Source organism: Streptomyces endophyticus (assembly GCF_035798155.1).
Lineage (GTDB): Bacteria > Actinomycetota > Actinomycetes > Streptomycetales > Streptomycetaceae > Streptomyces > Streptomyces endophyticus.
Genome location: NZ_JAOZYC010000145.1, coordinates 1 through 57,671 on the forward strand (window position 1 = coordinate 1; position 57,671 = coordinate 57,671).

Annotated in this window: 41 protein-coding genes, 6 tRNA genes, 1 pseudogene and 1 riboswitch (1 of these 49 running past the window's edge); of the genes and pseudogenes, 19 read left to right on the top strand and 29 right to left on the bottom strand. The window is 70.2% G+C overall.

Going from position 1 to position 57,671, the window contains the following annotated elements; all coding sequences use genetic code 11:
- Window positions 1-208 precede the first annotated feature (208 nt).
- Window positions 209-763, bottom strand: a complete 555-nt coding sequence (locus tag OKJ99_RS27600) for a MarR family winged helix-turn-helix transcriptional regulator (RefSeq protein ID WP_326020356.1) — start codon at window positions 761-763, stop codon at window positions 209-211.
- Window positions 764-897: 134 nt separating this feature from the next.
- Between OKJ99_RS27600 and OKJ99_RS27605 the strand changes: the two genes are divergently transcribed.
- A complete protein-coding gene (locus OKJ99_RS27605; protein ID WP_326020440.1) occupies window positions 898-2,172 on the top strand; it encodes an MFS transporter in 1,275 nt (424 codons plus the stop codon).
- A 4-nt stretch (window positions 2,173-2,176) separates the two neighbouring features.
- Here the strand turns inward: OKJ99_RS27605 and OKJ99_RS27610 are convergent, their stop codons facing one another.
- Window positions 2,177-3,838, bottom strand: a complete 1,662-nt coding sequence (locus OKJ99_RS27610; RefSeq protein ID WP_326020358.1) for an ATP-binding SpoIIE family protein phosphatase — start codon at window positions 3,836-3,838, stop codon at window positions 2,177-2,179.
- 157 nt (window positions 3,839-3,995) lie between these two features.
- A complete protein-coding gene (locus OKJ99_RS27615; protein ID WP_407700776.1) occupies window positions 3,996-5,453 on the bottom strand; it encodes an NAD(P)/FAD-dependent oxidoreductase in 1,458 nt (485 codons plus the stop codon).
- Window positions 5,454-5,827: 374 nt separating this feature from the next.
- On the opposite strand from OKJ99_RS27615, the gene OKJ99_RS27620 reads away from it, so the two are divergent.
- On the top strand, window positions 5,828-6,592 hold the full coding sequence (locus OKJ99_RS27620; RefSeq protein WP_326020362.1) for a TetR/AcrR family transcriptional regulator: 765 nt from the start codon (window positions 5,828-5,830) through the stop codon (window positions 6,590-6,592).
- A gap of 239 nt (window positions 6,593-6,831) precedes the next feature.
- Window positions 6,832-8,727 (top strand): sigma-70 family RNA polymerase sigma factor, encoded by a 1,896-nt coding sequence (locus tag OKJ99_RS27625; RefSeq protein WP_326020364.1) that lies wholly within the window; start codon window positions 6,832-6,834, stop codon window positions 8,725-8,727.
- 10 nt (window positions 8,728-8,737) lie between these two features.
- On the opposite strand, the gene OKJ99_RS27630 is transcribed toward OKJ99_RS27625, so the two are convergent.
- Both OKJ99_RS27630 and OKJ99_RS27635 read right to left on the bottom strand, forming a co-directional pair.
- Window positions 8,738-12,049 carry an ATP-binding protein gene (locus OKJ99_RS27630; RefSeq protein ID WP_326020366.1) on the bottom strand — a complete coding sequence of 1,104 codons (3,312 nt, stop codon included), beginning with the start codon at window positions 12,047-12,049 and terminating at the stop codon, window positions 8,738-8,740.
- Window positions 12,050-12,133: 84 nt separating this feature from the next.
- Entirely contained in the window at window positions 12,134-14,227 is a 2,094-nt protein-coding gene (locus tag OKJ99_RS27635) for an asparagine synthase-related protein (RefSeq protein ID WP_326020368.1), read from the bottom strand.
- Between the two features lie 620 nt (window positions 14,228-14,847).
- On the opposite strand from OKJ99_RS27635, the gene OKJ99_RS27640 reads away from it, so the two are divergent.
- From OKJ99_RS27640 to OKJ99_RS27655, 4 genes are all read left to right on the top strand, one after another.
- Window positions 14,848-16,269 carry an MFS transporter gene (locus OKJ99_RS27640; RefSeq protein WP_326020369.1) on the top strand — a complete coding sequence of 474 codons (1,422 nt, stop codon included), beginning with the start codon at window positions 14,848-14,850 and terminating at the stop codon, window positions 16,267-16,269.
- 60 nt (window positions 16,270-16,329) lie between these two features.
- A complete protein-coding gene (gene lhgO, locus OKJ99_RS27645) occupies window positions 16,330-17,562 on the top strand; it encodes an L-2-hydroxyglutarate oxidase (RefSeq protein ID WP_326020371.1) in 1,233 nt (410 codons plus the stop codon).
- A gap of 146 nt (window positions 17,563-17,708) precedes the next feature.
- Window positions 17,709-18,476 carry a tRNA (guanosine(46)-N7)-methyltransferase TrmB gene (gene trmB, locus OKJ99_RS27650; RefSeq protein WP_326020373.1) on the top strand — a complete coding sequence of 256 codons (768 nt, stop codon included), beginning with the start codon at window positions 17,709-17,711 and terminating at the stop codon, window positions 18,474-18,476.
- 72 nt (window positions 18,477-18,548) lie between these two features.
- On the top strand, window positions 18,549-19,898 hold the full coding sequence (locus OKJ99_RS27655; RefSeq protein ID WP_326020375.1) for a PrsW family intramembrane metalloprotease: 1,350 nt from the start codon (window positions 18,549-18,551) through the stop codon (window positions 19,896-19,898).
- On the opposite strand, the gene OKJ99_RS27660 is transcribed toward OKJ99_RS27655, so the two are convergent.
- The 5 genes from OKJ99_RS27660 to OKJ99_RS27680 all read right to left on the bottom strand — a co-directional run bounded on the left by OKJ99_RS27660 (window position 19,892) and on the right by OKJ99_RS27680 (window position 25,083).
- Window positions 19,892-20,848 (bottom strand): aldo/keto reductase, encoded by a 957-nt coding sequence (locus OKJ99_RS27660; protein WP_326020376.1) that lies wholly within the window; start codon window positions 20,846-20,848, stop codon window positions 19,892-19,894. The genes OKJ99_RS27655 and OKJ99_RS27660 overlap by 7 nt on opposite strands.
- 125 nt (window positions 20,849-20,973) lie before the next feature.
- On the bottom strand, window positions 20,974-22,026 hold the full coding sequence (locus OKJ99_RS27665; RefSeq protein ID WP_326020378.1) for a M23 family metallopeptidase: 1,053 nt from the start codon (window positions 22,024-22,026) through the stop codon (window positions 20,974-20,976).
- A gap of 11 nt (window positions 22,027-22,037) precedes the next feature.
- A riboswitch (cyclic di-AMP (ydaO/yuaA leader) is annotated at window positions 22,038-22,173 on the bottom strand.
- 243 nt (window positions 22,174-22,416) lie between these two features.
- On the bottom strand, window positions 22,417-23,535 hold the full coding sequence (locus tag OKJ99_RS27670) for a PP2C family protein-serine/threonine phosphatase (protein ID WP_326020379.1): 1,119 nt from the start codon (window positions 23,533-23,535) through the stop codon (window positions 22,417-22,419).
- 188 nt (window positions 23,536-23,723) lie between these two features.
- Window positions 23,724-23,797: transfer RNA gene (locus OKJ99_RS27675), tRNA-Met, on the bottom strand.
- A 62-nt stretch (window positions 23,798-23,859) separates the two neighbouring features.
- Entirely contained in the window at window positions 23,860-25,083 is a 1,224-nt protein-coding gene (locus tag OKJ99_RS27680; protein ID WP_407700777.1) for an alginate lyase family protein, read from the bottom strand.
- A gap of 593 nt (window positions 25,084-25,676) precedes the next feature.
- Here OKJ99_RS27680 and OKJ99_RS27685 point away from each other — a divergent pair.
- Window positions 25,677-28,373, top strand: coding sequence for an NACHT domain-containing protein (locus tag OKJ99_RS27685; protein WP_326020383.1), 2,697 nt, complete (start codon window positions 25,677-25,679; stop codon window positions 28,371-28,373).
- A gap of 12 nt (window positions 28,374-28,385) precedes the next feature.
- Here the strand turns inward: OKJ99_RS27685 and OKJ99_RS27690 are convergent, their stop codons facing one another.
- The 5 genes from OKJ99_RS27690 to OKJ99_RS27710 form a co-directional block, all read right to left on the bottom strand.
- Entirely contained in the window at window positions 28,386-28,904 is a 519-nt protein-coding gene (locus tag OKJ99_RS27690; RefSeq protein ID WP_326020385.1) for an NUDIX domain-containing protein, read from the bottom strand.
- 36 nt (window positions 28,905-28,940) lie between these two features.
- The gene (locus tag OKJ99_RS27695; RefSeq protein WP_326020387.1) at window positions 28,941-29,744 is read right to left on the bottom strand and encodes an aminoglycoside phosphotransferase; all 804 of its coding nucleotides are present in this window, start codon (window positions 29,742-29,744) and stop codon (window positions 28,941-28,943) included.
- Between the two features lie 85 nt (window positions 29,745-29,829).
- A complete protein-coding gene (locus tag OKJ99_RS27700; protein WP_326020389.1) occupies window positions 29,830-30,045 on the bottom strand; it encodes a hypothetical protein in 216 nt (71 codons plus the stop codon).
- A gap of 2 nt (window positions 30,046-30,047) precedes the next feature.
- The gene (locus OKJ99_RS27705; RefSeq protein WP_326020391.1) at window positions 30,048-31,154 is read right to left on the bottom strand and encodes a radical SAM protein; all 1,107 of its coding nucleotides are present in this window, start codon (window positions 31,152-31,154) and stop codon (window positions 30,048-30,050) included.
- Window positions 31,155-31,180: 26 nt separating this feature from the next.
- A complete protein-coding gene (locus tag OKJ99_RS27710) occupies window positions 31,181-31,636 on the bottom strand; it encodes a hypothetical protein (protein WP_326020393.1) in 456 nt (151 codons plus the stop codon).
- Between the two features lie 112 nt (window positions 31,637-31,748).
- Here OKJ99_RS27710 and OKJ99_RS27715 point away from each other — a divergent pair, with 112 nt between their 5' ends.
- On the top strand, window positions 31,749-32,993 hold the full coding sequence (locus tag OKJ99_RS27715) for a Twin-arginine translocation pathway signal (RefSeq protein WP_326020394.1): 1,245 nt from the start codon (window positions 31,749-31,751) through the stop codon (window positions 32,991-32,993).
- A gap of 3 nt (window positions 32,994-32,996) precedes the next feature.
- On the top strand, window positions 32,997-33,317 hold the full coding sequence (locus OKJ99_RS27720; RefSeq protein ID WP_326020396.1) for a 4a-hydroxytetrahydrobiopterin dehydratase: 321 nt from the start codon (window positions 32,997-32,999) through the stop codon (window positions 33,315-33,317).
- 34 nt (window positions 33,318-33,351) lie between these two features.
- On the opposite strand, the gene OKJ99_RS27725 is transcribed toward OKJ99_RS27720, so the two are convergent.
- Complete coding sequence (locus OKJ99_RS27725; protein ID WP_326020398.1) at window positions 33,352-33,951, bottom strand: hypothetical protein; 600 nt, start codon at window positions 33,949-33,951, stop codon at window positions 33,352-33,354.
- 55 nt (window positions 33,952-34,006) lie between these two features.
- Between OKJ99_RS27725 and OKJ99_RS27730 the strand changes: the two are divergent.
- Window positions 34,007-35,629: pseudogene (locus tag OKJ99_RS27730) on the top strand (site-specific integrase); the annotation flags it as partial.
- 34 nt (window positions 35,630-35,663) lie between these two features.
- Here OKJ99_RS27730 and OKJ99_RS27735 read toward each other — a convergent pair.
- From OKJ99_RS27735 to OKJ99_RS27755, 5 genes are all read right to left on the bottom strand, one after another.
- Window positions 35,664-35,736: transfer RNA gene (locus OKJ99_RS27735), tRNA-Lys, on the bottom strand.
- A gap of 99 nt (window positions 35,737-35,835) precedes the next feature.
- A complete protein-coding gene (locus tag OKJ99_RS27740) occupies window positions 35,836-37,332 on the bottom strand; it encodes an amino acid permease (protein WP_326020400.1) in 1,497 nt (498 codons plus the stop codon).
- Between the two features lie 166 nt (window positions 37,333-37,498).
- Window positions 37,499-39,808 (bottom strand): DEAD/DEAH box helicase, encoded by a 2,310-nt coding sequence (locus OKJ99_RS27745; RefSeq protein ID WP_326020402.1) that lies wholly within the window; start codon window positions 39,806-39,808, stop codon window positions 37,499-37,501.
- Between the two features lie 233 nt (window positions 39,809-40,041).
- Entirely contained in the window at window positions 40,042-40,578 is a 537-nt protein-coding gene (locus tag OKJ99_RS27750) for a hypothetical protein (RefSeq protein WP_326020404.1), read from the bottom strand.
- A gap of 168 nt (window positions 40,579-40,746) precedes the next feature.
- Window positions 40,747-41,097 carry a metallopeptidase family protein gene (locus OKJ99_RS27755; protein WP_326020406.1) on the bottom strand — a complete coding sequence of 117 codons (351 nt, stop codon included), beginning with the start codon at window positions 41,095-41,097 and terminating at the stop codon, window positions 40,747-40,749.
- A gap of 58 nt (window positions 41,098-41,155) precedes the next feature.
- Between OKJ99_RS27755 and OKJ99_RS27760 the strand changes: the two genes are divergently transcribed.
- The 4 genes from OKJ99_RS27760 to OKJ99_RS27775 all read left to right on the top strand — a co-directional run bounded on the left by OKJ99_RS27760 (window position 41,156) and on the right by OKJ99_RS27775 (window position 43,121).
- Window positions 41,156-42,745, top strand: a complete 1,590-nt coding sequence (locus tag OKJ99_RS27760) for a metallophosphoesterase family protein (RefSeq protein WP_326020408.1) — start codon at window positions 41,156-41,158, stop codon at window positions 42,743-42,745.
- An 80-nt stretch (window positions 42,746-42,825) separates the two neighbouring features.
- A tRNA-Glu gene (locus OKJ99_RS27765) sits at window positions 42,826-42,898 on the top strand.
- Window positions 42,899-42,949: 51 nt separating this feature from the next.
- A tRNA-Asp gene (locus OKJ99_RS27770) sits at window positions 42,950-43,024 on the top strand.
- Window positions 43,025-43,047: 23 nt separating this feature from the next.
- Window positions 43,048-43,121 (top strand) — tRNA-Phe (locus tag OKJ99_RS27775).
- Between the two features lie 62 nt (window positions 43,122-43,183).
- On the opposite strand, the gene OKJ99_RS27780 is transcribed toward OKJ99_RS27775, so the two are convergent.
- On the bottom strand, window positions 43,184-44,272 hold the full coding sequence (locus OKJ99_RS27780) for an ABC transporter permease (RefSeq protein ID WP_326020442.1): 1,089 nt from the start codon (window positions 44,270-44,272) through the stop codon (window positions 43,184-43,186).
- A 129-nt stretch (window positions 44,273-44,401) separates the two neighbouring features.
- Here OKJ99_RS27780 and hrpA point away from each other — a divergent pair, with 129 nt between their 5' ends.
- Both hrpA and OKJ99_RS27790 read left to right on the top strand, forming a co-directional pair.
- On the top strand, window positions 44,402-48,433 hold the full coding sequence (gene hrpA, locus OKJ99_RS27785) for an ATP-dependent RNA helicase HrpA (protein WP_326020409.1): 4,032 nt from the start codon (window positions 44,402-44,404) through the stop codon (window positions 48,431-48,433).
- A 94-nt stretch (window positions 48,434-48,527) separates the two neighbouring features.
- Window positions 48,528-48,602, top strand: a tRNA-Asp gene (locus OKJ99_RS27790).
- Between the two features lie 671 nt (window positions 48,603-49,273).
- Here OKJ99_RS27790 and bldC read toward each other — a convergent pair.
- Together bldC and OKJ99_RS27800 are read right to left on the bottom strand one after the other, a co-directional pair.
- On the bottom strand, window positions 49,274-49,480 hold the full coding sequence (bldC, locus tag OKJ99_RS27795) for a developmental transcriptional regulator BldC (RefSeq protein ID WP_326020411.1): 207 nt from the start codon (window positions 49,478-49,480) through the stop codon (window positions 49,274-49,276).
- A gap of 487 nt (window positions 49,481-49,967) precedes the next feature.
- On the bottom strand, window positions 49,968-50,828 hold the full coding sequence (locus tag OKJ99_RS27800; protein ID WP_326020412.1) for a hypothetical protein: 861 nt from the start codon (window positions 50,826-50,828) through the stop codon (window positions 49,968-49,970).
- 213 nt (window positions 50,829-51,041) lie between these two features.
- Here OKJ99_RS27800 and OKJ99_RS27805 point away from each other — a divergent pair, with 213 nt between their 5' ends.
- Window positions 51,042-52,184, top strand: a complete 1,143-nt coding sequence (locus OKJ99_RS27805; protein WP_407700778.1) for a Leu/Phe/Val dehydrogenase — start codon at window positions 51,042-51,044, stop codon at window positions 52,182-52,184.
- Between the two features lie 263 nt (window positions 52,185-52,447).
- Window positions 52,448-52,711, top strand: coding sequence for a DUF3073 domain-containing protein (locus tag OKJ99_RS27810; protein WP_326020415.1), 264 nt, complete (start codon window positions 52,448-52,450; stop codon window positions 52,709-52,711).
- Window positions 52,712-52,840: 129 nt separating this feature from the next.
- Here OKJ99_RS27810 and purM read toward each other — a convergent pair whose 3' ends face one another.
- The 5 genes from purM to purL all read right to left on the bottom strand — a co-directional run.
- Window positions 52,841-53,929, bottom strand: a complete 1,089-nt coding sequence (gene purM / locus OKJ99_RS27815; protein ID WP_326020416.1) for a phosphoribosylformylglycinamidine cyclo-ligase — start codon at window positions 53,927-53,929, stop codon at window positions 52,841-52,843.
- Window positions 53,930-53,963: 34 nt separating this feature from the next.
- Window positions 53,964-55,490 carry an amidophosphoribosyltransferase gene (purF, locus tag OKJ99_RS27820; RefSeq protein ID WP_326020417.1) on the bottom strand — a complete coding sequence of 509 codons (1,527 nt, stop codon included), beginning with the start codon at window positions 55,488-55,490 and terminating at the stop codon, window positions 53,964-53,966.
- An 84-nt stretch (window positions 55,491-55,574) separates the two neighbouring features.
- Window positions 55,575-56,417, bottom strand: a complete 843-nt coding sequence (locus OKJ99_RS27825) for an META domain-containing protein (RefSeq protein ID WP_326020419.1) — start codon at window positions 56,415-56,417, stop codon at window positions 55,575-55,577.
- 58 nt (window positions 56,418-56,475) lie between these two features.
- Window positions 56,476-57,270, bottom strand: a complete 795-nt coding sequence (locus tag OKJ99_RS27830) for a maleylpyruvate isomerase family mycothiol-dependent enzyme (RefSeq protein ID WP_326020421.1) — start codon at window positions 57,268-57,270, stop codon at window positions 56,476-56,478.
- 126 nt (window positions 57,271-57,396) lie between these two features.
- Window positions 57,397-57,671 carry the final stretch of a phosphoribosylformylglycinamidine synthase subunit PurL gene (gene purL / locus OKJ99_RS27835; protein ID WP_326020422.1) on the bottom strand. The gene runs 1,975 nt beyond the window's last position, so only the last 275 of its 2,250 coding nucleotides appear in the window; its start codon lies off the right edge, out of view; the stop codon is at window positions 57,397-57,399.

The following is a 57,671-nucleotide window of genomic DNA, read 5'->3' on the forward strand; positions in this document are numbered from 1 at the left end:
AACTTTAGCGGATTCCCGGCCCCCGAGCGAATCGGGGGTTCGGAATTGAATTCGGGCACGCCGAATAGAATCCCGGTTGGGAGATCGTGCTGAGATTGGGTGCCGCTTGAGCGGCGGATGTGCTGCCGAAGAACCGTTACGGCTCCGTGGCAACCCGAGGTACCTTACGGACCGGGGAAGGCCGTGTCAACCCTCCCCCTGCCCGGCTTCAGTCCAGGTCGTTGAGGCGGCCGCCGGCGTCCGGCTGGGCGTCTTCCACGCGGCGCAGGAGACGGGTGAGGACCTCACCGAGGACTCCGCGCTCCCCCGGAGTGAGGTCCTGAAGAAGGTCCTCCTCGAAGACGGACGCGAGGCGCATCGCCTCCAGCCACTTCTCGCGGCCCTCCGCCGTCAGCTCCACGATGACGCGGACGCGGTTGTTCTCGTCGCGGTCGCGGGTGACCAGGCCCTCCTGGACCATGCGGTCGATGCGGTGGGTCATCGCGGCGGGGGTCAGGCCGAGGCGCTTGGCGAGATCGCCGGGGCCCATCCGGTACGGGGCGCCGGAGAGGACGAGGGCCTTGAGGACCTCCCAGTCGGTGTTGCTGATCCCTACCGAGGCGGTCTGGCGTCCGTACGCCACGTTCATCCGGCGGTTGAGCCTGCCGAGCGCCGAGACGATCTGCTCGACCTGGGGGTCGAGGGCCTGGAACTCGCGCTGGTACGCGGCGATCTGCTCGTCGAGCGTCGGCTCGGCCGCCGGTGCGCCTGGGGTGTCCGCCATGCCGCGCAGTATGGCACGAGCCTGGTTGGCGTTGAAGTCCTTGGGTGTGTACTCTTTAGCTTCGAACTTTAGCTTCGAAGTATTCAGGGCTAAGGCCCCACACAGCGAAAGGGCAGGTGAAAGTGACCAGGGCGATGGGCGCCGCGATGCGCCGAATTCAGGTGGGCAGCGCGCTGAGCGCGTTCGGCATCGGCTTCACGGTTCCGTTCCTCTACGTGTACGTGGCGGAGGTCCGGGGGCTCGGGGCCAGTGCGGCGGGGATCGTGCTGGCCGCCTTCGCCATGGCCGCCCTGGTCGTCCTCCCCTTCACCGGTCGCGCGATCGACCGGCGCGGTCCGCTGCCCGTACTCGTCGCGGCCTCGCTCGTGGCGTCCGTGGGAGCGGTCGGTCTCGGGTTCGCCACGTATGAACCGGCTGCCATCGTGGCCGCCGCGGTGCTGGGTGCGGGGACGGCGGTGCTGCAGCCGGCGCTCGCGACCATGATCGTGTGGTGCTCCTCGCCGGAGACGCGCACCCGTTCGTTCGCGACGCAGTTCTTCCTGCAGAACCTGGGCCTCGGCATCGGCGGGCTCATCGGCGGCCAGATCGTGGACGAGACCAGGCCGGACAGCTTCCTGCTGCTCTTCTCCATCGAGGCCGTGATGTTCCTGGTGCTCGCCGGGATCGTGCTCACCGTGCGGATGCCGCAGGCCCCCGCTCTCGGTGACGCCGTGCCGAAGGGTGAGAGCAAGGGCGGAATGCGGGCGCTGCTCGGTAACCGGGCGATGGTGCAGCTGTGCGTGCTCGGATTCGTGCTGTTCTTCGCCTGCTACGGGCAGTTCGAGTCGGGGCTGAGTGCCTACGGCGTGGAGGCGGCCGGGATCTCGGCGTCCACGCTCGGGATCGCGCTCGCCGCCAACACGGCGATGATCGTGGTCGCCCAGTTCGCCGTGCTCAAGCTGGTCGAGCGCCGCAAGCGGTCACGGGTGATCGCAGCGGTGGGGCTGATCTGGACCGTCGCGTGGCTGTTCGCCGGGTACGCGGGGGTCGGGCACGGGAGCCAGGCGATGGCGACCGCCGCGTTCATCTCCACGTACGCGCTGTTCGGCCTCGGTGAGTCGATGCTGTCGCCGACCGTGGCGCCGCTCGTCGCCGATCTCGCTCCGGCCGGGATGGTCGGGTCGTACAACTCGGCCTTCGCGCTGGTGAAGCAGCTCGCGCTGGCGGTCGGTCCCGCTGTGGGCGGGCCGATGGGTGCCGCGCTGCACGGTCCGTACATCGTGACGTTCGTGCTGTTCTCGCTGGCCATCACCGTGCTGGCGCTGCGGCTCGGCAAGCGGCTCACGCCGGTGCAGGACCAGCCGTCGCTGGCCGGCAGCCGTGTGGTGATGCAGAGCTCGCCGGAGCCCGCCACCGCCGCGTCCGGCTGAGAGGTCACGCCGGGGGCGCTCCCTGGGCCTTGCCCGGTGGGAGGACGAACTCGCACCACACCGCCTTGCCGCCGCCCGGCGTGCGCCGTGATCCCCAGTTCGAGGCGATCGTGGCGACGATCGCGATGCCACGCCCCGCCTCGTCCGCCGGTTCCGCGCGGCGGCGGCGCGGCAGGTGGTCGTCGCCGTCGGTCACCTCGATGATCAGGCGGCGGTCCGTGCGGCGCAGGCGCAGGCGCATGGGCGGGGTGCCGTGCTGGAGGGAGTTGGCGACGAGTTCGCTGGCCGCGAGGACGCCCAGGTCGTGGAGTTCGTCGGCGAAGCGCCAACTGGTGAGGACGCCGGACGCGAAGGCACGCGCGCGTGGGGCCGCCTCCACGCCGCCGAGCAGTTCGAGCGCCGCGTTGCGGAAGCGCTCTCCTTCGGTGCCCTTGCGGGCCGGGTGCTGGAGCACCAGGACCGCGACGTCGTCGTCGTGATCGGCCGTGACACCGGCCGCGCGGATCAGACGGTCGCAGACCACCTGGGGCGTGCCGGTCGCGCCCGCCAGGGCGTTCTCGAGCGCGGCCACCCCCTCGTCGATGTCCTCGTCGCGCCGCTCCACCAGGCCGTCGGTGTACATGACCGCCGTGGATCCGGCGCCGAGCGGCACCGATCCCGAGGCGTGCAGCCAGCCGCCGGTGCCGAGCGGCGGGCCCGTGGGCTCGTCGCCGCGGTGGATCGTGCCGTTCTCGTCCCGTACGAGGATCGGCAGATGGCCCGCGGACGCGTAGACGAGGCGGCCCTCGTTCGGGTCGTGGACGGCGTAGACGCAGGTGGCGATCTGGTGCGGGTCGATCTCCGTAGCGAGGCCGTCCAGTAGTTGGAGTACCTCGTGCGGGGGCAGGTCCAGGCGGGCGTAGGCGCGGACCGCCGTGCGGAGCTGGCCCATGACCGCGGCCGCCCGGACGCCGCGGCCCATGACGTCACCGATCACCAGGGCCGTGCGGCCGCCGCCGAGGGTGATCACGTCGTACCAGTCGCCGCCGACCGCGGCCTCGGTGCCGCCGGGCTGGTAGGTGGCCGCGATCCGCAGGTCGTCCGGCTCCTCCAACTCCTGTGGCAGGAGCGAGCGTTGGAGCGTGACCGCCGTCTCGCGCTGTTCGCGCTCGCTGGTGCGCAGGCGCTCCGCCGCCTCCGCGTGGTCCGTGACATCGGCCGCGAAGATCAGCACACCGGGACCCTCCGCGGTCTCCAGCGGGGTGCAGGTGACGGTGTACGAGCGGCCGCCGGACGTCTTGCGGGACTTGACCGTGCGGGGCTTGCCGCTGCGCAGCACCTGGTCGAGGAACGGGAGCAGGCTGAGCTCGTCGAGCTCGGGCAGCGCCTCGTGGGCGGGCTCGCCCGCGGTGCGCTCGCCGAAGGCCGCGACGTAGGCGTCGTTGACGTACGCGATGCGGTGCTCGGGGCCGTGTACCAGGGCGACGAGGGCGGGGATGCGGTCGAGGACCTCGCGTACGGGCAGCTCGTCGACGCAGCCCTCCTCGCCGGGCCCCTCTTCGGACAGGTGCTCGGCGCGGGCAGCGGGGACCGCGCCGTCGGCCCGCTGGGGTCCGCCGTGGTCGGCCCGCGCCGCCGCGCGGCGCTGCGTTCCGGGGAGCCGGGCGCTCCAGCGCGTGAAATTCACAGGGGAAAAGCCTCGTGGGGTCGAGGGTGGGCGAGGGGCCCGCCCAGGGTCGTGGACCAGTCTGGCCGACCGTACTGACAATCGTCAGACGCCGGTCCGCGGGCGGGAGTTGCGCGCTCCGGTCACCAGTGCTCCGTCGGGGGCGTCAACAGCGCGCTCAGGGCGATCCCTTCGGGTTCCCCGGGGGTCCTTGTGGGGTGTCGGGAGAGGGGCCTCCAGATGGGTCCGTAGGAGGGACCGCTCCGGCCGCGAGTTCGAACTCGGCGCGGGGCTGTTCCAGCGAGCCCAGCGAGACGATCTCTCGCTTGAACAGACCGGAGAGCGTCCATTCGGTCAGGACGCGGGCCTTTCGGTTCACGGTGGGCACCCTGCTGAGGTGGTAGACGCGGTGCATGAACCAGGCAGGGTAGCCCTTCAGCTTGCGGCCGTAGACATGCGCGACGCCCTTGTGGAGGCCGAGGGAGGCCACCGAACCCGCGTACGCGTGCTCGTAGTCGGTGAGCGGTTCGCCGCGCACGGAGGCCGCGATGTTGTCGCCGAGGGTCCTGGCCTGGCGCACCGCGTGCTGGGCGTTGGGCGCGCACTCCTTGCCGGGCGCCGTGACGTCCGGGACGGCCGCGGCGTCGCCCGCTCCCCACGCGTGCGGGGCGCCGTCGACGGCGAGCGTGGCGGTGCACTTGAGGCGCCCGCGTTCGTTCAGCGGCAGGTCCGTGGCGGCGAGCAGCGGACTCGGCTTGACGCCGGCGGTCCACACGACCGTACGGGTGGGGAAGCGCGAGCCGTCGCTGAGCACCGCCACGCGGTGCTCGCAGGATTCGAGCCGGGTCTCCAGACGTACGTCGATGTTGCGGCCGCGCAGTTCGCGGATCGTGTACTGGCCCATTTCCGGACCCACTTCGGGCAGGATCCGGCTCGAAGCCTCCACGAGGATCCACTTCAGGTCCTCGGCCTTGACGTTGTGGTAGTACTTCGCCGCGTACCGGGCCATGTCCTCCAGTTCGCCGAGCGCCTCCACGCCCGCGTACCCGCCTCCTACGAAGACGAAGGTGAGCGCCGCGTCGCGGATCGCCGGGTCGCGCGTGGAGGAGGCGATGTCGAGCTGCTCGATGACGTGGTTGCGCAGGCCGATGGCCTCCTCGACGGTCTTGAACCCGATGCCGAAGTCGGCGAGTCCGGGAACCGGGAGTGTGCGGGAGACCGAGCCCGGCGCGAGGACCAGTTCGTCGTAGGCGAGGGCCGCCGCGCCCGTCCCCTCTTCGTCGCTGGCCAGCGTGGTGTACGTGACCGTGCGCTTGGCGTGGTCGACGGAGTGCGCCGCACCGACGATCACCTGGCACAGGTCGAGCGCGCGGCGCAGCGGGACGACGACATGGCGCGGCGAGATCGAGCCGGCGGCGGCCTCCGGCAGGAAGGGCTGATAGGTCATGTACGGGTCGGGGGTGATCACGACGATCTCCACCGCACCGCTCTTGAGCTCCGGTTTGAGCTTCTTCTGGAGTCGCAGAGCCGTGTACATCCCGACGTAACCGCCGCCGACTACAACAATGCGCGTACACCTCGGGGGTACGGGGGTCGCCCCCCGGAAGATTGCAGTCCTCACCCTCCCATGACGCATCGGGCCCATGCGTTTGTCCACAGTCCCGACCATTTGTATGACGACCAGAAGTACCCCTTCTGGCCCGGCTGTCGACCCGTGCGCGCGGGAGGTTCCCAGGTCAGCGTCCAAAACGGGGCCGTGGGACGGGGCGGAGGGCGGCGGGGCCGTCATGGCGAAATCCCGCGCATACTCCTTTCGAGGGGCACCCGGTGCGGAACCTGCCTCTTCTGAATCGCCCTCGGCTCAACTATGTTCGTGTCTTGTCGGGGTGTCTGGGGGGATACGCGGGCGATCCGGGAGCGCTCCCGGAAATCGCTGTCTGTTCCTCTGACTCCGACAGACAATGGCGGGGAGTGTCTCCGGGGGGAGACGTCATTACCGGGGGAACACATATGCACATTCAGGACTCTCATTGGACCTCAGCCTCTGCCGTCGCCCCCTCGGGCGCGGCCGCGGGGGCCAACGGGCGGGGGGCGGGCGACAGTTCGCGCTCCACGCCGCTGCGTGTGGACGCACAGCGCAATCTTGAGCATGTGCTGCGCGCGGCCAGGGAGGTCTTCGGCGAGCTGGGGTACGGGGCACCCATGGAGGACGTGGCGCGGCGCGCCCGCGTCGGGGTGGGCACGGTGTACCGGCGCTTTCCCAGCAAGGACGTACTGGTGCGGCGGATAGCCGAGGAGGAGACCGCGCGGCTGACCGACCAGGCGCGCACGGCGCTCGGCCAGGAGGACAAGCCGTGGTCGGCGCTCTCGCGCTTCCTGCGGACCTCGGTCGCCTCGGGTGCGGGCAGGCTGCTGCCCCCGCAGGTGCTGCGGGTCGGGGTCGCGGACTCGGAGGAGGGCGTACGGGGCGAGGTGCGCGTTCCCGAGCAGCGTGCCGCGACGCCGGAGCTGCGGCTCGTGGAGCGGCAGCCGATGGCCGGCGGCGAGGCCCTGCCCGCGGACGACGCGGGGGCCGCGGCGCTCCTGGAGGTCGTGGGCCGGCTCGTGGACCGCGCCCGGGAGGCCGGTGAACTGCGCACCGATGTAACCGTGTCGGACGTGCTGCTGGTCATCGCGACGGCGGCCCCGTCGCTTCCGGACGCCGCGCAACAGGAAGCGGCCTCCGCCCGGCTGCTCGACATCCTGCTCGAAGGGCTGCGTTCGCGGCCTGCGTGACGGGTCGGATCCGCACCGAACCGAGGGAGTGACCGCGGGTTGACCACATGGTCACTCGCGGTCAACTCTCTTTGACGGCACGGTGGTTGAGGCTTCCCCGAACGGGTGATCCTTAGGGCTTGCGCACTCGAAATCTCCACGGATGAGTGGTTGCCGTGCAGCAACCCCTGCGGGGGCCCGTGCGTGTGGCACTCTTTCCCGGTGATCGGGTCAGAGTGGGCGGTCGGGGGCATTCCGCAATGAGCGTTGACGGGCGGGACGAGCAGCGGCCCGAGGGTGGCGGTACGAGCGCCGAGAGCCCGCCCTCGGGGCACGTACCGAGCCAGGGCGGTCCGGGGCGCACGCCCGCCGAGCAGCCGGACATGCAGACATCCGTGCCGCCTCAGCGCGAGAGCGGCTCCTCCGGCGGCGTCGACGGCGAGGCGCCGTCCTCCGATGCCGACCTGATCGGCCGCATGCGCGCGGGCGACGACAGCGCCTACGAAGAGCTGTACCGCCGCCACTCCGCCGCAGTGCGCCGCTACGCCCGCACCTGCTGCCGCGACGGGCACACCGCCGACGACCTCACGGCCGAGGTCTTTGCCCGCACCCTGCAGGCGGTACGCAGCGGCAGCGGTCCCGAGCACGCGGTGCGCGCCTATCTGCTGACCACGGTGCGCCGCGTGGCCGCGGGCTGGACGAAGTCGGCGAAGCGCGAGCATCTCGTCGACGACTTCGCCGTGTTCGCCACGCAGGACGCCCGCACGCGGGAGGCCAGCGACGACGACACGCTCGACCTGGGCGCCGACGTCCGCGCGATGCACGAGGCCGAGCAGTCGATGGCCATGCAGGCCTTCCGCTCGCTGCCCGAGCGCTGGCAGGCCGTGCTGTGGCACACGGAGGTCGAGGAGGAGTCGCCCAGCGAGGTCGCCACGCTCTTCGGACTCGACGCCAACGGCACGCGCGTGCTCGCCAAGCGCGCCCGCGAGGGCCTGAAGGAGGCCTACCTCCAGGCCCATGTCTCGACCACGCTCACCCAGTCCGAGGAGTGCGCCCGCTACGCGGACCGGCTCGGCGCCTACGCGCGCGGCAGCCTGCGCACGCGGGCCGAGCGGGGCCTGCGCAAGCACATGGAGGAGTGCGCCAAGTGCCGGCTCGCGGCCGGTCAGATCAAGGAAGTCGCCAGCGGCATCCCCGGTGTCGTACCGATCGCGGTCATCGGCTGGTTCGGCGCCGCCGGGTACGCGAAGGCCGCGGCGTTCATCGGCGGTGGCGCCGCGAGTGCGGCGGGCGCGGCCGGGGCCGGTGCGGCCGCGGCGACGGGCAGCGGCTCCACGAGCGGCGGCGCCGCCGGTGGCGCGGCGTCCGAAGGGCTCGGGGCACCCGCGAAGGCGGGAATCGCGGCAGGTGTGGTGGCCGCCGGAACCGCCGTCGCGCTGGCGATCGCGCTCGCCGGTGACCCGAAGCCGAAGCCGGAGGCGCGCGAGCAGGCGCCGCCGCCCGCCTCGCAGCCGGTCGAGCCGAAGAAGCCGAAGCCCGAACCGAAGCCGCCGACACCGAAGCCGAAGCCACCGGCTCCCAAGCCGACGCCGCCACCGCCGAAGCCCTCCCCCAAGCCGACCTCGAAGCCCACGCCCAAACCGACGCCTCCGAAGCCGAAGCCGCCGGCTCCCAAGCCGACGCCGCCCAAGCCGACCCCGAAGCCGACGCCGCCGCCCGCCCCAGCCGTCTACCAGGTGAACCAGCTGCAGTACAGCGCCGTCGGCGACGGCACCAAGCCGGAGATCCGCCTCGGCGAGAGCAGTTGGGTGTGGCAGCGCTACGGCCTGTCGATCGCCGACAAGCAGTACGCGCACGGGGTGACGGTGCACTCCCAGTCCTCCGTCACCATCGACCTCAACCGAAGCTGCACGGCGTACGACGCCTTCGCGGGTGTCGACGACATGACGCTCGGCCTCGGCGCCGTCCGGTTCTCCGTCTACGTCGACGGGGCGCGGGCCTGGAGCTCGTCCGTGGTCAAGGGCCGTGATCCCGCGGTGCCGGTCCATGTGAACGTGGCCGGGGCGAAGTCGATCCGGCTCGTCACCGAACCGAACAGCCCGGCCGACTCGGTGGCCGTCGCCGACTGGGCGGAGTCCCGCTTCACCTGCAGCTGATCAACCGGCGTCAGCCATCCGTATCGGTGCCGGTGCCGGTGCCGGTGCCGTTCTCGGTGCCGGTGCTGGTGCCGGTGTCGGACTCCAGCTCCGCCAGGAGCCGCTCGTGCGTGAGCGTGCTGCCGGCCGCGCGCTCGGCCTCGTACCGTGCGGCGCCGAGCTCGGCCCGCGCGCGGGACTCCACCGCCTCGTACTCCTCGCGCTCCGGCATCGACCTCGGGAGACCGGCGCGCATCACGTCGGCGGCCGCGAAGAGACGCACCGCGCGTGCCATGTCGCCCGCGCGCGCGTGCAGTGCGGCTCCGACGTCGACGAGGCCCGCGGTCACCGACTCGGCCGTCTGCCCCAGGACCTCGTCGCGCAGCAGACGGACCACCTTCTCGAGGCCCGCCCCGGGGCCCGACTCGGCCGCCGTGACGCGCGCGTCGACCACGCCGAGGGCCGCGACGAACTGCGGTGGCGGGGTGCCGCTCTCGGCCACCGCGCGCGAGGCGTCACAGTGCTCGCGCGCGCGGGCCACGTCACCGTCCGACAGAGCGAGATAGGCCCGCAGCAGCCGGGCGAAGGCCGCGGTGTCCGCCACCCCGTACCGCTCCGCCTCCTCGGTCGCCATGTCGAGCGTCTTCTGCGCGGTGTCCCGGTCGCCCGAGCGGAAGGAGATCTCCGCGAGACGCGCCATGAGGAACGGCGACTCGGCGTACGCCCCCACTTCGTAGGCGAGCAGCAGCGCTTCCTCGTACTCGCCCTTCGCCTCCTCGAACCGGCCGCGCCCCATGGCGGCCTCGCCCGCCGCGCTGCACACCTGGGCCCGCATCCAGCGGTCGCCCACCCGGCGGCTCAGGCCCCGCAGCTCGGCGAGGTCGTCGTCGACGCCGCTCATGTTGCCCGGCATGTCGACCGCCATGTGCGCGCGGAACATCAGGGTGACGCCGAGCTCCCAATCACCGCCGAAGCGACGGCAGTTGGCGACAGCCGCGTCCAGGTCGGCGCGCACGTCACGGCCGTCGAGCAGGAACAGCGTGAACGGCCAGATGATGCCGGGGAAGCGGGCCCCCTGTGGGTTGGGCGGCGCGAAGACGGACTGCACGCGCAGCGCGTACGCACGCTGCTCCTCACCGGCGACCGCGCTCTGCGGGTAGATCTCCGAGAGCAGGAACAGGGAGAGCAGCCGCAGGTTCATCTGCGGCCAGTACATCGGGTCCTCGGTGTCTTCGGGGAGCACGCCGTCCGGCAGCATCCCCATGATGCGCTCGACCCAGTTCGAGCCCTCGTGGCGGTAGTTGCGCAGCCACCAGAACCAGCCCAGGTTGAGCGCCAGGGCGATCGCCGACTCCAGATCGACGGTCCCAGGACCTGAGGTGACGCGGGTCAGCGCCGCGCGGATGTTGTCCAGCTCCGCCTCGATGCGCTGGATCCACGGGAGTTGCTCGGCGGAGCGCAGCTTGGGGTCGGCCGCCTCGACCAGCGCGCGCAGGTGCGCGATGTGCCGCCGCTCGGCCTCCGCCAGGAGCTCGGGGGCCCGCGCGGCACGCTCCGTGGCGTACTCGTGGATGGTCTCCAGCATCCGGTAGCGCATGCCCGCGCCGCGCTGCTCCTGGTGGGGCGCGGCGACGAGCAGGGACTTGTCCAGGAGGGAGCCGATGACGTCGGCGACCTCTTCGGTGGAGCACACGGCCTCCGCCGCCTCCAGGTCCCAGCCGCCGGCGAAGACCGAGAGCTCGCACAGGGTGCCGCGCTCCCGCTTGTCGAGCAGGTCCCAGGACCAGTCGACGACCGCGCGGAGGGTCTGCTGGCGGGGCAGTACCGTGCGGCTCCCGCCGGTCAGCAGGCGGAAGCGGTCGTCGAGCCGGTCCGCGATCTGGCGGGGCGTGAGCAGTCTGAGGCGGGCCGCGGCCAGCTCGATGGCCAGCGGCAGCCCGTCGAGGCGGCGGCAGATCTCGGCGATGGCCTCCTGGTCCTGTCGTGGGTCGAAGCCGGGGCGGACCGCGGCGGCCCGTTCGGCGAACAGGCGGTGGGCGGGGTCCGGAGGCAGCGGCTCGACGGGGCGCACGGACTCCCCCGGAACGCCGAGGGGTTCGCGACTGGTGGCGAGGATCGTGAGGCCGGGGCAGCGCGTGAGGAGGGTCTCGGCGAGCTGGGCCGCTGCGCCGATGACATGTTCGCAGTTGTCAAGGATCAGGAGCAGGCTGCGGTGGGCGCAGTGCTCTACGAGGAGGCTGGTCGGATCGGTCTGCGGGCCCGACAACTCGTTCGTCATCAGGACCGTCTCGCGCAGGTCCAGTGCGCTGACCACCGCGCCCGGCACCGCCAGCGGATCGTCGAGCGGCGCCAGCTCGACCAGCCAGGCCTGGGAGAGAGGCGCCGCGGCCTCCTCCGCCAAGCGGGTCTTGCCGGAGCCGCCCGGGCCCGTGAGGGTGACCAGGCGTGCTCCTCGCAAGTGGGAACGGATGGCGGCGAGTTCGGGTTCCCGACCAACGAACGAATTCAGCCGGGGGCGCAGATTTCCGGTCCGAGGCCGCGGGGCGCGCAAATCAAGCCCCTGCGGCGATTGAGCAGCGGGGTCCGGGGCGGAGCCCCGAGGCCTCAGCGCCGGGTGGGCAGAGCCGAGTGGCGCCAACAACTCCGCGTGCAGGGCGGTCAATTCGGCTCCCGGATCCGCCCCCAGCCCCTCGGCCAACGTACGACGGGCCTCCTCATACGCCGCCAACGCATCCGCCCCCCGCCCCGAATCCCGCAGCGCACGGATCAAAAGCGCATGCAGCGGCTCGTCGTACGGGTACGCGGTGGTGAGCTCCCGCAGCTCCGGTACGAGGTCGACGGCGCGGCCCAGGCGCAGGTCCGCCTCCACGCGCGCGCGGGTGGCGTCCTGGCGGCGGGCCTCATGGCGGGTCGCGGCCGTGTGGTCGGGGAGGTCGACGAGCGCCGGGCCGCGCCACAGGGCGAGCGCGTCCCGCAACGTGCCGGCGGCGGTCTCCGGGGCGTCCGCCGCGAGGGCCGCGGCGCCCTCACGGGCCAGGCGTTCGAAGACGTACAGGTCGATGTCCCCGCGGCCCGCGGCGAGGCGGTAGCCGCCTGCCTCGGAGGTGACCGCCTCCTTGCCGAGTGTGCGGCGGAGCCGGCCGACCAGCGCCTGCAGGGCGGCCGGGGCGTCGGCGGGCGGGTCGTCGGCCCAGACGTCGTCGATGAGCGCGTCGGTGGGGGCGGTGTGCGGGGCGTGCAGGGCCAGGGCTGTGAGCAGGGCGCGCAGTCGCGGTCCGCCCACGGGCACGGGTGTGCCCTCGTCGTCGTATGCCTGTGTGGTGCCCAGGATCTTGTACTGCACTGAGGCATTGTCGCCGCTCCACGGCAGGAGGGCCCAGTCTTTTCCCCGGCGCGGCCGCCGGTGCCGCTCGCGGCCGTCGGGCCGTTACCTCGGCCCCGCTCCCAGCGCGCGCTCCGGGACGACGCTCCCCGTCGGCACCGCACGCGCGCGTGCCGGTGTGCCGGTCCAGCATGTGCCACGACGGGCGAGGAGGCGGCGCAGCCACAGTTCGAGGGCGACCAGATCTGCCAGGCCGTCGAGCGGCAGCGGTTCGCCGTCGGCCGCGGCGCGCAGGGCCTTGCGGACCACGCGGGCCTCGATCAGGCCCGTCTGTGCGAGCAGTGGTGTGTCGAAGAGCCCGATCAGGTGGTCCGCCGCGAGCCGGAGGCCGGCGCGGGTCGCCGCGGACGACGAGGCGTGCGAGGGGGCGCCCCAGCCGGGCGGCAGTTCGCTGACGCCCGCGCCTTCGAGGACCCGGCGCAGGATGTCGGCGCGGGCCCCCGGCTGGACGCGCAGCGCCTCGGGCAGGGCGCGGCAGGCGCGGACGACCTGGTTGTCGAGGAAGGGGGCGTGCAGGCGCTGGAAGCGGACCTCGGCGGCCTGTTCGAGGATGCGCAGGTCGGCGGCGTGCCGGGCGAGGCCCGCGCGGGCGCGGAACTCTCCGGGGCGCTGGCCAGGCCCTGGCCCCGGACGGGTCTTGCCGTCGTGGAGACGAACCGATACTTCAGCGAGTGCCTCCCCGGTCAGCCAGCGCGCGGCGGGCCCCGGTCTGGCCCATGCGAGAGCGGCGAGCGAGGCCCCGACGGCGCCGCCCGGCTCCTCGAAATTCTGTTGCAGTAGTCGGCTGGAGAGTCCTTCGAGGCCCGCCTTGTAGGGCGTACGAGCAAGCTTTCGGGCCGCTCCGTAGACCCGCGCCGGAACCGTGAAGGAGCCGTCCGCCTTCGTGAGCGCCGCTACGGGGCGCACCATGTGGCGTCGGCGCCGGTCCATCAGCAGGTCGGCCAGGCGCGCCGGGTGGGCGTCCAGGACCTGGCGGGCACCGTAGCCGGTGAAGTGGTCGGCGCTGCCGGAGACGAGGCGTGCGCGGTGGCGCGCGGCCGTGACGAGGGACGAGCTCGGCTCGTCGGTGAGCGGTCCTTCCAACTCGGCGTACGGGAGCGCCTCTTCGCCTGCCGCCACCACTACGTGGTGGAGGCGTGGGTTCGCGGCGAGTGCCCCGGCTCTCTCGAGCTCCGCCTCGTGCTGGTCCGCCCGCGACGAGCGGTCGTTGAAGGTGACCGCCAGGAGGCGCTCGCCCGCGCCCGTGCCGTGCCCGAGGACCGTGCCTGGCATGCCGGGCAGGCCGGCCGCGAGGAGGGCGAGGGTGCCGGATGCCGGTCCTCCGGAGACGTCGGCGCCGATGCCGGGCACGGGCATGCCGCGGGCGGCCCGGCGCTCGGCGGGTCCCATGCCGGGCACGGGCCCGGGGTCCAGGTCGGTGCCGGGCACGTGCCGGGGCGCCGCGAGACGGGTCCGCACGGCCTCCACGAGGGCGTCCCTGACGTCGTCCACGGCGCGTTCCGGGTCGACGGCGCCCGCGCCCACGGCGAGCGACGCCACGGGCTCGTAGCCGGCGATCTCGCGGGCCCCCGCGCGCAGGATCAGCGCATGGCCCGGCGGGATGCGGTGCACGCCCTGGTAGGGCGTCGAGTCGTGCAGCGCCTCCGGGACGTCGGGCGCCGCGAGGAGCGCGGCCAAGTGCCCCACGTCCAGGTTGGCTTCGATGAGGTCGGCGAGCGGGAGCGCCGCCGTCGCGTACGCGGTGCCGCCCGCCCAGGGGGTGTGGAACACCGGGCGCGCGCCCGCGAGGTCGCCCAACACCGTGAGCCGGCGACCGACTTGGACGACGGCCGTGTAGCTGCCGGGCCAGGCCGTGAGGTGGCGCAGGGCGCCGCCGCGCGCCGCGAACAGGCCCACCCTCAGCTGCTCGTCGGAGGCACCGCACACGCCGAGCACCGCGACCCGCGTCTGGTCGTCGGCCTTCACGATGCGTACTTCGTCGGCGCGCCAGTCGCCGACCGCCCACAGCGGATCCGGGTCGCCCCACAGGAGTTGGGAGCCGACCGGGTGTACCGTTTCGCCCTCCGATCCCATGGCACCCGCGGAACCGAGGGCAACGGGCCCGGAGGCGGCACTGCTCCACCCCACCAACCAGCGCATCGCCGCCTCCACAGGCTGTGGACAACACAAGGGGTCCCCATGCTGCCACGAAGGCGGCCTCAAGGATGGAGACACGGCGAAGGGAAGGAGCGGGCGGGAAATGGCGTACGCTCCCCCCAATGCGCCCCTTTTGAGCCGTAGTTGAACCGTGGTACGACCCGGACCAGTGCGGATGACAGGGGCGAGATTCGGCCAAATCGGCCGTTGATGGCCGGAGCTGAACACACCGCTTCGGCCACAGCGCGCAACGCACAGTCCGGGAGGCGTACTCCGCCTCCCGGACCGGTCCGCCGCCCGCGGGGATGTAGGCGGCGGGGTCCCCCAGCCCGCTGGATCCAGTACAGCGGGCCGACCCACGCAGGTCTCATGCAACCGCCGCCCCCTCGCCCGGGTAAGAGCGCACGCACGGGCGCACGGCACCACGCCCGGAGCACACGGTCACACGGCGTGGCCTGCGCCGTACTTCAGTACGGACAACAATCCCGCCATCCGGAATGCCGACCCTTAACGCTTGGGATGCGGCGAACTACGCTGTGTGTACGAATGCCGCGCGGTTATGCCAGGCCGAAACAGTCGGTGTGGTGCCCGGCGCGGCAGCCGTCTGTGTCGAGGGGTGGCTCATGTCCAGGGAGCAACGCGGGCCGAACGAAAAGCTCGGAGCCGTCCTCGCCCTCGCGGGAATCAGCAACGCAGGCCTCGCCCGCCGCGTCAACGACCTTGGTGCGCAACGAGGATTGACGCTGCGCTACGACAAGACGTCGGTGGCCCGCTGGGTGTCGAAGGGCATGGTGCCGCAGGGCGCCGCCCCGCACCTCATCGCCGCCGCGATCGGCCAGAAGCTCGGCCGGCCCGTGCCACTGCACGAGATCGGCCTGGCCGACGCGGATCCCGCGCCCGAAGTGGGTCTGGCCTTCCCGCGCGACGTACGGGCGGCGGTGAAGTCGGCGACGGAGCTGTACCGGCTCGACCTCGCCGGCCGACGGGCGGGCAGCGGCGGGATCTGGCAGTCGCTGGCCGGTTCGTTCGCGGTGAGCGCGTACGCGACGCCCGCGTCCCGGTGGCTGATAACCCCGGCCGACTCCTCGGTGGCCCGGGAGGCACACCACGTGGAGGACGGGGCACCTCAGAAGGTCGGCCACACCGACGTACAGAAGCTGCGCGAGGCCGCCGAGGACGCGCGGCGCTGGGACTCCAAGTACGGGGGTGGCGACTGGCGTTCGTCGATGGTGCCGGAGTGCCTGCGGGTGGAGGCGGCGCCACTGCTGCTCGGCGCGTACTCGGACGAAGTGGGGCGCTCGCTGTTCGGGGCCGCGGCCGAACTGACGCGCCTGGCCGGGTGGATGGCGTTCGACACCGGGCAGCAGGAGGCCGCGCAGCGGTACTACATCCAGGCGCTCAGGCTCGCGCGCGCGGCGGCGGACGTACCGCTCGGCGGTTACGTGCTCGCCTCCATGTCGCTGCAGGCCACCTACCGCGGCTTCGGTGACGAGGGCGTCGACCTCGCGCAGGCCGCCATCGAGCGCAACCGGGGACTCGCGACGGCCCGGACCATGAGCTTCTTCCGGCTCATCGAGGCACGCGCGCACGCGCGCACCGGTGACGGGCCCGCGGCCGGGGCCGCGCTGCGGGCCGCCGAGGGGTGGCTCGAGCGGGCCCGCGACGGCGACACCGATCCTTCGTGGCTCGGCTTCTACTCGTACGACCGGTTCGCGGCGGACGCGGCCGAGTGCTACCGCGATCTGAAGGCGCCCCGTCAGGTGCGGCGCTTCACGGAGCAGGCGCTGTCGAAGCCCACGGAGGAGTTCGTGCGCTCGCACGGGCTGCGTCTCGTGGTGTCGGCGGTGGCCGAGCTGGAGTCGGGGAACCTGGACGCCGCGTGCGAGCAGGGGACCCGGGCGCTGGAGGTCGCCGGTCGGATCTCGTCCGCGCGGACCACCGAGTACGTGAAGGATCTGCTGCACCGCCTGGAGCCGTACGGGGACGAGCCGCGGGTGGTGGAGCTGCGGGAGCGGGCCCGGCCGTTGCTGATGGCACCGGCGTAGACCGCGTGGTCCTCATGGGCCCGGGCCTGCCCGCATGAATTGTCAGTGGGGTCGGGCAAGATGCTGGGTGTGTCGGGAGTGGAGGTGAGGCCCGTGGGGGCGGCTGCGTATGACGGGGACGTGCTGGTGGTCGGCGGGGGGATCGTCGGACTCTCCACCGCGTATGCCGTGTCGCGGGCGGCGCCGGGGACCCGCGTCGTCGTCCTCGAAAAGGAGGAGGGCCCGGCCCTGCACCAGACGGGGCGGAACAGCGGGGTCATCCACAGCGGGATCTACTACCGGCCCGGCTCGCTCAAGGCGCGGTTCGCGGTGCGCGGCGCCGCCGAGATGGTCAAGTTCTGTGCGGAGTACGGGATCGCGCACGAGGTCACCGGAAAGCTGATCGTCGCCACGGAGCGGGAGGAGCTGCCCCGCCTGCACGCCCTCGTACAGCGCGGCAGGGAGAACGGGATTCCGGTGCGCGAGCTCGGCCCCGCGCAGATCCAGGAGTACGAGCCGGAGGTGCGCGGCCTCGCCGCGATCCACGTGGGGTCGACGGGGATCGTCGACTACCGCGCGGTCGCCGAGCTGTTCGCCGAGGCGTCCGGGGCCGAGATCCGGTACGGGGCGGACGTCGTGCAGGTCGACCGGCGCGCGGACCGGGGCGTCGCCGTGCGGACAAGAGCCGGCGACGTGGTGCGCGGGCGCGTGCTCGTCAACTGCGCGGGGCTGCGCTGCGACGAGGTGGCGCGGCTGACCGGGGACGACCCGGAGATGCGCATCGTGCCGTTCCGGGGCGAGTACTTCGAGCTCGGGCGCCCGGACCTGGTGCGCGGGCTCGTCTACCCCGTGCCGGATCCGGCGTTCCCGTTCCTCGGGGTCCATCTGACGCGAGGGATCGACGGCGGCGTGCACGTGGGGCCCAACGCGGTGCCGGCCCTCGCGCGGGAGGGCTACGGGTGGGGGACCGTACGGCCTCGCGAGGTGGGCGGGACCTTGGCCTGGCCGGGGTCGTGGCGGATGGCGCGGCGGCACTGGCGGTACGGGGCGGGGGAGGTCCACCGGTCCCTGTCGAAGTCGGCGTTCACGAAGGCCGTGCGCAGGCTCGTGCCCGGAGTCACCGCGGAGGACATGGTGCCGGTGGCGGCGGGGGTGCGGGCGCAGGCGGTGTTGCGGGACGGGACGCTTGTGGATGACTTCTTGATACGGGAGGGGGCGCGGGCGGTTCACGTGTTGAACGCGCCTTCGCCTGCGGCGACGGCGTCGCTGCCGATTGGGCGGGAGATTGCGCGGCGGGTCCTCGCGTTGCTGTGAGGCCGCGACGGGGTTGACGTCTCGGGGCTCCGCCCCGGACCCCGCTGCTCAATCGCCGCAGGGGCTGGAAAAGATCGGGGCTCCGCCCCGGACCCCGCGCCTCAAACGCCGGCGGGGCTTGGGTTGCCCGTAAAATTGGTGCCACTGTGTCTGAGTCGTCTGAAACCCCCGCGTCCACCGCCCGCCCCAACGAGCCGCGGTTCCCCGACGGGCCCCGGCCCGACCCCGCGCAGTCGCACTACGAGCAGCGCATCCGCAGCTTCCAGCCCCGCCGCGGCCGGGTCACCGACGCGCAGGCCGATGCCCTGCAGCGGCTGTGGCCCGCGTGGGGCCTGGACATCGACGGGCAGCGGAGGCTCGACCTGGCGGAGCTGTTCCCCGGCGTCGAGCGCGTCGTCCTGGAGATCGGCTTCGGCATGGGCGAGGCCACGGCGCAGATGGCACAGGACGACCCGACGACCGGCATCCTCGCCGTCGACGTGCACACGCCGGGCCAGGGCAATCTGCTGAACCTGGCGGAGCGCGCGGGGATCGACAACGTACGGGTGGCGAACGGCGACGCGATCGTGCTGCTGCGCGACATGCTCCCCGACGACTGCCTCGACGGGCTGCGCGTCTACTTCCCCGACCCCTGGCCCAAGAAGCGCCACAACAAGCGGCGACTGATCCAGGCCGAATTCCTGTCGCTGGTGGCAGGACCGCTCAAGCCGGGCGCGCTCGTGCACTGCGCGACCGACTGGGAGGACTACGCCGAGCAGATGCTCGAAGTCCTCACCTCCCACCCCGACTACGAGAACACGATCGAAGGCGGCGGCTACGCGCCCCGACCCGAGTTCCGCCCGCTCACCCGTTTCGAGGGCAAGGGCCTGGACAAGAGCCACGTGGTCCACGACCTGCTGTTCCGGCGCCGGTAGGTCCGGGGCGGGCCAAGGCCGGATCCTCGCGGCCCCGTCGCGGCGGGCCGCGTCCCTCGTTAGGGTCAATTGGTGGCCTCGTATCCCGTCTATCCGCACCAGCAGGACGACGTCCTCGGCGCACACCCGAGCGGCGCGGTCCCGCACGGTGCGGTTCGGCATCCGCGCTGGTGGGAGCGGAAGGGTGTGCGGGCCACCGCGCTGGCGACGCTGCTCGCGATCTCCGGGTTCGTGATCCTCGCCCTCGTCCGCGAGCAGACCGGCACGGAGGGCTTCCTGGTCGGGCTCGGGCTCGCCGTGCTGCCCGTTCCTCTCCTCATATCCGCGTTCCGCTGGCTGGACCGCGTACAGCCGGGCCCCTGGCGGAACCTGATCTTCTCCTTCGCCTGGGGGGCGTGTGCGGCGGCGCTGATTGCGATCGTCGCCAACAGCTTCGCGACCCGCTGGATAGAGACCGCGACCGCCGACCCCGCAAGCGCCGACACCCTCGGCGCCACCGTCATAGCGCCGATCGTCGAGGAGTCCGCGAAGGCGGCGGCCGTGCTGCTCGTCTTCCTGTTCCGCAGACGGGACTTCACCGGAATCGTCGACGGCGTCGTCATCGCCGGGGTCACCGCCACCGGCTTCGCGTTCACCGAGAACATCCTCTATCTCGGCAACGCCTTCGGCACCGACCAGCTCTCCGGCACAGGCGCGGGACTGACCTCGGTCACCGCCGCCACCTTCTTCGTGCGCGTCGTGATGTCCCCGTTCGCGCACCCGCTGTTCACGGTGCTCACCGGCATCGGCTTCGGCATCGCCGCCGCCATGGCGCCGGGCCGCGGCCGACTGCGCAAGATGCTGCTCCCGCTCGCCGGGCTGCTCGCCGCGATGGGCATGCACGCGTTCTGGAACGGCTCGTCCTCGTTCGGCGAGTACGGCTTCTTCGCGGTGTACGCCGCGTTCATGGTGCCGGTGTTCGGCGTGCTCACCTGGCTCTCGGTGTACGTGCGCCAGCGCGAGCTGCGCACCATCCGCCAGGAGCTGCCCGCCTACATAGCCGCGGGCTGGCTCGCCCCGCCGGATCCGTTCGCGCTCGGCTCGCTCAAGGCGCGGCGCCTGGCCCGCGACTTCGCCACGCACTACGGCGGCCGGGCGGCCGCGAAGGCGGTCGCCGAGTACGAGGACTGCGCGACGTCCCTCGCGCTGCTGCGCCACCGCGGCCGCAGGGGCAGGGCCGGCGCGGACTTCGCCGTACGGGAGCGGGAGCTGTTGGAGGCGTTGTGGGCGCGGCGCGACTACGCGCGCCCGGCGCTCGCGTACGGCTCCCAGATCGCGGCGCCGATGTGGCTGCCCCCGGTGGTGTACGCGGGCCCACCGGCGCCGGGCCTCGCGTACACCTACGACAACGAGCCGTACCGCTACAACCCGTACCGCTACTGAGAAGCCGCCGTGAGCCGGTCGAGCTCCGCCTGCGTCAGCTCCACGTCCGCCACCGCGAGCAGCGCCGGGAGCTGCTCGACGGTCCGCGCGGACGCGATCGGCGCCGTCACCGTGGGCTGCGCGGCGAGCCAGGCGAGGGCGACCGTGGCGATCTCGGCCCCGTGCGCCTGCGCGATCTCGTCGAGGGCGGTCAGGACGTTCCGGCCGCGCTCGGTCTCCAGGTGCTTGCCCGCACCGGCGGCCCGCGCGCTGTCGACCGTGACGCCCGGCCGGTACTTGCCGGTCAGGAAGCCGGAGGCGAGCGCGTAGTAGGGCACGGCCCCGAGGCCCGCGCGCGCGGCGACGTCCTGCAGTTCGCCCTCGTACGTGTCGCGCGAGACGAGGTTGTAGTGCGGCTGGAGCGCGACGTAACGGGCGAGGCCCTCGCGGTCGGAGAAGTCGAGGGAGTCCTGGAGGCGCTGCGCGGAGATGTTCGACGCGGCGATGTGCCGTACCTTGCCCGCCTTCACCAGCTCGTCGAGGGCGCCGATGATCTCCTCGACCGGCACCTCGGGCTTGTCGTAGTGCGTGTAGTACAGGTCGATGTGGTCGGTGCCCAGGCGCTTCAGGGACGCGTCGGCCGCGGCCCTGATGTTGGCCGCGGACAGGCCCTGGAACTCGGGGTGCTGGCTGCCCTTGGTGGCGATGACGACGTCGTCGCGGCGGCCGCGCGAGGCGAGCCACTTGCCGATGACGGTCTCCGACTCACCGCCCCGGTTGCCGTCCACCCACGCCGAGTACACATCGGCGGTGTCGATGAAGTTGCCGCCCGCGGCGACGTACGCGTCGAGCACCTCGAAGGACGTGGCTTCGTCGGCGGTCCAGCCGAACACGTTGCCACCCAGGGACAGCGGGAAGACCTCGAGGTCGGAGGTGCCGAGCTTGCGCAGAGAACGAGAGGAGGAAGTCATGCCGTGCCTCAACGCCCGTACGGAATGCGCTATTCCGCGATCACACTGGAAATCGCCCCAAGAAGGGGCGAACCGGCAGCCCTGGCGTCGGGGGGTGAGCGCCAGGACCGCCGGAGTTCACTGACTCACGGGGTGAGGCCCTTGCCGCGCAGCCAGGTCGCCGGGTCGACCCCGGTGGACTGCCCGTCGGGGTGGACCTCCAGGTGGAGGTGCGGCCCGGTCACATTGCCCGTGGCGCCCACGCGGCCGATGACATCGCCGGTGCTGACCTTCTGGCCCGCGCTGACATTGAGCGAGGACTGGTGGCAGAACCACAGCTCGGTGCCGTCGTCGAGGGTGAGCACCGTGCGGTAGCCGTACGCGCCCGCCCAGCCGGCCTCCGTGACCGTGCCGCCGTGTATCGCGCGGATCGGCGTACCGGTGGAGGCCGCGAAGTCGAGGCCCGTGTGGTACCCGGAGGACCACATGGAGCCGGGCTGACCGAAGGTGCCGGAGAGCGTGTACGAGGCGACCGGGAGCTTGAAGCTGGCGGCCAGCTTGGCGAGGCGCTCGGCCTCGGCCTTGCGACGGGCCTCCGCCTCGGCCTTCTTCTTCTCGGCGAGGGCCTTGGCCTTGGCCGCGTCCTGCTTGGCGGCGGCCTCTTCGGCCGCCTGCTTGGCAGCGGCCTCCTCGGCGGCCTGCTTCGCGGTGGCGTCGGCCGCGTCCTGCTGCGTCTCGGCCTGCTGCATGATGCGGGCCCGCAGCGCCTCGCCGGCGCCGGTCTGCCCGTCGGCGGCCTCGGCCTGAGTGATACCGGCGCCGCTCAGCGGGGAGGCCGTGGCGCCGGAGTCGGAATCGGAGTCCGAGTCGTCGGATATCAGCGAGCCCACGCCCGGCAGCGACTTGGCCGCGGGCAGCGAGTCCTTGACCGCCGACAGGTCGGGCATGGAGATGTGGACCGGCGGCTTGCCGCCCTGTGCGGTGGCGATGCCGCCCGCACCGACGGCGGCGACCACGCCGACGCCGAGAACAGTGGAGCTGCGCGCGAATCCACCACGGCGGCGGGCTACGCGATGCCTGCCGCGGACGGGAGAGACGGACTCCTCGGTGGGATTCCACTCCTCCCAGGTCTCCTGCTCGACGCCGAAGTCACCTTCAGGGCCGTAGAAGAAGTCGGGGGCAGGCCGGTTCGACGCCACGGGGGCGCTCTCCTTTCCTTCCTTCTCGCCTACCGGGTTAGCTGACGGGTTCGGAGCAGGAAGGTCTCCTACGGACACCAAAGATGTCCGATTCACCCCAAGTTGATGGTTCCCCGGTTCCCTTGCGGGATTAAGCGTGTGCGCACGGAGCCATCTCTTGTGACGGCTGGGACGACCGCGCTGCGTTATCGAACGTTAATAGACAGCAGACAGTAATTCCAAGCGCTTCCCACTAATCGTTCACGACTCTGGCCAGGACTTACCATGACAAGAGCGTGTGAATCCGGGCGAGTTGACCGGGCATCGCAAACGTCCACCCAACTGATGGTGCGTCAATTGTTATGCGGAGCGACGCCGTTCGACTACCTCTGGTAACAACGATCAAGGAACTCAGCCCCGGCGCACGGCGAGCAGCGCCATGTCGTCCTTCGTCCCGTCGCCGGTGTGCGCGCGCACCTCCGCCGCGAGCGCCGCGAGGAGTTCCTCGGGCCCCGGGAAGACCCTCCCGGAGAGCCGGGCCGCCGGATCGTAGAAGCGGCCGCTCGGGTCGCGCGCCTCGGAGAGCCCGTCGGTGTAGAGCAGCAGCGTCGCTGCCGATGGGAACGCCGCCTCGACGGCCCGGTCGGGCCAGCTGCCGAGTTCGCTCATGCCGAGCGGCAGCGCCGCCTGGCACGGGTCCAGTGGGCGTACGGTGCCGTCGCCGAGCAGCAGCAGGGGGCTGGGGTGACCGCGGTTGAGGACACGGACGAGCTCGACGCCGTGCGGGATCTCGGCGAGCACCGCGGTGGTGAAGCCCTCGAAGTCGTCGATGCCGCTGCGCCGGGTGCCCTCGCGGGCCAGGGCCCGCTCCAGGCGCTGGGCGACCGCCTCAAGGGTGCCCTCCTGCTCCGCGGCCTCCCGGAACGCGCCGATGACGACGGCCACCGCGGCGACCGCGCCCATGCCCTTGCCGCGCACGTCGCCGACGATGATCCGGATGCCGTGCGGGGTGTCCTGGACCGCGTACAGATCGCCGCCGATGAACGCGTCCGCCTGCGCCGCCTCGTAGCGCGCCGCGATCACGAAGCCGCCGAGCCGCCGGGCCGGCTCGGGCAGCACCGCCAACTGCGCGGCCTGCGCGATCTCACGGGCCGAGGCCAGCTGCTCGTACCCGCGGTACACGATCCGGTTGAGCACACAGGCCAGGAGGCAGACGGTGGCCACCGTGACGATCTCGGTGACGAACACGGAGTCGAGGTTCTCCGTGAAGCGCAGGTGCACGACCGTGATCGCACCGATCGACGCCGCGCCGGCCAGGATCGTCGCGCCGAGCGAGAAGAACGGGGCGGCCACCAGCGGCGCCGCGCTGAACAGGGGGGCGCCCGGGAAGCCGCTGGGGGTGACGTACTCGTAGACCGCGCCGCCGATGATGAGCAGCAGGGGCAGCAGCCGCAGGAAGAGCCGTGTGCGCACGCCTTCGGAGCCGTGCCGCCCCCGTCTCCCGCCGCTGCCTCCTTCTCGCTGCCCCACCACTCGTCTCCTGCCGTTCCCTGCCAGCTTCCGGCGTCTCACCAAGAGTTCCTGCACGAGGGCGCGGAGGCGAGCAGGAGTGGGCCGTACGAGTGGGGAACGTGACGGGCGACACAGCCGCATCGCGGCACCCCGGCACAAAAAAACCGAGGCCGGAATCTCGATGAGATTCCGGCCTCGGCCTTCAGTAGCGGGGACAGGATTTGAACCTGCGACCTCTGGGTTATGAGCCCAGCGAGCTACCGAGCTGCTCCACCCCGCGCCGTTGTGTTCACAACACTACGCCATCAGGGGGAGTGAACGCGAATCGCTTCGCGTGACCGTTCACGCGGCGGCGTGTGTGAGGGTCTCCCACGCCACGAACAGGTCGTCCGTCCCCTCCGGCCGCTGCTTCCTGGTGAGCTTCTCGGTCTGCGGGAGGTCCATCTTCAGCCGCCCCTGAAGGTGCTGGAGGCCCACCTCCGTGTCGGGCCCCATGTCCCGCTGCACCTTCCCGCCGCACAGCCAGGTCGGGGCCTTGGTGCCCAGCTGGTACTTGGAGTGCAGTTCGAGCGCGGCGGCGAGCCGGTCCTTGGCCTCCCCGTACAGGTCGACGCCCTGGTGCCAGGCGGTCTCCGCCATGTGGGAGGTGGCGGCGAGGGAGTAGCTGGCGTGCTTGAAGTTGCGGCAGGTCTCCTGCGCGAGCCCGTCCTTGAAGGTCTTCTGCCCGAACCAGTACGTCCGCAGTTCCTTCGGGGTGTCGATGCCGCTGCCCTTCGGCTTCACCGGCAGCTTCCCGTCGGACGACAGATAGAAGTACGCGGGGACGCGGGCGCGGAAGTGCCGGACGGCCTGGTCGAAGGCGCTCTGGTCGTTGAGGTGGACGGCCATGCTCATCGTCGCGTCGGCCATCACCAGGTCCCAGTTGCCGTTGAAGTCGGCGGAGCCGCCCCGCACTTCGGGCAGATAGACCTCGCGCAGCATCCGCTGGAACTTCAGCTCCTGCCCGTCCGGCCAGTCCTTGTACGTGTACTGCATCAGCTCGGCGGCCTTCGCCCAGGACGTGCCGGCCCAGGCGGCCTGCAGCCCCGCGTTGTCCGCGGTGTGCCCGGTGACCTTGTCCGACCAGGCGTCCATGATCTCGACGGCCTTGGCGGCGTGGGCCTTGTCGCGGGTGACGTTCCACAGCAGGGCCTGCGTATAGGCGGCGATGGCGTCCTCGCGCTCCTCGACACAGCCCTGTCCGGTCTCGGCGTCGAAGGGGCACTCCACGGTCGCGTACGGCTTGGCCCGGTAGTCGAGGTCGGCGTACTTGCTGTCGCCCATCTCCTTGTACGCGGAGATCCACGGCTCCTGTTTACGGGCCACGTGGTCGCGGACCGCGGCCAGTTGCCCCTTGCCGACCAGGACGCCCGGGTGCGCGAAGGGGCCGCCGGAGGCCCGGTGTTCGGGGTGCGCACCCACGTCGGAGTCGGTCCGCGTGGCCCCGCCGCACGCCGTCGCGGCCACCAACAGCAGGGGCACGAGGCCCCCCAGAAGAACGCGTCGCGTCCGTGCGCCCGCTGCCATGCAACACCTCCGGTCGGATCACTGGCAGCCTGACGCGTACCGGTGGCCACCGCAGGATCTGTTGCGCCGGTCGGGAAGGGGCGACCCCGGCCGCCGACCGCGCAAAAGGCAGCGCCAACACGCAAAAAGCGGCGCCCGAACCAGCCGAAGCCGGTCCGGGCGCCGCCCGTGTCCTGTAGACCCTGTGGGACTCGAACCCACAACCAATGGATTAAAAGAGCCCGCGATCTTGTGCTGGGTGGTCGCGGGGGCTGATCCGTTGTCCGGAAAGACCAGGTCAGGAAGCTAGTACGGGATGGCTGAGTCCGTCGTATGACGGGCTGTGGGGCTACGTCCGCTCACGCATCGCTCACGCAAACCAGCGTCGATGCCTCGACTGCGTTCACCGTGAAGGGCGGAATGCCCCCAACACGCTTTCCGAAGCTCGTCTGGGGCGAGGGTATGCGTAGGAGTGCTGTCTGGAGGTTGATGATGCGGGCGAGATCAGTAAACGAGGAACAACGACGACGACGGCTCCCCACCTCCGGCGCCCCAGTCGATCAGGGATCCGTGCACACTGGGGGAACCACCAACGGATACCGAAGTGAGGGCTGGTGGCCATCAGAGATGTGGACCGGAAACTCCTCTGGGGTAGGTCCTGGAACGAGTGCGCCTTCCCCGGCTGCAGCCAGGAACTCACTGTTGACCTCGACGCCGAAACGACCCCGCAGAAAACCGTCGTGCTCGGGGAAGAGGCTCACATTGTCGCCAGGGAGGACGAAGGACCGAGGGGCGATCCCGGGGTCCCCCTCGCTGACCGGAACGCATACGACAATCTCATTCTGCTCTGCCCGACTCATCACACACTGATCGACAAGGATCACGGGCGCAACTTCCCGGTCGATGCTCTCCTTGCGATGAAGCACGCCCACGAGGCCGCTGTGGTACGGCGCGGGGTCGTTCGTGGCGTCACCGAGAATGAGCCGACCAGACGGGAAGCGCTGCTCGCTGACTTGTCCACCAGTCGGGGTCGGTTGGTGAGTCGTTGGATCGCTGTAGGACTCGACCCAGAGCAGGCGGAGGAGCTGGCCGACGACAGTACGGTCGGCGTGTGCCCGGAGTTCATGCAGTTCCACGCAGAACGTAGATTCACCGTTCTGACAGGTGACTTCGGTTCAGGAAAGACTGTAGCCCTGGAGCGGGAGTACCAGGCGTCGGCGCTGCGGGCCCTCGACAACCCTGATGAGCCGCTGCCGGTCCACCTGTCCGCGAAATCGACCGGATCAGACTTCCTGCGGGCCCTCGATGAGCAGACCGCCCGTTTTCCCAGTGCCCACAGCAAGGTGACACTTTTCCTCGATGGATTGGACGAGTTCGGAGCCGGACGCTCGGCAGAACTCGTTGATGACCTCCAGGCCTGGCTCTACAGCGCGCCGGGCCGGAAAGTTCTGGCGACCAGCCGTCCGGACGCCAATCTCCGGGCGAATGACTGCCTCACCCTGCCTGCACTCTCGGACACCGAACTCAACGACCTCCTCGAAAGGGTAGGGGCACCCCGAGACTTGGCTTGGCACCCCAACTCCGAAATCCGCGACGCACTGCACCGCCCACTCTTCGCGCTGATCGCCGCCGACTGCCGTAAGGCCGGCTCGCAGGTGCCCTACTCACGTGGATCCTTCCTCGCCGCCCTTGTCGAACGGGCTCTCACCCGGGCCTCTGGGCTCGGCTCGGATACGTACGCCCTGCTTGCCCGGCTCGGTCGGCTCACCCTGGATGTCGGCGGTGGAGTGCCAGCTGGCGAGGTTGGTACCAGCGAGGAGCAGGTGCGACTTGTCCAGACCCGCCTGGTCGTCCACCGCAATCGCATGTTCACCTTCGCACTGCCCGTGCTCGGACAGTACTTCGGTGGCCAGTACGTGCTGGACAACGGCCTGCCGGAGCTTGTGCAATTCTCACCACAGCGCCGAGACCGGTGGCGTGACGCGCTGACCTTTGTTGTCTCCAGCGGCTCTTGGGAACGAGTGACGGCACTCCTCAGTGATCTGACGACAGTCGACCCTGGGTTGGCTGCGTGGATCACTGATCAGGGCGTCCCAAGCTACGAGCGCGAACCAGTGGCCGCCCTTCCCGAGGCCCTTGAATGCGCACGGCGCCTATCCGTAACACTTGATGCCTGGCTCAGTGGAATCGGCCGTGCGGGCACTCTGCTCAGCTGCTCGGATGGAACGGGACGGGGGGTCCCTATCGGGGTTGGGTCAGGCGCTGAGATTTCCACCGGTCTTCACGTCGTGTTCGCCGCCCCAAAAGACTTCGACGGCAGTGAGCGCTTCTTCGAGGTATCCGGAGCGGCAGACATGGATCGGGGGGAAGTGGACGGTGTGAGGATCACGTCATTCCACTCTGTAAACATGCTGCCCGATATGCCTGCCTGGCCATGGCGACTGACTCTGTCCTGGGTGAAGACAAGCATGAAGGCTCTTTTGGAGCGCAGGGCCTTCGTGCTGCCTGGCAATCTGGCCGCGTGTCAGGAACGGGCCTGGTCTCTGTCCCGGCTGCTGACCGGTCAGAGCGGCCACCTGGGCCATCGGCCCATTCCTCTCACTGACGTGGTCTCTTCGATCGACGAGATCTTCCGGCTGGCTCCGAACGCTGGCCGGGTCCAGTTTCAACGCAACACCATGGCGCTGCGGACAGAACTCGTTGAGCTCCGTGACCAATGCGCAGAAAAGCGCCTCCCGACGATGCGCGACGGAAAGATCCACCGCCCATACCCGGTGCCGGATCGGCCGCCTCACGAGCCTTCGAGGGCCATCTCCAGTTTGTACAGCAGGGAGGTGTTGACTGATCTGGTCAGGCACGTCTATTCCGATGCCTTGTCCATCTACGAGGACATCGTCACGGAGTACCTGTCCCCCGTCCAGCGGACCCTGCAGCTCGGCGGAGCGTTGCCTGTCCGGTTCGAATGCAAGATCAGCTGGCCACCTGTCGGAGACGGCCGGCGGCTGGACATCGGGCCCAGGTTCTCTCGCACTGTTCTTCCGCTACCGTCCGGTTCCGCTTCCCAGGTCGATGTCACACAGGTGGAGGATGTCAGCGCCGAGTCCGACTACTGGCCCGAGTGGGTCGGTTCCGACGAGGTCGACTTCCGCCGTATTCGCCCCAAGTCAGCCGCATGGTCGGGCCGCAGCGTTGCCCACGAAACCCTCTGGGTGTTCAAGGACACTCCGGCCACGAACCTTGCTTACAACTGGCTTTCTCAGGACATTAGCGCGGTCGGACTCTCGGGCTCAGTAAGGCCACTTGTCGACTGATGGGCTCGGCCGTTACTTCCCCCAGCCATTCAGAGAGACCTCAGAGCCTCCGCCCAGGTAACTGTGGAGCGCGCTGGCGGTGGTGTCCACGAACTCCTCGGGAATAGCGTCGACATCGACCCAACGGACCTGGGCATGTTTGTGCGGCTCGCGATTCTCGGGCTCGCCAGTCCACTCGTGGGCTACAAACACGACGGTAAGGAATCCGTTAGGAGCCTCAACTCCCCACGCTCCGTGAATGATATGGGCGACCTTCAGCGCCTCCGGCTTCACGACCAGGACGGTCTCCTCGTACAGCTCCCGTGCCGCGGTCTGTGTGATCGGCTCCCCCGGTTCGCTCTTGCCGACCGGCAGGTCCCACATGCCCTGGGCGAACTTGGCGTTCTCGCTGCGCTGCAGCAGCACGACGCGGTCGGTGGTCCGGTCGTGGACGATCACGGCGGCGACCAGCAGGGTCATGGATTCGAGGGCGGGCTTGAAGGCTTGAGGGCGGGCATCGGTCGTCGGCTTGGCCACAGAGTTCCTTTCCATCGGCCTGGTTGTTGGGCAGGCATGCTGAGCGGATTTCTAGACGGCCGTGGCCATGTATGTGTGAAACACGGCGGCGTGCCGGCTCATCCCGCGCTTCCATGGCGTCGGGGCCTCCTCGGCGATCTCCTGCCACAGAGCCGCGTTGGCGGCGGCGAATGCACGCTTGGCCGTGCGCCGAGCGGTTCGCCAGGACGCGAAGCGCCACGCGAATGCCTCCGCTGGTGCCACCTGGTGGCCCGCGTCCATGAGTCGCAGGATCAGGACGGCAGGGTCGATCCAGGCGGCGCCTTGTGTGGGCCAGGCCCAGTCGATGATGTGGGCTCGGTCGTCGATGAGGACGTTGTCCGGGGCGAAGTCGGTGTGCAGGAGCCGGTCTCCTGCGAAGAGGCCGGCGGTGCCTGGCGGTGCGTACGTACCCCACCGTTGCTCGGCGCGTTTCAGGTCGACGTCCGGGGCCTTGACCTTCTGGAGCTCGTCGACCGCGGCCACGACGAGGTCGAGGTCGGGTGAGCCGGGCCGGTAGTCGGCGTGCCGGGCCGGGAGGACCTCATAGCCGAGGAGGTCCCAGCCGCCGGCCTCGATGTGCCAGTGGAGGCGCGGGCTGGCATCAGGGAGGTACGGGTTGATCACGGCTTCCCGTTGTTGAGCATGGACCTGGGGGTGGTCGTGGGGGATGCCTTTGACGAATACGGGGCCGCTGTCCGTGTCGAGGAGTGCGGCGACGCCGGAGTTCATGCCGCCGCCTGCCGTGCGGGCTGCGTAGATGGTGCCGGTCTTGTCGGTGATCGCCTCGCGGACGGCGTCGTTCAGCTCCTCGAAGTGGAGCCGGGGCATGGCCATGCGGTGTCCTCGCAGGTGGGGTACGGGTTGCTGCCCCGCCCTCAGAGTAAGGGGCGAGGCAGCGGTTACTGAGCAGGGTCCGGGCTCAGTACGGGTTGTCGTCGCTGGCCGAGCAGTTGCACATCGCGGCCTCGGACTCCTTGTCGATGTCGCCGATGACGATGAACGCGTCGTCGGCGATGGCGTCGACGTCGAGTGGGATCGGGAGGGTGTGCGCCTCCTCTGCGGGAGGGCGTCGGCTGATGGCGACGAGTACGGGTTCGGGCCGCGTCGCGGCGGCGGTGGCGGTGGGTGGGGGCATGGCTAGTTCCTTCCGTGTTGGCAGTACAGCGATCGATCTGCCTCCGCCTCCTGGTAGAGCTTGGCCAGGGGTCGGCAGGTCCAGCAGGTGCCGGAGAGCTGACAGCCGGAGCATCCACCGGTGCGGAGCTGGAGGGACTCGGCGATGCCGCCGAGTCGGGGCAGGGCGTCGAGGCCCTCGGTGAGGAGCTGCACGTTCGGGTCGCGGCCGACCTTGCAGATCGAGGCGACGCCATGCGGGTTCACGTGGAAGAACGTGTGGCCGGCGTTGCATCCCCGGAACGGGGTGCGGGCACGGAGGTGCTCCTCGGACTGGGAGGCGAGCGGGTTCGCGGCGCCGTCGATGGTTGGCGACAGGTTGGTGAAGACGTGGTGGGGGAAGCCGAGCCGGTCGGCCAGGGCGCGCATCGCGTCGAGTTCGTGCGCGTTGCCGTCCGAGACGACGATGTTGAGTCGGACGGGCAGGCGGGCCTCGCGGGCTGCTTCGAGCCCGCGGAGGAACCGGCCGAACGCGCCTCGGTTGCGCGTCACTTGGTCGTATGTCTCGCTGGTCGCTCCGTAGAGGCTGATCGTCAGGCGGTAGGGGCGATAGCGGTCGAACAGGTCCAGCATCCGTGGCTTGTGGAGTTGGGACCCGTTCGTCGATACGGAGATCATCAGCCCGAGCTCGTTGGCGTACTGGTAGGCGGCGGGAAAGTCACGGTCGATGAGCGCTTCGCCGCCGGTGATCTGCAGCCAGAGGACACCGGCGTCACGGAGGAGTTCGAGGAGCCTCTGCTTGCTGTCCCAGGGCAGACCCTCGCGCTTCTTCTCTCCGAGGTAGCAGAACGCGCAGTCGTAATCGCAGCCGAGGTTGATCTCCCAAGACGCCCGCCCGTAGGGGTGCTTGGAGGGCTCCCGTACGAGCAGGTCGGTGTCGAGAGGGTGGTCGAGGTCCATGTCCCAGGCTTGGCGGGCGGCGTCGCGTAGCCAATCAGGGGCGGCGGCCCGGGCCGCAGTCGCGGCACCCAGCTCCTTGTAGCGGGTCTCGGGGATGCGGACGCCGGCGGGGTGGCCCGGGCGCACGAGCAGGTACTTGCCGAGGAACGGGCTGGCGATCATGCGGTGCATCTCGGTCCTCCACGGTGGCAGGGGGCTTAAGGCAGTCGGCGTTCCGGCGGGAGCCCGGGCTGGGCGATGAACCCGGCGGCGGATCTGGGGGAATCGAGTACGTCCGCGAGGGCGCCAACGGAGCGCGCAAGGTTCTTCACGTGCGCGTACACGAGGTAGTCGCTGTCGAGCGACGTCGGGTTCGTTGGCGAGCTCAGCACGCGGTACGCGGAGCGGAACACGGCCATCGTGGTGGGGCGCTGGTCCGGGTAGTCCTCGCGGATCATCCGCTGCACCAGCTCCGTGAGCAGCTTGTTGTCCGCGTCCAGGCTCCCGCGGCTCGTCTCGGACAGCACCAGCTCCTCGACCTTCCGGACGATGGCGCGGACCAGCTGGTACTCGATGGGTTCCTCGGCAGGAGGACCGACCCGCACGTCTGTCTCGCGGGCCGGGCCACCCGTGGCGGCGTCTTCTCTCGCGTTCGGTACACGTCTGCTGCTCACAGCAGGATGATTGCTACGCACGGTGAAGCGGGACTAGGTCAGACCGTGGCCACGTGTGGCCACGGTGCGGCCATGGCCGAAAGCGGGCGCGATGACACTCCAGACTGCACGTGTGGGCCGCAATGATGCGCTGAGAGCCGCGCGCCTCGGCAAGGGCTGGCGGACGGTGGAGAAAGCCGCCGACGCGCTGAGCATGCACGGCCAACAGCTTCTCGATGACCGGCACTTCACGGTGTCCGCGCGTACGTGGCGGCGGTGGGAGGGCGAGCGCCCTGGATGGCCGAACGAAGAAACGGCCATCGTGATCCATGACGCGCTCGGACGCTGGCCCGAGGACCTCGGGTTCACCACCTCGCCGGGATGGATCCGACCTGAACACCACGAAGAGGAAAAGGTGAAGCGTCGCGAGTTCGGCCTGGTCACCGCTGCCGCCCTGGTCCCGGGGCCGCTTGCGCGGCAGCATGTCGACCCCGCCCTGGTCTCGTACTTTCAGGAACAACTCGAAGGCCACTACCGCGCCGACATGCTCCTCGGGCCGCACGACCTGATCGGCACGGTGAGTGCCCAATACCAGCTCATCGACAAGCTCCTGCGATCGGCGAAGGGCGAGACCCGAAACGGTCTGCTCCGGGTGGGCGCGGCCTATGCGGCGCTGGTCGGCTGGCTCTATCAGGACGCCGGTGACATGCAGGGCGCGAGCTTCTGGCGAGGCGTCACCCAGGAGATCGCGATGCGGTCCCGCGATCCGCACCTGGTCGGCTACAGCCTGGTGAACCAAGCCCAGGTGCGGACCGATCTAGGCGATGGTCACGCCGTCATCGACCTGTGTGAGGCAGCGCTGGAGGACGAGCAGCACCTGGTTCCGAAGGTCAGGATCATGGCTCGACAGCAGCAGGCCCACGGAGCGAGCCTGACCAACGATCGCAGTGTGGTCGACCGGCTTCTCGACGACGCCGACCGGCTGCTGCCTCGAGTCGATGACGACCTGCCCTGGGGCAACGCCTGCCGTCGCACCCCCGGCTATCTGGAGGTGCAACGCGCCACCTGTTACGGCCGCCTCGGTCTCGGCCGCGAGGCCGGCGCCCTGTGGGACCAGGTCCTCCGGGGCGTCCCGGAAACAGCGCGCCGGGACCGCGGCGTCTACATGGCCCGGCAGGCCACAGCCGCAGCCGCTGCAGGCGACCCCGATCAGGCCGTGCACATCGCGTGGGCTGTCGCCGACATCGCGGTGGAGACCAGGTCGGCCCGCATGCGACGCGAACTCGGCACCCTTCACCACGCGATGCGCCCGTGGCACGATGCCCCGATTGGCCAGGACCTTGCCGAGGCCCTGGCACCCGTGATCGAGGGGAGCTGAAGCGTGGCCGAGAACCCGGTGCCGCTGACCGAGGACGAGATCGTGATCGCGCTTGACGGCCTGCCCGGGTGGCGCCGCGACGGCGACGAGATCACACGCACGTTCGGCATCCGGTACCACGGCGGTGTCGCGCTGATCGTGCACGTGGCCGACGTTGAACGGCTGATCGGCCACCACGCGGACATCGACCTGCGCTGGGACAAGATTCGCTTCGGGATCACCACTCACGATGCCGGGCACAAGCTGACCGCCGCGGACTTCGACCTGGCTCACCGGATCGACGACATCGCACGGGCTCATGGCGCCGAGTCCCTCGGTCGATAGCCGGGCATCGCGAGAGCCCCTCCCTCCCACGTGATCAACGGCGCGGGCGGTATCGCGACTGCAAGGGCGCCGTGGATGCCGCCGGGGAAACGTCAGGACGGGAAGTCGCGTTTGACGCTGTGGCGTGGCGAGCCTGGGCGGCACGGGCTCGCGAACTGAGCGCCGGTCGGGCGGCGAGACGTTGGATGCGCCAAGTGAGGGCCCGGGCCGGATGCTCGGCGTCGGCCAGTGTGCGCCGCCCTATGGCGGTGCGCAGGATCTGCTCGGGAGCGTGTCCGGCCTCCTGTGCCTGGCCCAATGCTGCGGTGAGCGCGTCGAAGGCGGTGTCCTCGACGATCTTCTCGGCGTACTCAGGCACGGCATCGCGGATCAAGGCGATATGCCGTTCGACTGTGAGCTGCGACGGTCGTTGCTGGGCGAGCGCGGCCAGGGGCGCCAAGGCCACTTTGCCGTAGACAGCTTGGAGCTGGATCCGGGTGCGATGAGCGGCAGCGACCTGCTGATCGTGGTGGCGGATCTGGTGCCAGCGGGCAGCGGCGATCACGGCCAGGAGCGCGGCGTCGAGGAACATCGCCAGTGCCGCGCCGTCCTTCGGTGACGGCTCGCGCAGGATCGCGCGGACTGCGCTGCGCAAGGCGCGGGCGTGCTGGTGATCGGCCTGTACGCGGGAGCGGACGGCACGCTCGAACTCCGTCCACCGCCGCTGCTACTGCCGCGACCTCGAAACCGGCAAGCCGCTCGGCAGCAAGTGTCCCAAGCTCGCAGGCCGTAAGCACGGCTCGTACTCGATCCGCCAGGAACTCCCGCCCCGCGAGGACGGCACACGGCGCGCCTTCAACCGCGCAGGCTACGAGACCCTCAAAGCCGCCCAGAACGACCTCGACCACGTCCGCTCCCTCATCGCCCTCGCCGACAGCGACGACCCGGACAGCGTCGAGCGAATCGCGGCCCTCCTGGATGAACTCACCACCGACAGGGCGCCACTGCCAGACATCGAGGAGACCAGGCGGCGTCTGAAGGCCGGCATCGGCCTGCGCGGCAGCATGACCATCGGCGAGTGGCTGGACCTCTGGTTCGCCTCGAAGAAGATCCGCCGTACGACGCTCAACAGTTACGCCTCTCACATACGCGTCCATCTGAAGCCCCGCATCGGGCACATACGCCTCGACCGCCTCAACGTCGGCCACCTGGTGGAGATGTTCGACGGCATCGCCGACGAAAACGAGGTAATCACCGCCGAGAACGCGGCCCGCCACGAGCAGATCGCCCGCACCAAGCCGTCCAAGCCCGGCCGCCCCACAGCTGCCGAACGCGCACACCTCTCTGCCGAGCGCGCCAAGCTCGCCGACATGAAGCCGTTCCGGAAACAGAGTGGTCCCAGCACCTGGCAGGCCATCCGCCGCACCCTGCGCGCCGCGCTCAACTCCGCGATCTCGCAGCAGCTCATCATCTTCAATCCCGCGTCCCACGTAGAACTGGCTTCGGGCAAGCGCCCCAAGCCCCTCCTCTGGACGGACGAGCGCGTACGCCGCTGGCGCGAGACCGGAGAGATCCCCGGCCCGGTCATGGTCTGGACGCCCGCCCAGTTCGGCGAGTTCCTCGACGCGGCCGAGGACGACCGGCTCTACGCGGCCTTCCACCTCATGGGCACCCGTGGCCTCCGTCGCGGCGAGACGGTCGGCCAGGACTGGCACGAGGTCGACCTCGACGGCGCACAGATCACGCCCGCCAAGGAGATCGTGGTCGACGGCTGGGACACTTACGAGTCGGAACCCAAGACGGACGGCAGCGCCGACACCATCGCGCTCGCCAGCATGAACGTCCTCGTGCTGCGCGAGCACAAGGCCCGCCAGGACAAGGAACGCAAGGAGTGGGGCCCGGCCTGGCAGAACACCGGCAAAGTCTTCACCCAGGAAGACGGCTCCTGGCTGCACCCCGAGACGCTCTCCGCGACCTTCCGCCGCATCCTCGCCACCACCGAGCTCCCGCCCATCACCCTCCGGGACCTGCGGCACGTGGCCGCAACACTCACGCACGGCGGAGGCGGTGACATCCACACGGTGAAGGCGACCCTGCGGCACTCCACCATCGCGCTGACCTCGGACACGTACACGAGCTTGCCGCCCGAACTCGACCGAGAGATCGCGGAGAAGGCGACGGGGCTGATCCCCCGCGCCCGCGTGCCGAAGCCTGCCGCTCCGAAGCCGCCCGTCCAGCCCTCTGCCGACCCGTCCGCTCACGCATCGCTCACGCAATGGCTCGCAAACGAAGAAGCGCCCGAGCCGACCGAAGCCGACCCGAGCGCTAAATAGCAGGTCAGATGGGGTATCCCCCACCTACATCCCGTAGACCCTGTGGGACTCGAACCCACAACCAATGGATTAAAAGTCCACTGCTCTGCCAATTGAGCTAAGGGTCCACGCGCCGACCTGAGCCGACGCACCCCCGAGCATAGCCCGACGAGACCGGGACGCCGATCGGGTATCGGCATCACGGGCCCCGCGCGCCGGACGGAGCGTCAGCGCAGGAACCAGTGCCGGGCCGAGACCGCCCACCAGGTGCCCGCGAAACCGAGGACCGCGAGGACCGCGATCGGGGCGTAGTTGAAGGTCTCCCAGGTGACCGGGGAGACCTGGGGCAGCATGAAGAGGATCGTGATGACGACGACCCAGGACACCGCCACCACGCCGATCACCGTCGACCAGCGGCCCAGGTGCCACGGTCCCCGCTCGAACGCGTCGCCCTTGCGCAGCCGCAGCAGCGTCGGGATGACGTACGCGATGTAGAGGCCGATGACGGCGATCGAGGTCACGGCCGCGTACGCGGTGACGTTGATCAGGTAAGGCAGGCCGAGGACCAGCGCGCCCGCCGCCGCGAGCCAGACCGCCGCGACCGGGGTGCGGGTGCGCGGGCTCACCGTGTGCCACACGCGGGAGAACGGCAGGGCGCCGTCGCGCGAGAAGGCGTAGATCATGCGGCTGTTGGCGGTCACGGACGCCATCCCGCAGAACAGCTGGGCGCCGATCACGACCAGGAGCAGCAGCTTTCCGGCCGTCGCGCCGAGGGCGTCCAGGAGGATCTGGGCGGGCGGCGCCCCCGTCGGGGAGTTGAGGGCGCCGTCGTACGACTGGATGGCGAAGGTGAAGCCGAGCAGGAGCACGAAGCCGGCGATCCAGGACGTCCAGATCGAGCGGACGATGCCCTTCGGCCCCGCCGTGGACGCGTCGTGCGTCTCCTCCGTCATATGGGCCGACGCGTCGTAGCCGGTGAAGGTGTACTGCGCCATGAGCAGCCCGATGAGGACGACGTACACGCTGCTGCCCCAGCCGGTGTTGTTCACGAACTCGCCGAAGACGAAGGACGCCGACTGGTGGCTGTCCGGCGCGAAGGCGAGCGCGCCGACGATCAGCGCGACGCCCAGCACGTGCCACCACACGCTGACGCTGTTGAGGAAGGCGACGATGCGGACGCCGAAGGTGTTGAGGAGTCCGTGCAGCAGCAGGATTCCCGCGAAGAGCAGGATCGTGCGGCCCGGGGTCACCTCGAAGCCGAACTGCAGGTTCAGGTACGCGCCCAGGAAGGACGCCGCGCCGAAGTCGATGCCGGCGGTCACGGCCACCTGACCCAACACGTTGAACCAGCCCGTGAACCACGCCCACGCCGCCGCGCTGCGCTCCGGCGCGAGCCGGTGCGCCCAGAAATACAGCCCCGCCGACGTCGGATACGCCGAGCAGATCTCGGCCATCGCCAGGCCCACGAAGAGGGTCATCAGGCCGACGCCGACCCAGCCCCAGGTGATGAGCACGGGGCCGCCCGTGTTCATGCCGAACAGGTACAGCGTCAGACAGCCCGAGAGGACCGAGATGATCGTGAAGGAGACGGCGTAGTTCGAGAAGCCCGACATGCGGCGGGCGAGGACCTGCGTGTAGCCGAGCTGGGCGAGGCGCTCCTCGTCGGAGCCCGCGGCCACGGCCGGTTGCTGTCCGTCAGTGGCTCTGCTGGCATCACTTGTCATGCCCCCAGCGATTCCCTCGCCGGAGGCGCCGCATGCGGCCGATCAAGGCCCAACTCCCGTGCCCCACCCCCGTGTCCGGTACCCGAATCCCGGCCCGTGACGAGGAAAGGCCGCGGCCCCACCCCCGTGAGGGAGTGGGGCCGCGGCCCTGTCACTTCAGGAACGGTCAGCCGTTGCGCTTCCAGCGCGGCTTGTCGTCGCGGCGACCGAAGGACGAGCCGGTGCTGGAGCCGGTGCCGGTACCGGCGCCACGGTGGTCGTCACGACGGCCGTAGGGGCGGTGGCCGCCGGCGGGGCGCTCGCTCTGGCGGTCGCGGTTGAACGGGCGGTCGCTGCCCCGGTGACCGCCGGACGGGCGGTCGTCGCGGCGGAAGCCGCCACGGTCGCCGCCTCGGTCGTCACGGCGCTCGAAGGAACGGCCGCCACGGTCGTCGCGGTTGAAGCCGCCGCGGTCGTTGTCCCGGCGAAAGCCACCACGGTCACCGCCGCGGTCGCCGCCTCGGTCGTCACGACGCTCGAAAGAACGGCCACCACGGTCGCCGCCACGGTCGTTGTCGCGGCGGTCGTCGCGGCGGAAGCCGCCCTTGTCGCCACCGCGGTCGTCACGGCGGAAGCCGCCACGGTCGCCGCCACGGTCGTCACGACGCTCGAAAGAACGGCCACCACGGTCGCCGCCACGGTCGTCACGACGCTCGAAGGAGCGCCCACCACGGTCGCCGCCGCGGTCGTCCCGGCGGAAGCCACCCTTGTCGCCACCGCGGTCGTCGCGACGGAAGCCACCCTTGTCGCCGCCACGGTCGTCGCGACGGAAGCCGCCCTTGTCGCCACCACGGTTGTCACGACGCTCGAAGTTGCCCCGATCGTCGCGGCGCTGACGCGGCTGGTCCGAGAACGAACGCTCCGAACGCTCGGTGCGCTGCTGCTCCTCGGCGGCAGCGGCAGCCTTGGCGACCTGCTCGGCGGCGGCCTCCTGTGCGGCGGTGACCGCCGCGGCCACGCCCTCCTCGTCCTCGCCGCGGTCACGGGCGGCGCGGGCGGTGAGGCGGTCGGCCTGCTCGCGCAGCTCGGCGGCGCGACGGGTGGCGCGCTCCAGCTGCTTGGTCAGGTCGGTGACCTCGCGCTCGGCCTGCTGCGCGGCGTTGCCCGCGGACTCGGCCTCGACCTCGGTCATGGACCGGGCGCCGGTGATCTCGGCGACCTCCGGGTCGAAGGCGGCGCCGCCCTGGATGATGTGACGCCCGGCGTCGACGCCCGCGTCCTCCATGAGGCGGAAGATCTGGCGGCGCTGGTGCGGCAGCGACAGGGAGACGACCGTGCCGGTGCGGCCGGCACGGGCGGTGCGGCCCGCGCGGTGCAGGTAGTCCTTGTGGTCGCCGGCCGGGTCCACGTTCAGGACCAGGTCGATGTCGTCGACGTGGATGCCGCGGGCGGCGACGTCGGTGGCGACGAGGGCGTTGACGTAGCCCTTCTTGAAGTCCTCGAGGACGCGGGTACGGGCGCCCTGCGTCATGCCGCCGTGCAGCGCGTCGGACTTCACGCCCGAGTCGCGGAGCTGCTCGGCGATGCGGTCGGCGCCCAGCTGGGTGCGGACGAAGATGATCGTGCGGCCCTTGCGGGCGGCGATGGCCGCGGTGACCGGCGCCTTGTCCTTGGGCTTCACGACGAGGATGTGGTGCGACATGGTCGTGACGTTGCCCTGGGCGCTGTCGACCTCGTGGCTGACCGGGTCCTTCAGGTAACGGGAGACGAGGGTCTTGATCTCGTTCTCCATCGTGGCGGAGAACAGCATCCGCTGGCCGCCGGCCGGAACCTGGTCGAGCAGCTCGGTGACCTCGGGCAGGAAGCCCAGGTCGGACATCTGGTCGGCCTCGTCGAGGACGGCGACCTCGATGTTGCTCAGGTCGCAGGCGCCGCGGTTGATGAGGTCGCGCAGACGGCCCGGGGTGGCGACGAGGATGTCGACGCCGCGCTCCAGGGCGTAGATCTGGTTGCCCATCGACGTACCGCCGCAGACGACCTTCATCTTCAGGTTGACCTGGTCGCCGTACGGCTGCAGCGCGTCCGCGACCTGCATCGCGAGCTCACGGGTCGGGGTGAGGATGACGGCGCGCGGCTTGTGCTTCTCGCTGCGGGCACCGGCCAGGCGGGCCATCACCGGCAGGCCGAACGAGAGGGTCTTGCCGGAGCCGGTGCGGCCGCGGCCGAGGATGTCCTTGCCGGCCAGGGCGTCCGGGATGGTCGCGGCCTGGATCGGGAACGGGGTGGTCACACCGCCCTGCGCCAGCTTGCGCACGACGGCCTCGGGGAGACCGAGGTCCGCGAAGGTGATGGTGGGCTCGTCGTTCTCGATGACCTCGACCGTGTCGGTGTCGGTGTCGATGACCGCGTCCGTGTCGATGTCGAGGTCGGTGTCGATGACCGTGTCGATGTCGTTCTCGACGGCCTGGTCAGCGAGGTTTTCAGTGGAAATGGACATGCGAAATGCGAAACCTTCCGGAGTCTCGGCACGCGCCCGCAACTCCGTGTATTCGCAATTCAGCAAATCGACCGCCTCAATGCGGTCCAGCCACGGCAAGGGAGAGTACGCGCCACGCGGCGCTCTCTTTAGCGGCGCCGGGCAAATGGGATCAAACGATCTACCACCATACGCACCCCCCACCCCCCGAGGCAAACCAGATCGCTGAGACCCGGCTCACACGCCGCCCCCGGTCAGGCCGGATCGCCGGCCTGCGGCCGCGGCTCACTGGCCCGCTCCCCCGCGGTCTCCTCGTGCGCCGACGAGGAGGGCTCGGCGGTCGGTGGTGACGACGAGGGGGCGGCGGACGACTTCGTGGGCGAAGGGGTGCTCGTCGCGCTGGGCGAGCTCGGCCGCTGCGAGGGCCGCTGCGTCGCGCTGCGGGACGGCGAGGTGGGCGCCGAGGTCGGGGTGGACGCCTTCGTGGGGGTGGGGGACGCGGAGGAGGGCGTGGCCGGGACCTTCGGCGAGGCCGGCCGCCGCGAGGGCATCGCCGAGGCCTTCCCGACCCGCGCGCCCACGTCCGTCCCGCCGTCCGGGACCTCGGCGCCGCCGTCGGGCGCGGCGCCCGAGCCGCGCTGCGGCGGGGAGTGGGTGGGCGCGGCACCGCCGTCGGCGCCCACGCTCATGCAGCCGGCGGCCGCGGCGACGGCCACGGTGGTCGCGGCCAACCGGCCCAGACGGAGCACATTGAGCGACAGGGCGCGTTGCGATACGGACAGCTGACGCACGGGCGGGCACCTCCGGTGCACGAGACGGGGTCACCATGGGGGGGTACCGTTCCCAACTCCTGTCCCCCGTACGAGGACACGCGCCGCGCGAGCACCGCACAAAGCCCCCACAATCAGCGCGGGGGCCTCACCCGGGTCTCACCCGTATCGGTCTCACTCGTATCGGTCTCACCCGTATCCCAGCGCGTGCAGCCGCGCGTCGTCGATCCCGAAGTGGTGCGCGATCTCGTGCACCACGGTCACCTCGGTCTCCGTGACCACGTCCTCCCTCGACTCGCACATCCGCAGCGTCGGCCCCCGGTAGATGGTGATCCGGTCCGGCAGCACTCCCGCGTACCACTCGCCCCGCTCGGTCAGCGGGGTCCCTTCGTAGAGCCCGAGCAGCTCGGGGTCCTCGGCGGGCGGCTCGTCCTCCACGAACACGGCCACGTTGTCCATGAGTCGGGTCAGCTCGGGCGGGATCCGGTCGAGCGCCTCTGCGACCAGTTCCTCGAACGTCTCGCGCGTCATCTCCAGCACACGACCATTGTCCGGTACAACCCGCATATCCACCCGTGCACTTGGGCATACGGGAGCAATGGCCCGCTCGCCAGCCGCCGCCATACGTGGACTCCGCCGCCGCACGCGGAGCGTTCGCGGCGCGCCCTCGGCCCTGCTGCGCCACTATCGCGCCCGGCACCCCCACCCGGTCCTCGAACTGGTCCATCCGCCGCATCCGTACGTACGCGCGCTCGGCCTGGTCGCCACCGTGCTGCTCGGCGCCTGGCTCGGCCTGCTGATCGTCGGCAGCGTGCGGGCGCCGGTGGGGCCCATGGACACGAAGATGACGCTGCGTCCCTCCTTCACGGGCGGTACGAAGATCAACGTGTCGCCGCTCGGCGCCCTTGAGCTGCATTCGCACACGGCGCCGATCCGCCTCGACGTCGATGTGGACCGCCTTGACCCGGCCCGCGCGCAGACCCTCGTCGACCACCCCGAGCGGTTCTCCGGGCTGCAGGACGAGGTCGCGCGCGACGTCGAGCACGGCACGGTGGACCTGGCCCTGCGCTCCTGCGTCGCGGTGGTCGCGGGCGCCACGACGCTCGGCCTCGTGGTCTACCGCCGCCCGCGCCGCGCCCTCGCCGCGGGCGGCCTGGCGCTCACCCTGCTCGCGGCCTCGGGCGGCACGGCGTACGCGACGTGGAACCCCGAGTCGGTCCTGGAGCCGAAGTTCTCCGGGCTGCTCTCCTCGGCGCCATCCGTGGTCGGCAGCGCCCGCTCGATCGTGACCGAATTCGACGCGTACCAAAAGGAGTTGGCGCTCCTGGTCACGAACGTCACCAAGCTGTACGACGCGACGTCCACGCTCCCCACGTACCAGCCGGACCCCTCGACGATCCGCGTCCTGCACGTGTCGGACATCCACCTCAACCCGGCGTCGTGGAAGATCATCGCCTCGCTCGTGGAGCAGTACAGGATCTCGGCGATCGTCGACACCGGCGACACGATGGACCACGGCTCGAAGGCCGAGAACGCGTTCCTCGACCCGATCGGCAAGCTGGGTGTGCCCTACGTCTGGATCCGCGGCAACCACGACTCGAAGAACGCGACGCAGAAGTACCTCGCCGACCGGGGGCGCTTCAAGAACGTCCGCGTCCTCGACGACGGGAGGGCCGTCACGGTCGCGGGCCTGCGCTTCGCCGGCATGGGCGACCCGCAGTACACCCCGGACCGCGCGGTGCGGGCGCAGGGCGATCCGGCCGAGCGCCTGTCGGGCATCCGGCTCGCCTCGGCGCTGCGCGACCAGCGGGCGGCGGGCACCCCGGTCGACATCGCGCTCGCCCATGAGCCGGCCGCGGCCCGCGAGGTGGACGGCGAGGTGCCGCTCGTTCTGGCGGGCCACATCCACCACCAGGAGATGAAGGTGCTCCCGCTCGGCACCCGGCTGCGCGTCGAGGGCTCGACGGGCGGCAGCGGTCTGCGCGCGGTCGACAACGAGAACGGCCACCCCGATCCGGTGGAGGCGTCCGTCCTCTATCTGGACCGCTCCACCAAGCGTCTACAGGCCTGGGACGAGATCCGCCTGGGCGGTCTGGGGCTGACGAAGGCGGAGGTCAGCCGCCATCTGCCGCAGGAGAACCAGCCCGGCGCGACCCCCTCCCCGAGCCCCGGGGAGAGCTCCCCGTAAACCGTTTTGGCGATAGCTCCCTGCATCCCATATGCTTCTCACGTCCCCGACGCGCTGCAAAGCGCGCAGGCGGGCCGATAGCCCTCATCGTCTAGCGGCCTAGGACGCCGCCCTTTCAAGGCGGTAGCACGGGTTCGAATCCCGTTGGGGGCACGTACGACCGTGTGAGAGACTTGCTCTTGCTTGTCTCGCACACAACAGCTGGGTCCTGTGGAGCAGTTTGGAGTGCTCGCCACCCTGTCAAGGTGGAGGCCGCGGGTTCAAATCCCGTCAGGACCGCTGAAGTTCCTCGTGAACTTCGTGGCTGGGTAGCTCAGTTGGTACGAGCGATCGCCTGAAAAGCGATAGGTCGCCGGTTCGATCCCGGCCCCAGCCACAGGAACTAGGCCCCGTCTCCGGACGGGGCCTATTGCGTTTCCCGGCCCCCGACTTCCCTGTTCAGACCGGCGCCGCGTGCAGCGGTCCCGTGCCCCGGCCGCCCGGGTGGCGATGCCGCCAGAACCAGAAGAGGGCGCAGGAGACCAGGGCCCAGCCGGCCAGCACCAGGATCGGGAAGGCGTGCTGGTTGCCCTGGAAGTAGACCGCCGTGTGCTGGGCGTTGTACGAGGCTCCCGGTGGCAGCCACTGGCCGAGGCGGCCGATCACCGTGGGCAGCAGCGGGGGTGCGACCGCGCCGCCGGACGCCGGGTTGCCGAGCAGGACCAGCAGGCCCCAGGTCGGGATCATCGCCCAGCGGTGGAAGAACGTGTTGAACATCGTGAAGACCATGCCGCAGGTGAACATCGTCAGCGCGAGGATCAGCCAGGACTCGACGAAGGGCAGGTCCACCGCGCCGAGCCCCCAGTCCGCGACCGCCGCCACGGCGAACCCGCCGAGCAGCGCGTAGGCGACCGTGAAGGCGATCCGCTCGGCCGGGTTGAGGCCCCGCGCGTGCACGCTGAGCTGGATCGCGCCGACGAAGCCGATGATCACCGCGGCGAGCGTGATGTAGAAGATCGTGAGGCCGCGCGGGTCCCCGCCCTGCAGCGGGTTCACGTCCTTCACCGTCACCGGGATGCCGGTCGCCCTGCTCACCGGGGGCGCCGCCTCGGTGAAGACCTGGGCGACGGTGACCCCGGAGGCGCCGGAGACGTCGATGTGGACGCGCGAGCCGCCGCCGCGTACGTCGAGGACCGCGTAGATCTTCTGGGCGTCGAGGGCGTCGCGGGCCTCTGCCCGGGAGTCGTAGGGCTTGAGGTCCAGCTGCGCGTCGAGCGCCTTCTCCATCGCGCCCAGGAACCGCTGGCCCTGTGCCTGGTCGTACGCGCCGGTGACCCCGGTCGGGATGTTGTGCGGCGTCGGGTTCGCCATGGAGTACGTGTACGAGCCGGCGAACAGGGCCGCCGCCGCGGACAGGATCAGGACGAGCACGCAGGCCGGGAAGAACGGTGAGCCCTTGAACCCCTTCCAGCGGTCGGCCCCGCTCAGCGGGCGCCCGTGCGCGCCGTGCGGCGGGTGCGCCTTCTCCGGTTCGGGCTCATCGGGCATGTGGGACATATCCGCACGTTAAGTCACGCGTCCGCGCTCTACATCCGGACACGGGCCCCGGCCACCCCTGCGCACCAACCGCAAAACCGGTCGCCACGCATTTCCCCGAGGTGAGATCCTTGGGGTCGTATGTCTACGCAGCCTGCCCCCGCCGCCGATCAGTTCGCCGCCGTAGCGCGGCGGATCTCCGAGTTGTCCCTGCGCGATGCGCACCGCCTCGGGCGCAGGCTCGAAGGCGCCCGCAAGATCCGTAAGCCGGAGGCCCGCGCCGCCGTCGTCGCGGAGATCGACGCGGAGGCCGAGAAGGCGGCCGTCCGCACGGACATCCGTCGCGAGCGCCGCGCGGCCCTCGACGTCACGTATCCCGAGCAGCTCCCGGTCAGCCAGAAGAAGGACGAGATCGCCGCGGCGATCCGCGACCACCAGGTCGTGATCGTCGCCGGTGAGACCGGATCGGGAAAGACGACGCAGATCCCGAAGATCTGTCTCGAACTCGGCCGTGGCGTGCGCGGCATGATCGGGCACACCCAGCCGCGCCGCATCGCCGCCCGCACGGTCGCCGAGCGCGTCGCCGACGAGCTGCACACGCCGCTGGGCGAGGCGGTCGGCTGGAAGGTCCGGTTCACCGACCAGGTCGACCAGGACGGCACGTTCGTCAAGCTCATGACGGACGGCATCCTGCTGGCCGAGATCCAGACGGACCGCGAGCTGCGCGCGTACGACACGATCATCATCGACGAGGCCCACGAGCGGTCCCTGAACATCGACTTCCTCCTTGGCTACCTGGCGCAGCTGCTGCCGAGGCGCCCGGACCTGAAGGTCGTCATCACCTCCGCGACCATCGACCCCGAGCGCTTCTCGCGGCACTTCGGGGACGCGCCGATCGTCGAGGTCAGCGGCCGTACGTATCCGGTGGAGGTGCGGTACCGCCCGCTCCTCGAAGAGCGGGGCGAAGACTCCGACCGCGACCAGATCACCGCGATCACGGACGCCGTCGACGAGCTCCAGAAGGAAGGGCCCGGCGACGTCCTGGTCTTCCTCTCCGGGGAGCGCGAGATCCGTGACACGGCGGACGCGCTGGAGAAGAAGTACGCCCGCGCCGGAGGCGCTGTCGTACACAGCACCGAGGTGCTCCCGCTGTACGCGCGCCTTTCGCACGCCGAGCAGAACCGCGTCTTCCAGCGCCACACGGGCCGCCGCATCGTGCTCGCCACGAACGTCGCGGAGACCTCCCTGACGGTCCCCGGCATCAAGTACGTGATCGACCCCGGCACGGCCCGTATCTCGCGCTATTCGCACCGTACGAAGGTGCAGCGACTGCCCATCGAGCCGGTCAGCCAGGCCAGCGCCAACCAGCGCAAGGGCCGCTGCGGCCGTACGTCCGACGGCATCTGCATCCGCCTCTACTCCGAGGACGACTTCCTCGGCCGCCCGGAGTTCACGGACGCGGAGATCCTCCGTACGAACCTGGCCTCCGTCATCCTCCAGATGACCTCGGCGGGCCTCGGCGAGATCGAGAAGTTCCCCTTCATCGACCCGCCGGACCACCGCAACATCCGCGACGGCGTCCAACTCCTCCAGGAACTGGGCGCGTTGGACCCCTCCCAGAAGGACGTCCGCAAGCGGCTCACGGAGCAGGGCCGCAAGCTCGCCCAGCTCCCCGTCGACCCGCGCCTGGCCCGCATGGTCCTGGAGGCCGACAAGAACGGCTGCGTACGCGAGGTCATGGTGATCGCCGCGGCGCTCTCCATCCAGGACCCGCGCGAGCGCCCCTCCGACAAGCAGGCGCAGGCCGACCAGCAGCACGCCCGCTTCAAGGACGAGACGAGCGACTTCCTCGCCTTCCTGAACCTGTGGCGCTACGTACGCGAGCAGCAGAAGGAACTCGGCTCCTCCGCCTTCCGCCGCATGTGCAAGCGCGAGTACCTGAACTTCCTGCGCATCCGCGAGTGGCAGGACATCTACACGCAGCTGCGGACGGTCGCGAAGCAGATGGGCATCCATCTGGGCGACGCCGACACTCCCGCGGCGGACGACTCCATCCACGTCTCCCTTCTTTCCGGTTTGCTCTCGCACATCGGCATGAAAGATGTGAAGGAGACCAAGGAGTCGGCGCAGAAGGACCCGAAGCAGGCCGGCCGCGACCGCGGACGCAACGAGTACATCGGCGCCCGCAACGCCAAGTTCGCGATCTTCCCCGGCTCGGCCCTCTTCAAGAAGCCCCCGCGGTTCGTGATGTCGGCGGAGCTCGTGGAGACCAGCCGCCTCTGGGCCCGCGTCAACGCGAAGATCGAGCCCGAGTGGGTCGAGCCGCTCGCCGAGCACCTGCTCAAGCGCACGTACAGCGAGCCGCACTGGGAGAAGGACCAGGCGGCCGTGATGGCGTACGAGAAGGTCACGCTGTACGGCGTCCCGCTCGTCGCCCAGCGCAAGGTGAACTACGGGCGGATCGACGCCGAGGTCAGCCGCGAGCTGTTCATCCGCAACGCCCTGGTCGAGGGCGACTGGCGCACGCACCACAAGTTCTTCGCCGACAACCGCCGACTCCTCACCGAGGTCGAGGAGTTGGAGCACCGGGCGCGCCGCCGCGACATCGTGGTCGACGACGAGACGCTCTTCGACTTCTACGACCAGCGGGTACCCGAACACGTCGTGTCCGGCGCCCACTTCGACTCCTGGTGGAAGCAGAAGAAGAGCGAGGAGCCCGAACTCCTCGACTTCGAGCGCTCGATGCTGATCCGCGAGTCGGCGGAGGCGGTCACCAAGGACGACTACCCGGATTCCTGGCGTCAGGGCGGGCTGAAGTTCCGGGTGACGTACCAGTTCGAGCCGGGGGCGGACGCGGACGGCGTGACCGTCCATCTCCCGTTGCAGGTGCTCAACCAGGTCACCGACGAGGGCTTCGACTGGCAGATCCCCGGCCTGCGCGAGGACGTGGTCGTCGAGCTGATCCGGTCCCTCCCCAAGCCGATCCGCCGCAATTACGTGCCGGCGCCGAACTTCGCGAAGGCGTTCCTGGACCGGGCGGTGCCGCTGCAGGAGCCGCTGCCGGTCACGCTCGCGCGCGAGCTCCAGCGCATGGTCGGCGTCCCGGTCGCGCCGGACGACTTCGACCTGACCCGCGTACCGGACCACCTGAAGATCACTTTCCGGATCGTCGACGAGCGGCGCCGCAAGCTCGCCGAGGACAAGGATCTGGAGGCGCTCAAGCTCCGGCTGAAGCCGAAGGCCCGGCAGGCGATCTCCCAGGCGGCCAAGGCCACCGCGGAGCGATCCGGCGGCCCGTCCGTGGAGCGCACCGGCCTCACCGACTGGAGCGTCGGCACGCTGGCGAAGGTCTTCGAGACCCGGCGCGCGGGCCAGCCGGTGAAGGCCTTCCCGGCCCTGGTCGACGACGGCGACACCGTCTCCGTACGCCTCTTCGACAGCGAGGCCGAGCAGGCGCAGGCGATGTGGAAGGGCACGCGCCGGCTCATCCTGCGCAACATCCCGGTGAACCCGGGCAAGTTCGCCTCGGACAAGCTGAGCAACGCGCAGAAGCTCGCCCTGTCCGCGAACCCGCACGGCTCCGTCCAGGCGCTCTTCGACGACTGCGCGATGGCGGCGGCGGACAAGCTCATCGGCGACTTCGGCGGTCCCGCGTGGGACGAGGAGTCGTACCGGAAGCTCTACGACAAGGTGCGCGCGGAGATCGTCGACACCACGGTGAAGGCGGTCGGCCAGGTGCAGCAGGTCCTGGCGGCCTGGCAGGCCTGCGAGCGGCGCCTGAAGTCCACGAAGAGCACGGTGCTGCTGCCCAACCTCCAGGACGTGCGCGCCCAGTTGAACGAGCTGGTGAAGCCGGGCTTCGTCACGGCCACCGGTCTGCGGCGGCTGTCCGACCTGATGCGCTATCTCGTCGCGGCCGACCGCCGGCTCCAGCAGATGCCGACCAGCGTCCAGCGGGACACCACCCGCATGGAGAAGGTCCACGAGATGCGGGACGAGTACCTGTGGCTCCTTGAGCAGATGCCGCAGGGACGGCCCGTGCCGCAGGAGGTGCTCGACATCCGCTGGATGATCGAGGAGCTGCGGGTCAGCTACTTCGCCCACGCGCTGGGCACGGCGTACCCCGTCTCGGACAAGCGGATCGTGAAGGCGATCGACGCGCAGGTTCCGTGATCGGCCGACCGCACACGGTGAGTTCGACCGCACGGCCTGCGCTGCTGTAGAGTCCTGTCTCGCAGCGCAACGCAGTACAGCGCAGCGAAAACCTGGTCCTGTGGAGCAGCTTGGAGTGCTCGCCACCCTGTCAAGGTGGAGGCCGCGGGTTCAAATCCCGTCAGGACCGCAGTAAAGAAGAACCCCCGCACCGTACGGTGCGGGGGTTCTTTCGTTTCCCAAGGGCGCACGGCGCCACGGGACCGCTCCCGCCCGGCCGCTGAGCACCCGTCACCTCCCACGGCGCTCCAGGGGCCCGCCGGGAAGGCCCCTGGAGCGCCGCGGGAGCGCCTGCGGGAGCGGCGGGGACGAAAGACCCCCGAAGAGGTGACCAAAGGCGACCCTGCGCGCCCTCAACTGGTGGCAGCCTAGGGAGAGTCGATGGCGCGGGCAGGAGCGTGCACCGGCGCCGGCGCCCATTAGCGCAAGGGCGTCACCTGCAACAAGCGGCAAGGCGTGTGACGGGAGTCACCGAACTTGTTTTGGAAACACCGTTTCTTACCCCCTCCCTACAACGGCTCAATTTAATATGTGCAATTGCACCACCCTCGACAGGTGGCCACAGAGGCACACATGAACCCCCACCGGGGACCGGCCCGCGCGCACAAAAAAGATCGCGCTGGACCCGGCGGAGTCCAGCGCGATCGAACGACGCTTGCATGAGGCAGTTGAGATGACGCCTCGGCGGTCTTCATAAGAAGGAGTCCTGTTGGGGCAGGACCCGCGTCGAGTGGAGCTATGGGTGGGCATGTGCCGGGTTGGGGGACCCGGAACGCCCGTATTGCTGCGTTATGCGGTGCCTCAGGCCTCGCTGCGCTGCTGCGGGATACCCGCAAGCAGGGCGCGGACCTCGGCCTCGCGGTAGCGGCGGTGTCCGCCGAGCGTACGGATCGACGTGAGCTTGCCAGCCTTCGCCCAGGGCGTGACCGTCTTGGGGTCGACGCGGAACATCGTGGCGACCTCAGCCGGGGTCAGCAGCGGCTCGGCATCAGGGGTGCGAGCGGTCATGAGCGGCCTCCTCGGAGAACCGAACCTTCTCGGTTCATTCCTCTAAATTCTGCACCTTGACCCGCGTTGCCCGAAATGGCGGACGCGAGTCGAGTCGGTTATAGGACGAACGGCTTGTCCTCGGCACTACAACTACACCATCCGTCCAGCCACGTCGGCCAAACCGATGGAATTGCCCTCCCAGGTGTTCATCAGCGACGGATGCCGATGGACCGTGCCATAGCGGACAGTCACGCCACAGTGACGATCAGTCACAGAGCGATCAGGAGCCATCAGACCCCCCAGCGGCAGTGCAATGCTGAGTAATCCGTCCATGGTTGGACTTAGTTGGACGGAAGGAGCCCTCCCCGGGCTCCTTGTCCTATTTTGGCACGAGGGGGGGTGATGGGCGCAAGGTCCCCGTAAGTGCTGTCCGTCACGCTTGAGGCAAAAGCCCGGATCAGGACCTAGGTCCTGAAGACCGGTGTGAGCGGCCTCACTTGGGGGTTCAGTTCGCGAACTGCCGGTCCCGCGCCACCCGCCAGCGTTCCACAAGCCTCGCGTACGCCTCTCCCGCACCGTCCTCGTCACCGACGCGCAGCGCCGCGATGCCCTCGGCGACATCCGCCGCCGAGTGGTCCTCCTCGAGGAAGTCCTGCGGCAGGGAGTGCACGAGCCCGCCGTAGTCGAGCTCGACGTACGAACGGGGGTGGAATTCCTCGAGCCAGCGCCCCACATCTACCAGGCCGTCGATCAGGGGGCCTTCCTCGATCGAGTCCTTCAGCGCCTTCAGACCCCGCGCGATCCGGCGCCTCGCCTGCACCATCGGCGTGCGATAGCGGAGCCGCGGGACGCCGACACCCTCCGACCCGCTCTCGTCGCTCTTCTGCTCGTACTCGCGCTCGTCGTCCGACACGAGCACGAACCAGTTGATCGGCACCTGCCACGTGGACGTACGGATCCAGGGCCGGGCGTCGGGGTTGCGCTCCAGCCAGCGGTCGTAGTCGGCGGCCGACTGCCGGCGCACCACCGGGGGGATCGCCGCGTCCAGGACCGGCGCCGGCAGCTCGCCCGGCAACTCGTCCAGGGCCTGCCAGCCGCGCAGCCGCGTGCGCCACGGGCAGACGCACACCACCCCGTCGAGCACGATCACGAACGCGTCGTCGCTCTCGTGCACCGGCACGGGAACCGGCGGCGTGGGCAGCAGATCGGCCAGGGAACGGCGCAGTTCGTCCTGGTAGGAGGGGAGAGTCTCGCGTTTCGCGTAGCGCTCCCAATGGCCGCGTTCGGGCTGCGGGAAGGCTGCGAGGGGCTCGTACACGCGCAGATACGCCGCGTACGGAACGGTCACCGAGGACACCTTGGGCACGGCTGCTCCCTCCCCCGCCCACCGGCTGGAAAACACTGCAAATCGTCCCACGTGGCGACGCGGCGGGATTCGGCCCTACTTCCGGCGCCCACGGGCGCGCGAGGGTGATCCTGAGCACTGCGCCCGTGGCGGGCCCGCGCACGCTCTAATCTCTTGCCCACAAGCACCGACGGAAGGCCCGCCACCCGCACGGGATTCCGCCCAACCGCCGCTATGTACTTGGGAGTCACCACAGTGACCGATGTGACCGGCGACGCTGTCACCACCTCTGGCACCTCCGTAGCCTCCGGCGTTCTGCACACGCTCTTCCATTCGGAACAGGGCGGCCACGAGCAGGTCGTCCTCTGCCAGGACCGCGCCAGCGGCCTCAAGGCCGTCATCGCCCTCCACAACACCGCCCTGGGCCCGGCCCTCGGCGGCACGCGCTTCTATCCGTACGCCTCCGAGGAGGAAGCGGTCGCCGACGCGCTGAACCTCGCGCGCGGCATGTCCTACAAGAACGCCATGGCCGGGCTCGACCACGGTGGCGGCAAGGCCGTGATCATCGGCGACCCGCACACGGTGAAGAGCGAGCAGCTGCTGCTCGCCTACGGCCGGTTCGTGGCCTCGCTCGGTGGCCGGTACGTGACCGCGTGCGACGTCGGCACGTATGTCGCCGACATGGACGTCGTGGCGCGCGAGTGCCGCTGGACCACCGGGCGCTCCCCCGAGAACGGGGGCGCGGGCGACTCCTCCGTACTCACCGCCTTCGGCGTCTTCCAGGGCATGCGGGCCAGCGCCCAGCACCTGTGGGGCGATCCCACGCTGCGCGGCCGCAAGGTCGGCATCGCCGGTGTGGGCAAGGTGGGACACCACCTCGTCGAGCACCTCCTGGAGGACGGTGCCGAGGTCGTGGTGACCGACGTCCGCGAGGAGTCCGTGCGGCAGATCACCGACCGGCACCCCGAGGTCACGGTCGCCGCCGACACCGAGGCCCTGATCCGCGTGGAGGGGCTCGACATCTACGCGCCCTGCGCCCTGGGCGGCGCGCTGAACGACGACTCCGTGCCGGTGCTGACCGCGAAGGTGGTGTGCGGCGCGGCGAACAACCAGCTCGCGCACCCGGGCGTCGAGAAGGACCTCGCGGACCGCGGGATCCTCTACGCGCCGGACTACGTGGTGAACGCGGGCGGCGTCATCCAGGTCGCCGAAGAGCTGCACGGCTTTGACTTCGACCGGTGCAGGGCGAAGGCCGCGAAGATCTTCGACACGACGCTTTCCATCTTTGCCCGTGCGAAGACGGATGGGATTCCGCCGGCCGCGGCGGCCGACCGGATCGCCGAGCAGCGGATGGCCGAGGCCCGCGGGCGGGGCTGATGGGGCCCGGCGCGTAACGAGCATCACGCCCCTCGGCGGGTCGCTCGTCAGGAAGAGGTTAAAATCGCAGCTGACCAGCGAGGAAGGGGCTCCTGGCTGGTCCTGCGCGCAGGCGCGTCCTGCGGGCGACGTACCGTATGGGCGTGGGCTCAGGTACCGTGGAAGCCCTACGGACCGGTCTCCCTACGGGGAGTCCGTTCTAGATCATGTACGCGTGTCAAGACTCTGGGGCCATGAAGCCCCATCACCGAGGGGGTCGAGCCATGGGGCGCGGCCGGGCCAAGGCCAAGCAGACGAAGGTCGCCCGCCAGCTGAAGTACAACAGCGGCGGGACTGACCTGTCGCGTCTGGCCAACGAGCTAGGCGCATCCACGTCGGATCCAGTATCGAATCAGCCGCCGAACGGCGAGCCTTTCGAGGATGACGACGAGGAAGACGACCCGTACGCCCGCTACGCGGATACGTACGACGAGGACGAGGACGGGGACGGCGAGTCCGGTCCTTCGTCACAGCGCCGCGGCGCTTGACCTCGTAACACGTCAGCGGCGTCGCAGTCGCTGCACTTCACCCGGTCCGGGGTGGTCACCACGCCGGACCGGGTTTTGTGCTGTCCGTACAGCTGTCCGTGCACGGGGGCGAGGGCGCCCCCACGGGGACTACTTGGCGTAGTCCCCGGTGAGCTCGGCGCCCGTGCTGTGCTCGCCGCGCTCGACGATCTCGCCGGCCACCCAGGAGTCCACGCCGCGGTCGGCCAGGGTCGCCAGGGCGACCTCCACCGACTCCTGCGGGACGATCGCCATCATGCCGACGCCCATGTTCAGCGTCTTCTCCAGCTCCAGGCGCTCGACCTGACCCTTCTTTCCGACCAGGTCGAAGATCGGGTCCGGGGTCCACGTGGAGCGGTCGACCGTGGCGTGCAGGCCGTCCGGGATCACGCGGGCCAGGTTCGCCGCGAGGCCGCCGCCCGTGATGTGGCTGAAGGCGTGGACCTCGGTGGTGCTGATGAGTGAGAGGCAGTCCAGGGAGTAGATCTTCGTCGGCTCCAGGAGCTCCTCACCGAGCGTGCGGCCGAGTTCCTCGACGTGCTCGCCCAGGTCCATCCCCGCGCGCTCCAGGAGCACGTGGCGGACCAGTGAGTACCCGTTCGAGTGAAGACCGGAGGACGCCATGGCGATCACCGCGTCACCCGTGCGGATGCGATCCGGGCCCAGCAGGTTGTCGTGCTCCACGACGCCCGTGCCGGCGCCCGCGACGTCGAAGTCGTCCGGGCCGAGCAGACCGGGGTGCTCCGCGGTCTCGCCGCCGATGAGGGAGCAGCCCGCGAGGACGCAGCCCTCGGCGATGCCCTTCACGATGCCGGCGACCCGCTCGGGGTGGACCTTGCCGACACAGATGTAGTCGGTCATGAAGAGCGGCTCGGCGCCGCACACCACGATGTCGTCCATGACCATCGCGACGAGGTCATGGCCGATCGTGTCGTAGACGCCCAGCTGGCGGGCGATGTCGACCTTCGTGCCGACGCCGTCGGTGGCCGAGGCGAGCAGCGGGCGCTCGTACTTCTTCAGGGCGGAGGCGTCGAAGAGACCGGCGAAGCCGCCGAGGCCGCCGAGGACCTCGGGGCGCTGCGTCTTCTTCACCCACTCCTTCATCAGCTCTACGGCGCGGTCGCCGGCTTCAATGTCGACACCTGCTGTTTTGTACGAAGCAGTCGCGTAGGAGGCACCGGAGGACTGGGTCTCAGACATTGCCTGGGATCTTTCGGGTTGGGTGAATCGGGGTCTACGGGCGACGGATCGCGTCGGACGCAGCCGTGGACGCAGGACCTGCGGCCAGTTCCGTCTCCAGGAGCTGCTTGCCGAGGAGCTCCGGGTCGGGAAGGTCCATCGGGTACTCACCGTCGAAGCAGGCACGGCAGAGGTTCGGCTTGGCGATGGTGGTCGCCTCGATCATGCCGTCGATGGAGATGTACGAGAGCGAGTCGACCCCGAGCGAGGTGCCGATCTCCTCGACCGTCATGCCGTTGGCGATCAGCTCCGCGCGGGTCGCGAAGTCGATGCCGAAGAAGCAGGGCCACTTGATGGGCGGCGAGGAGATCCGCACGTGGATCTCCGCCGCGCCGGCCTCGCGGAGCATGCGGACCAGGGCGCGCTGGGTGTTGCCGCGCACGATCGAGTCGTCGACGACGACCAGACGCTTGCCCTTGATGACTTCCTTGAGCGGGTTCAGCTTCAGACGGATGCCGAGCTGGCGGATCGTCTGGGAGGGCTGGATGAACGTGCGGCCGACGTAGGCGTTCTTCACCAGGCCGTTGCCGAACGGGATGCCGGAGGCCTCCGCGTAGCCGACCGCGGCCGGAGTCCCGGATTCCGGGGTGGCTATGACGAGGTCGGCGTCGGCCGGGGCTTCCTTGGCGAGCCGGCGGCCCATCTCCACACGGGAGAGGTACACGTTCCGGCCGGCGATGTCCGTGTCGGGACGGGCCAGGTACACGTACTCGAAGACGCAGCCCTTCGGCTTTGCTTCGGCGAAGCGGGACGTTCGCAGGCCATTCTCGTCGATGGCGACGAACTCGCCCGGCTCGATCTCGCGGACGTACGCGGCGCCACAGATGTCGAGCGCCGCGGACTCCGAGGCGACGACCCAGCCGCGCTCCAGGCGGCCGAGGACCAGCGGGCGGATGCCCTGCGGGTCACGTCCTGCGTACAGCGTGTTCTCGTCCATGAAGACGAGCGAGAAGGCGCCCTGGACCTGGGGCAGCACCTTGGCGGCCGCCTCTTCCACGGTCAGCGGCTTGCCGTCCTCGTCGACCTGCCCCGCGAGCAGGGCCGTCACCAGGTCGGTGTCGTTGGTGGCCGCGACCTGGGTCGCGCGTCCACTCTCCTTGGGGAGCTCGGCGACCAGCTCGGCGAGGTGCGCCGTGTTGACCAGGTTGCCGTTGTGCCCCAGGGCGATCGAACCGTGCGCGGTGGCCCGGAACGTCGGCTGGGCGTTCTCCCATACGGAGGCCCCGGTGGTCGAGTAGCGGGCGTGACCGACCGCGATATGACCTTGCAGGGACCCTAGGGATGTTTCGTCGAAGACCTGGGAGACGAGTCCCATGTCCTTGAAGACGAGGATCTGGGAGCCGTTGCTGACCGCGATTCCCGCGGATTCCTGGCCCCGATGTTGGAGGGCGTAGAGCCCGAAGTAAGTGAGCTTGGCGACCTCTTCACCCGGAGCCCAGACACCGAAGACGCCGCAAGCGTCCTGGGGGCCTTTCTCGCCGGGGAGCAGATCATGATTGAGTCGACCGTCACCACGTGGCACGCAACCGAGTGTAGACGTGATCCCCCAGTGGTCCGAATTGGGGACCGGGGCTACGCGGGTTGACCGGGGCGGATGTGACCGAACTCATCGGCCGGGGGAGCTGTCGGCGGCTGTGAGCCCGATTCCGGTGCCGTCCGGCTTCTTCAGCGTGAGGGCGTCGCCCTGGATGTCGTAGGTCGCCTTGTTCTTCAGGACGTCGAGCATCGCCTGTTCGACCTCGCCCGCCGCCCCGATACAGCCCATACGAGTGCTGGTCAGGGGCCCGAAGGTGATGTGCCCTTCCTTGACGGTGGCCTCGGCGCGGCCCTGGTTGCAGCCGAGTCGGGCGCTGACGTGGCCGTCCTTCTCGAAGACGAGGCGGGCCCTGCCCTGGGCGGCCTTCGGCAGGGACCGGGTGGCGTCGTCGGCGCTCAGGCTGGTGACGTTCCACTTGGTGCCGGCCAGCTCGGCGTCACGCTGTTTGGCGAGGGTGACGGTGTCGCCGTTCGCTCGTGTGAGAGTCAGCCGGTCGTTCTTCTCCCCGGCGGCCCTGAGCGTGTTCTTGTCGGCGAGGGCGCGGGCCAGGGTGTCCTCGAAGGAGCGGACGTCCTTGCCCTCGCAGAGCATCATGGTCCGCTTCGCCTTGCCGAGGTCGACGCTGTCCCCGGTGACCGCTGCCTCGGCGTCGAAGTGGTTGCAGCCGTAGTTGCCGCGCACCCGCTCGTCCGAGACGAACTCGAGGTAGGCGCTGCCCGGGGCCTTCGTCGTCCGCCCGTCCACCGTCACGCTCTGCACGCTCCAGTGGACGCCGGTTATCGGGGCTCCCCCGGCCTTCTCGGCGCCCGGGGCCTTCTCGTTTCCGCAGGCGGTCACGGTGGCCAGCGCGGCGAGCGGCAGGGCTGCGGTGCTGATCAGGGCACGTGTACGGGATGTACGTAGCGTGAGCATGGCAATGGGACGTGGCGCGCCGCGTTCCGGTTCCGGCCCGCCGTGCGTCCCGTGCGCATCACGCCATGATCGGCAGCAGGCCCGCCAGGTCGGCCCGCTCCCCGCTCGCGCTCACCAGCGCGTCCTCGACCGCCGCAGGCCAGGTCGTACGCCCCGTGGCAAGCCGGATCCAGGTGAGCGGGTCGGTCTCCACGACGTTCGGCGGGGTGCCGCGGGTGTGCCGGGGGCCCTCGACGCACTGCACGACGGCGAACGGCGGGATCCGGACCTCGGTGGAGGCGCCGGGGGCCTTGGTGGCGAGGGCGTCGGCGAGGATCCGGGTGCAGGCGGCCAGGGCCTGGCGGTCGTACGGGATGTCGAGGCCCGGCACGGCGTCGTTCAGGTCGTCGGTGTGCACGATCAGCTCGACGGTGCGGGTGGGCAGGTAGTCCGCGAGCGTCATGTTGCCGGTGCGATTGGCGACGAGTGCGTCGCCGGAGTGGTCCGCGAGGGCTCGTTCGAGGCTCTGCCCGGCCTCGGCGTAGAGCGTGGCGAGGTCGTTGTCCGCCGCGAGCCCCGTCACGTACTCGGCGATGTCCCGCGCGTACGGGGCCGAGGTCACCGGCCAGTCCTGCGGCGTGAGTTCGGGCTTGGCCGGGCCGGCCGCGGCGAGCCCACGGGCGACCGCGCTCGTCGCCATCGTGATGTGCGCGGCGAGCTCCCGCACGGTCCAGTCCCCGAGCCGCGTCGGCCCGGCGAGCTGCTCGGACGTGAGCGTCCCGACCGCCTTGCGCACGTTGCCGAACTGGGCCAGAACGGCGGCGCGGGTCTTGTCGGGGTGGTAGACGCGGGACTTCCTCTTGGCCGGTGGCATGGAGCGAGCCTACGACCACCTCAAGCCCCGCCGGCGATTGAGGCGCGGGGTCCGGGGCGGAGCCCCGTGGCGTGTGCCCCGCCTACCGATACAGGCGGGCGGGGCACAGGGTCACACGGGAACGCGTTACGCCAGCAGCGCCGGGATCGTGCCCTCGTGCGCCGTACGCAGCTCGTCCAGGGAGAGCGCGAACTCGCCCTGAATGTCGACGGAGTCACCGTCCACGACACCGATGCGGGTGACGGGCAGACCCCGCGCACCGCACATGTCGTTGAAGCGGAGCTCCTCGCTGCGCGGGATCGACACGATCGCGCGGCCCGCCGACTCCGAGAAGAGGAACGTGAACGCGTCCAGGCCCTCGGGGACGATCAGGCGTGCGCCCTTCCCCCCGAGCAGCGCCG

Bases quoted from the DNA above. Each gene is read 5' to 3' on its own strand.
- OKJ99_RS27760 (WP_326020408.1), top strand. From the start codon at position 41,156: ATGGCCCGCTCGCCAGCCGCCGCCATACGTGGACTCCGCCGCCGCACG.
- OKJ99_RS27600 (WP_326020356.1), bottom strand. From the start codon at position 763: ATGGCGGACACCCCAGGCGCACCGGCGGCCGAGCCGACGCTCGACGAG.
- OKJ99_RS27625 (WP_326020364.1), top strand. From the start codon at position 6,832: ATGAGCGTTGACGGGCGGGACGAGCAGCGGCCCGAGGGTGGCGGTACG.
- OKJ99_RS27780 (WP_326020442.1), bottom strand. From the start codon at position 44,272: ATGCCCGATGAGCCCGAACCGGAGAAGGCGCACCCGCCGCACGGCGCG.
- lhgO (WP_326020371.1), top strand. From the start codon at position 16,330: ATGCTGGGTGTGTCGGGAGTGGAGGTGAGGCCCGTGGGGGCGGCTGCG.
- OKJ99_RS27640 (WP_326020369.1), top strand. From the start codon at position 14,848: ATGTCCAGGGAGCAACGCGGGCCGAACGAAAAGCTCGGAGCCGTCCTC.
- OKJ99_RS27825 (WP_326020419.1), bottom strand. From the start codon at position 56,417: ATGCTCACGCTACGTACATCCCGTACACGTGCCCTGATCAGCACCGCA.
- OKJ99_RS27680 (WP_407700777.1), bottom strand. From the start codon at position 25,083: ATGGCAGCGGGCGCACGGACGCGACGCGTTCTTCTGGGGGGCCTCGTG.
- OKJ99_RS27620 (WP_326020362.1), top strand. From the start codon at position 5,828: ATGCACATTCAGGACTCTCATTGGACCTCAGCCTCTGCCGTCGCCCCC.
- OKJ99_RS27740 (WP_326020400.1), bottom strand. From the start codon at position 37,332: ATGACAAGTGATGCCAGCAGAGCCACTGACGGACAGCAACCGGCCGTG.
- OKJ99_RS27660 (WP_326020376.1), bottom strand. From the start codon at position 20,848: ATGACTTCCTCCTCTCGTTCTCTGCGCAAGCTCGGCACCTCCGACCTC.
- OKJ99_RS27635 (WP_326020368.1), bottom strand. From the start codon at position 14,227: ATGCGCTGGTTGGTGGGGTGGAGCAGTGCCGCCTCCGGGCCCGTTGCC.
- OKJ99_RS27695 (WP_326020387.1), bottom strand. From the start codon at position 29,744: ATGGCCATGCCCCGGCTCCACTTCGAGGAGCTGAACGACGCCGTCCGC.
- OKJ99_RS27700 (WP_326020389.1), bottom strand. From the start codon at position 30,045: ATGCCCCCACCCACCGCCACCGCCGCCGCGACGCGGCCCGAACCCGTA.
- OKJ99_RS27615 (WP_407700776.1), bottom strand. From the start codon at position 5,453: ATGCGTCATGGGAGGGTGAGGACTGCAATCTTCCGGGGGGCGACCCCC.
- OKJ99_RS27705 (WP_326020391.1), bottom strand. From the start codon at position 31,154: ATGCACCGCATGATCGCCAGCCCGTTCCTCGGCAAGTACCTGCTCGTG.
- OKJ99_RS27745 (WP_326020402.1), bottom strand. From the start codon at position 39,808: ATGTCCATTTCCACTGAAAACCTCGCTGACCAGGCCGTCGAGAACGAC.
- OKJ99_RS27810 (WP_326020415.1), top strand. From the start codon at position 52,448: ATGGGGCGCGGCCGGGCCAAGGCCAAGCAGACGAAGGTCGCCCGCCAG.
- OKJ99_RS27805 (WP_407700778.1), top strand. From the start codon at position 51,042: ATGTACTTGGGAGTCACCACAGTGACCGATGTGACCGGCGACGCTGTC.
- OKJ99_RS27830 (WP_326020421.1), bottom strand. From the start codon at position 57,270: ATGCCACCGGCCAAGAGGAAGTCCCGCGTCTACCACCCCGACAAGACC.
- OKJ99_RS27605 (WP_326020440.1), top strand. From the start codon at position 898: ATGGGCGCCGCGATGCGCCGAATTCAGGTGGGCAGCGCGCTGAGCGCG.
- purM (WP_326020416.1), bottom strand. From the start codon at position 53,929: ATGTCTGAGACCCAGTCCTCCGGTGCCTCCTACGCGACTGCTTCGTAC.
- bldC (WP_326020411.1), bottom strand. From the start codon at position 49,480: ATGACCGCTCGCACCCCTGATGCCGAGCCGCTGCTGACCCCGGCTGAG.
- OKJ99_RS27690 (WP_326020385.1), bottom strand. From the start codon at position 28,904: ATGGAAAGGAACTCTGTGGCCAAGCCGACGACCGATGCCCGCCCTCAA.
- hrpA (WP_326020409.1), top strand. From the start codon at position 44,402: ATGTCTACGCAGCCTGCCCCCGCCGCCGATCAGTTCGCCGCCGTAGCG.